The following is a 57,383-nucleotide window of genomic DNA, read 5'->3' on the forward strand; positions in this document are numbered from 1 at the left end:
CAGCACGGTGGGTTTTGGCAATAACGGGCTTGCGAAAGCCAACTTGCACGGGGCGAATGATCAAAAAGTGCTCGCTGGCGGTGATAGGGAAAGTGTCGGCGCCGGCTTCACGGATTCAGGTCTATTTCAAGCGCCTGCCGGATACGGATCACGACGCTTAAACGCAAACAGCCCCCTGTAGTCACTCTGCTTAGAGAAATACGCTCAACGCAACTGGCTGTCTTTGCTGCCGCGGCGGTTATAGCCGCTAAAAGCGGACTGTGCTTTATCCTGCTCTGCCTGACACGCCACACAGAGACGCACACCGGGAATAGCCTTGCGACGCGCCTCAGGAATGGTGCCACCGCACTCCTCACATGCCTCAAGGCTATCCCCTGAGGGCAGTTGGCTACGCGCACGCCGCACCGCATCGTCCAGTGTGCTTTCCATCTGTTCTTGCTCGGCACCGTCTTTTGCCCATCCACCTGCCATGGTCTCCTACCTCCTTTTAAAAAAACAACTGTTCAACATCAAACCTTTAGCATAGCAGTTACGCTCGTTGTTAATGCAGGATGCAAAGAGCTAAGGGGTTAGTCCTGACCAGCTTTGGTGATAGCACCAGGCTCCTCTCCCCCCTCAAACACATCAGGATATTTTCGCTTGGCCCGCACTAAGCGAATAATGGTGATGATGTTGGTGACCACGATCAGCCCTTCTGCAACAGTACCGCCGATCGTGCCAATTAGCAGGTTGTTCAGCATCCAGGCGAAGGCAGCCAGCCCCAAAAAAACCCGCATGGCAATGCCGCGCATTAGAAACATGCCAACGGTTCCCAGCACCATGGCCGCCACCGGCAGCATATCCACCCAGCTTTGCCAAGTGAAGGCCGCGGCGATACCGCTGGCCAGCAAGACACCCGCCATCACGGCTTTACTTCCCAGGTAACGGCGAGCCAGAACAATCCGCATCACCAGCACCGTTAGCGCAGCCGCTGTCCAGCTCTCGAAAAAGACAAATTGCAGCGCAAACGCCACATTGGCAGAAATCAGTAACACCAAGAGGCGATCGTCGTTTTTACTGGCAAAGGCCACTACGCATATCACCAGGGCCACCAAGCCACAGAGCTGACCAGCCAGGGCACTATGGCTTAGGTTGTCTAACATTAATAACGCTCCTCTTTTGTATGCTGTCGTTTTAAAAGCTGCCGTTAGCCCCATACTGGCACAGTTAGCGTTCGCCCTAACCCAGAAACCGAACGCCTTGGGCAGCCAGCGGGCTGCGTAGTTTGTCTGGCAGCGGCACATCGGTCACTACGGCATCATAATCACCCAACTGACCCGCGGCGCAGCGTAGCGGCAGGTCGAACTTGGTTTTATCCAGCACTAATACACGATAACCGGCATGGGCTAACAGCGCCTCTCGGGCCATCACTTCGTCGTCGTTATAGTCATAAAGCTGGCCATGGCTATCCATTCCCCCCACCGAGACAATCCCCACATCGGCACGGTAGCGTTGAAAAAAGCGCCAGGCATCGCCGCCAATCACGTCCTGGTCACGACGACGCACTCGTCCACCCGCCACCACTAACTCACACTTCAACTGGCACAGCTTAATCAGCGCATGCAGGTTATTGGTCATGATATGCAGGCCTTGCTTATCACTCAGCGCATCGGCCAACTGCTCAACCGTGGTGCCCGTGCCTAAAAATAGTGCTTGATGATCCTGTACCAAGCTCGCTGCCCGCGCCGCGATCTGCCGTTTACCCGCCACGTTCACGATCTGACGCTGGTCGTAGCCAATGTTTTCCTGCTCGGGAAACGGCAGCACCTCCCCTTGGCGGCGCAGCACCAAGCCTTTATCAGCCAAGTGGCGAATATCCCCACGCAGGGTTTGCACAGAAACCCCAAACTCGCCTGCCAGGCTGTCTACCGATTGGCGCCCCTGTGAGTGGATTCGCTGTAATAGCTGTTGTCGACGTTCGAACTGGCGCATAGCCCCTCTCAGCACAACGAAAGTAAAAAGCGTGACAAACGAAAGCCACAAAAGGTTGAACGAAAGCGTACTGTCACTTTGTTGTAAGCAGATGACAGTAGCTTAGGTGGGGTTCACTCACTGGAGGTTTACCCATGTTGAAGCGCACCCTGTTATCTATTCCGACATCTGCCCTTACTGCTGCCGTCGCGGTAGCCAGTTTTTCCCTTTCAGCTCAGGTAGCGGCGAACGAAACGCTGACGCTCTACACCAGCCAGCCCAATAGCGATGCACAGCAAACCGTTGACGCCTTTGAAGCAGCCTATCCCGACATTGAAGTGGAGTGGGTACGCGACGGTACCACGCGATTAATGACCCGGCTGCGCTCGGAGCTTTCAGCCGGGGTGAGCAACCCCGACGTACTGCTGATTGCCGACAGCATGACCATGGAATCACTTAAGCAAGAGGGCCATTTACAGCCTTACCTAAGCGATGAGCGCCAAGCCTATGACGCCGACCTGTATGACCCGGAAGGCTACTACTACGGCACCAAGCTGATCACCACCGGGATTGTCTATAACACCGGCGCCGAGCATCAGCCGCAAAGCTGGCAAGATCTGCTGGGGCCTGACTACGAAGGGTTGGTCACTATGCCCAGCCCGCTCTACTCCGGCGCGGCACTGATCCATATGGCGGCAATTAGTGCTAATCCAGAATTAGGTGCCGAATACTACGACGCCCTGCACGACAATCGCACCGAAGCACAGGGCGGCAATGGGGGCGTCTTTAACGCCGTGGCCGCGGGCACCAAGCCCTACGGCATCGTGGTGGACTTCCTGCCGATTCGTGAAGCTGCCAAAGGCTCGCCGGTCGAATTCGTGTTTCCGGAAGAAGGCGTGAGCGCGGTAACCGAGCCGGTCGCTATTATGCAGGGCGCAGAGAATGTCGATGCCGCGCAAAAGTTTGTTGATTTCGTGCTTTCCCAGCAGGGCCAGGAACTGGTCAGCCAGCAGGGCTACCTACCTGCCCACAACGACGTTACCCCTCCGGAAGGCTTCCCCGAGCGCGATAGCATTACCCTGATGCCGGTTGATACCGAGCAGGCATTGGCGCAGGAAGAAGAACTCAAACAGCGTTTTAGCGACCTCTTCGGCGGGTAATCATGACGCCCGCTCTCAACTATGACAATAAGGACGGCAGCGACAACAAGTACGGCAGCCAGCACCGCTGGCTGCTTTCAAGCCTGTTGATTGCCATTGTGCTGCTCAGCCTGGCACCCAGCCTGCGCCTCCTGTTCGAAGCGTTGAGCGATCTTACCCAGGGCCGCCAATCGCCGCTGTGGCAGGTGCTCAACAGTGCCAGCACTTGGCGAGCACTCTGGCATAGCCTGTATACCTCGGGGCTCGGCATGCTGATCGCCCTGATCCTGGGTAGCCTGTTCGCCTTTGCCATCACGCTCACCAATGTGCGCGGAAAAGCGTGGCTGGTGTTCTGCTTTATGCTGCCGATGATGATTCCGCCCCAGGTTACCGCCTTGAGCTGGCTGCAGCTCTTTGGCCCGGCCAGCCCGCTGCTGAAAAGCATTGGCATGGCGCCGCCGCTAGGCAGCCCACAGCCGCTCTACTCCGCGGAAGGCATCGCTTTACTGCTGGGCATCCAGAGCGCACCACTGGTGTTTCTAGCCCTGCGTACCAGTCTGCTTTCGCTGCCCCAGGAACTGATCGAAGCCGCCCGCATTAGCGGTGCCAAACAGACCCAGGTATGGGGTCATATTATTCTACCCGTGACCCGTAGCGGCTTGATCGCCGGGGGCGCGATGGCGTTTATCTCGAGTCTCGGCAATTTCGGCATCCCCGCCATGCTGGGTATTCCCGCAGGCTATTACGTGCTGCCCACGCTGATCTACCAGCGTATGGCCAACTTCGGCACCGGGGTGTTGGCAGAGATGGCTGCGCTCTCCTTGCTGATTGGTTTACTGGCATTGGCTGGGGTGGCGTTGCAACAGCAATTGATGAATCGCAGCCGCTTCGGGCTGGGCGGCCATAGTGGGCGTTCACACGATTTCACCCTGGGAAGTTGGCGCTCGCTGGTGACCGCCACGCTCGTTGGTATCTTACTGATTATTCTGGTCGCACCGCTGCTTGCGCTCATTATCAGCTCGCTGGTACCCGCCATGGGCGTGCCGTTAAACGCTGAGACCGCCACTCTGAACGCTTACGCCGAAGTGATGGGTCGCCAAGGCGCCACATGGCGAGCGGTGAACAACAGTCTGTGGCTAGCGGGCAGCGCGGCGGTGGTGCTGATGCTGCTCAGTCTGCCATTGGCTTACCGGCTACAGCGCCTGCCGGAGCGTTGGCGGGGTGTGGTACTCAGTGCCATTGAGATTCCTTATGCGCTTCCCGGCGTGGTCTTGGCCATTGCCTGCATTCTGCTCTTTGTTCGCCCGCTGCCGATTATCAATGTGGCGCTCTACGGCACCCTGGGGCTGATTTTTATCGCTTACCTGGCGCGCTTTCTAGTGGTCTGCGTTAAGCCTGTCGCCGCCAGCCTGGCGCAGCTGGATCCTTCCCTTGAAGAGGCGGCACAGCTCGCGGGTGCAGGCCCCTGGCGACGCCTGGGCAGCATTATTTTACCCCTGGTGGCGCCCGCGCTGTTCGCCGGCGGCCTGCTGGTGTTTCTGCTGGCGGTCAACGAACTGACCGTGTCAGCCCTGCTATGGAGCGCCGGTAACGAAACCCTCGGCGTGCTGATTTTCAACCTCGACGAAGGCGGCGAAAGCGTGCTGGCCTCTGCGGTATCAGTGCTGGTGGTAATCATGGTCGCCTCGCTGATGCTGACACTCAGTTTACTGGCGCCGCGTTTACCTAAAGGAGTCATTCCATGGCAGAGTTAGGCATGGCAGTGCCATCTAGTGCAGGGCTATCGATCGATCGTGTTACCAAGCGCTTTGGCGAACAGACGGCAGTCGATGCGCTGTCGCTGACGATCAATCCAGGCGAATTTGTCGCCCTGCTCGGCCCCAGTGGCTGCGGCAAAACCACAATGCTACGCATGCTGGCGGGGTTTGAGACGATCAATGACGGCACGATCCAATTAGCCAATCGCACCCTGGCCAGCGCCGATACCCATGTGCCTCCCGAGCAGCGCAATATGGCCATGGTATTTCAGTCCTATGCGCTGTGGCCGCATATGAGCGTGGCGGACAATGTGGGCTATCCGGTCAAGCTGCGCGGCCTGCGCGGGGCGGCGTATCACCAGAAGGTGCAGCAGGCCCTGGCCCTGGTGGAGCTCGATGCTTATGCCGACCGCATGCCCCAGGCCCTCAGTGGCGGCCAGCGCCAACGCGTCGCTCTCGCGCGCTGCCTGGTCAGCGACCCTTCGGTGGTACTGCTGGATGAGCCACTGGCCAACCTTGATCGGCACCTGCGCGCCACCATGGAGCACAGCTTCCGCGATTTTCACCGGCGTACCGGCGCCACCTTGGTTTACGTCACCCACGACCAAACCGAAGCCATGGCGCTGGCGGATAAAATTGCGGTGATGAAAGCGGGCAAGCTGGTTCAGTGGGGTGCCCCTGAAACCCTTTACCGGCAGCCGCGAACCGCCTGGGTAGCGGGCTTTATCGGCCAGGGCAGCCAATTAAGGGTCGCCGCCGGTCACCCAGGGAAGCTTCTTGAGGGCGCGGCCCTGATGCGCGGGCTGAACACCATCAAGTCCGAACGAACCCAAAGCGTGCTGGTGCGCCCGGAACATATTCAGATCAGCGCGGCACCCGCTTCCTCCGCAACTCCGATTCATAACCAGCTTGCCGCACAGGTGGAGAACGTGATTTTCCGCGGCGAGCGCTACGAACTCAGCCTGCGCCTGCCCAGTGGGGAAATCCTGCTGGCCTACCACCACACCGCGCCTGACCTGGGTAGCCAGGTTGCCGTCGACCTTCAGCAGGGCTGGTGCCTGGAGCCCGAGCAATGAGTGTCACTATCGAGATTCTCAGTGGTTTAGGTGCCAAAGGGCCTGCTGCGATAGTGGTAGAAGCTCAGGGAAAACGCCTACTGCTAGATGCAGGCGGTGCACTCCACCCGGATGACACTATCACTTGGGCGAACAACCTGGATGTGGATGCCGTACTGATTAGCCATGACCATATTGACCATATCGGCGGCGTGGCCGAGCTAGCAGAGAGCGTGCCACTTTATTGCACGCCGCTGGTAGCCAAGGCCTTACCTCACAACCGCGCGTGGCGCCCCTTGCCCGAACGCGGCACGCTAGAGGTGGAAGGCATTCCCGTCACCACCGGCCAAGCGGGGCACTCGCTTGGCGGTGTGTGGCTGCATTTAGCGGTGGAAGGCGGTGTTTTCTATAGCGGCGATGCCTGTTTTGAGTCGTCTGTGTTTCCGTTTGATACCCCGCCTAAAGCGGCTATTGCGCTACTGGATGCCTCCTACGGCTGCTACGACCAACCCCAAACGCAGTGTGTGCAGGCTATTAGTGAGCGCCTTGATCAGCCGCTGGCGTTTCCGGTGCCGGAAACCGGCCGTGCGTTGGAAATGGCTCTATGGCTGGTTGATGAGGCTTCGGCGCGAGGGTTAACACTCGCCATCGACGCCGATATTCGCACCAATCTTGCCGCCCTACTGGCAATGCCTGAGGCGCTGCGGCGCCCTGGCACTAATGACGCTATCGCCAAGGTATTGGCACGAGGAGACGATGAAAATGCCACGCTAAGACTAATGCGTGATCGCGATGACACCCCACAACAGTGGCCCGACCATCGCCTGCTTCACACCGGTTACTTAACCCCTGATCGCCGCGCCGAGCTAGCGGCAGGCCAAATCAGCTGGCAGCGCTGGAATGTGCACCTGCGCGCGTCACACCTGGTGGCGCTCGCTGATCAGTTGGGCGCTACTCAAGTAGTGCCGCTATTTACTCAGCTTAGCGATAACGAATTAAAGGCGTGGCATGGGTTGCTAACCAACCGCCTCGGCACTGCTCAGCGTTTCACAGCCAATACTCGTTTGGTCACTCACTCTTGTTTAGGAAGTTATGCATGTCCGCAGTAATTGTTGATGTCGACGGCACCTTAGCCGAGTTTCACCCCCACCAGGTCAGCGACTGGGTGCTGGGCAGTCAAAAACAGTGGGAACCCTTCTTTGCCCATATGGCCGAAGCCCCGGTGATCGAAGCGGTGGCTAAGCTGGTCAAAATTCTTAAAGCCCAAGGCCAGCAGATCGTTATCTGCAGTGGCCGCCCGGACAGCCACCGTGAGCATACCCAGCGCTGGCTGGAGCGCCACACGATTCCTTTTGACGCCATGTACCTGCGCCCAGAAGGTGACGACCATATAGATGATGAAGCAGTAAAAGAGGCGCTTCTGGAGCGTATGCGCAGCGATGGTTTTGCGCCTTGGCTGGTGCTGGATGACCGCGACGCCGTGGTCGCCCAATGGCGCGCGCTTGGGCTTACCTGTTTACAGTGCGCGCCGGGAGATTTTTAAGCGTTTGCCAGACTGGCTCGGTATTGCCAAACCAGCACCGCCAAGGGCACCAGCGCGGCAGGGAGCAACACTAGGTTTAGCGTCGCCCAGCCTAAACCGCTGACCAAGGGCCCGGCGAGCAGCGCAGTGATGGCGGCAGTGCCAAACACTAAAAACTCGTTGGCAGCCTGGGTGCGCGCTTTATCCACCGGGCGGTAGCTCTCGGTGAGCAGCCCAGTAGCGGGCAAAAAGGTAAAGTTCCAGCCCAACCCCAGCAAAATAAGAGCCACGTTAAACCCCGCTAAGCCGACACCCCATTGGGCGACCAGAGCACTCGCTACCAGCAGCAGGCAGCCGGCCACAATCACCTGCTTGGCACCGAAGCGGGTGGCTAAATGGCCAGTGAAGAACGAGGGTAAAAACATCGCGACCACGTGCCACTGAATGGTCATTGAAACATGGTTAAAGTGGTGCCCTGCCCCCGCCATGGCGAGCGGTGTGGCGGTCATGGCCAAGTTCATTACGCCATAACCGACCATCGCCGCGCTCACCGCCACAATAAATCCAGGTTGGCGGAGTATCTTACCCAGCGGCAGCGCAATGCCTTCGCCGTGGGTGCGGGATGCGGGCGACAGTTGCGTCAGCATCAGCACCACCAACGCCAGAGCGTAGAGCACGGCTAAACCAACAAAGCTGCCCAAAAATGGCACCTCGCCCAGCTCACGGCTCACCCTGGCCAGCCACGGCCCGGCAAACGCCGCCAGCACACCGCCCCCCATCACCAAACCAATCGCCCGATCTCGCATCGCGGCGGGGGCGGCTTCCACCGCAGCAAAGCGATAGAGCTGACCAAAGCCAATGCCGATGCCAATTAGCCAAGTGGCCAACAAGAACAGGCCAAAGCGCTCGCCGATCAGCGCCTGCACGGCGACCAGTGCACCCACCAGTCCCACCAGATTGCCCAGTATAAAGCCGCGTTTTCGGCCCAGCCTGGCCATAATTAATGAGGCGGGAATGGTGGCACACATCAGCCCCAGCCACTGGGTGGCAACCGGCGCGGTCGACCATGACGCACTTGGCGCCAAAGACGCCCCAATCAGCGGCGAAACGGCAATCAGCAAAACGTTTCCGGTGACCAGCAGCGCTTGGCAGAGCGATAGTAGTGCGACGGTTAAAGGCATGGGGCACTCTCCTGAAGTGAATCGGTGCGGGAAGACGCAAAGCGTTGACGATAGACCGAGGGTGATACGCCGTAGTAGCGCTGAAACTGACGGCGCAGTTGCTCCGCGCCGCCCAGCCGCCAGCGTTGTGCCAGACGTTCAAGGGAGAGCTGCTCGCGCTCGTTAAGCAGCGCCAGGCGCGCTTGCTCAAGGCGTAGTTGGGTCAGGTAAGCGCCGGGAGTGGTATTTAAGTAGCGTCTAAATAGCCGGGTTAAATGGCGCGGGGAGACCGCCATCAGGTCGGCCATGCTCTCAAGCCTGTGATCTACGCTGGGGTCGGCGTGGAGCTGATCCAGCAAGCGGCGCAGCGGCCCCGCCTCTTGTTGGTGTCGCAGTATCTCGCTGAACTGCGACTGCCCACCTGGGCGCTGCAAAAACACCACTAGCTCACGGGCCACCCGCCCGGCTAGATCAGCACCGTGATCTGCCTCTACCAGCGAAAGCGCCAAATCAATCCCCGCCGTTACACCGGCGCTGGTGTAGCGGCCGTTGCTTTCGATATACAGTGCATCCGGCTCAACGCTTAGTGCGGGGTACTCATCTGCCAGTTGAGGTGCATGGCGCCAGTGGGTGGTGACGCGGCAGCCATCCAGCAACCCTGAAGCGGCTAACAAAAATGCCCCAGAGCAGATAGAGCCTAGCCGCCTCACCTCTGGGGCGACCTCACAAAGCACCTGCTTCACTGCGGCTATTTCAAGCTGCTGAATCACGCCACTGCCGCCCGCCACCAACAGCGTATCCAGGGGCAGTAAATGAGTAAGTTGGTGGTAGGTGTGCGTAGCATGCACGGCTAGGCCGCCGTTGGTGATAACCGGGCCGACGGCATCAGCGACAAGGGTCAATTGGTAGAGCGGTTGAGGGCTTAACGCATTAGCGCTGGCAAACACTTGCCAGGGGCCGCTGACATCCAGCAGCTGGCAGTCGGGGTAGGCAAATAGGGCAATATGACGAGTCACTGTCTCTCTCCGCTAACGGGCTATCAAAGCAGTAGAGAGAGTGTCAGCGCTACGCGATATGTCGGCAAGGACCATTACCCCACCGATTCAGACATCTTTATAAAAGCGCTACATTCGCATCAGCCCGTCCTTTCTAATGGCGCCTCCATCCTGCGTACGCTGGAAACGAAATCACTAAAGCGCTCGCCTTGAATTAATACATGATCGCTCAGCGCTTGCTGCGCCGCCACAGGGTCGCCCCGTTCGATGGCTTCCACGATGGTTTGGTGCTCGCTGAGGGAAGTATTTACCCGTTGGCGCACCTGAAGTTGAAGGCGCCGGTAGGGCTTTAGGCGCTGCTTCAGTTGACGCGCTTCGCTGGCCAAAAAGGCGTTGTGGCTAGCGGTGTATATACAGTCGTGAAAGCCTTCGTTTTCGTAGTAATACTCGTCGCTGTCGCCAGCCAGGGCCGCTGCTTCGCAGCGCTGATGCGCCTCTCTTAACGCAGCCAGCTCTGGCTCGGTAATCCGGCGGGCCGCCAAGCGTCCGCACATGCCTTCAAGTTCCGCCATCACCTCAAACATTTCGATCAACTGATCAATGCCTACTTTTGCCACGAAGGTGCCCTTCTTCGGCGAAACGGTGACTAACCCGCTGGCCACCAATTGCTGAAAGGCTTCGCGCACGGGTGTTCGCGAGACCTGAAACTCATGGCCCAAGGCTTCCGGGTCCAGGCGCTCTCCTGGCACACGGCGGCCATTAATAATGTCATCCTCAAGAGAATCTCTTAATCGCTGAGCGTTGGAACGCTTGGTGCCCGTCATGTTTTACCTCCTTGGATCGCGACTCACCTTAGCCGTTTTAATGCTGTCATACAGTTGACATTAGCATACGTAGCGCCTATTGATATATATATCAGCTCGACTGATAGATACATAAAGTCAATCCAAACACATAACAACAATTGTTGGAGACGCCACATGCAACGCTATTTGATCTCAACTGCTGCCGCCCTCGGTCTCGCTATTGCGGCTTCCCACGCTTCTGCCGATACCGTGCTTCGCGCGTCGCATCAATTCCCTGGTGGCCAGGGGGATGTTCGCGATGAAATGGTGCAAATGATGGCCCGTCACGTAGCCGATGCCGACGTTGGCCTGACCATTGAAGTCTACCCCGGCCAATCGCTGTTCAAAGCGCGCGAACAGTGGGGCGCCATCGCCCGGGGCCGCCTGGACATCACTTCGCTGCCGCTGGATTATGCCAGCGGGCGGCACCCTGAGTTCTCTGCCACGCTGATGCCAGGCTTAGTGCGCAACCAGGCACATGCTCAGCGTCTGAATGACTCCGAATACATGGAGATGATTAAAGCGGTGATCCTCGAGGGCGGTGCTCGTGTGCTCTCAGACGCGTGGCTGTCGGGCGGCTTTGCCTCTAGTGAGCAGTGCATTACCTCACCCGATACCGTCGAGGGCCAGAACCTGCGCGCCGCAGGTCCCGCGTTTGAAGAGATGCTGGAAGCCGCCGGCGCCTCCATCGCCTCAATGCCGTCTTCTGAGGTTTACACCGCCATGCAAACCGGCGTTCTGGACGCCGCCAACACCTCGTCGATGTCGTTTATCTCTTTCCGCCTCTACGAGCAGGTCGAGTGCTTGACCGAGCCGGGCGACTTCGCGCTGTGGTTTATGTACGAACCGATTCTAATTTCCGAGCAGGTGTGGCAAGGACTTAACGAAGAGCAGCAGGCGGCGCTGACGGAAGCTGGTGAAGCCGCAGAAGCCTTCTTTGCTGAAGAGGCCGCCGCCATTGATCAGGAGATGGTCGATCTTTACGAAGAGAACGGTGTAGAGGTCGTTAGCATGAGCGAAGACGATTACAACGCCTGGCTGGAAATCGCCCGTGAAACCTCCTACAAAAACTTTGCCGACAATGTTCCCAATGGCCAAGCCATTATCGATGCAGCACTGGCCGTCGAGTAAGCAACCTATGAACGCCTAACGGCTCGGCTGCCCTTCGGGGTGGCCGTTTTCAACTGATGCTTGCTTAGCTTGGCGAAATAACCAGCTTGTCGAGGGAATTATGGCACCTGCAACGACTCACAATGCCCTTGCGCGAGGGGGCATCATTGGCGGCTACATTCGCGTCATGGATAAGCTCTCGCGGCTTTCCGCCTATTTGGCCTGCGCCATGTTTATCGCTGGCGTATTAGTGATTTGCCAGATGGTCTTTATTCGCTACTTACTCGGAATGAGTACCAGTTGGCAGACCGAATTTACCATCTTCTCAGTAACGGCAGCGATGTTGATGGGGAGCCCTTATGTGCTGATGACCGGCGGGCACGTGGCTATCACCATTGTTCCCGATGCGCTGGGCGGAATTACCCGCACCATCATGCGCTTGATCGCTTCGCTGTTTGGATTAGGTTTTTGTGCCGCCTTGGCGTACGCCAGCTGGGTCTATGTTTTTGAGGCGCTGCATGGCGAGTGGACCACTGGCTCGGTATGGAATCCCCCGCTGTGGCCCGCCTTACTGCCCATGGCAGTCGGTTCCACCCTGCTGTCGCTGCAGTATGTGGCTGAAATTCTGCGTGGGGAGAGCTAAGCATGGATCCCATTACCTTAGGCATTATTGTCGCCATCGCGCTGATTGGGCTGATGGCCATTGGTACCCCTATCGCTTTCGCCCTGGGCGGTGTGTCGCTGCTGGCGCTGATTTACGACCGTGGCCTTTCCGAGCTCACCTACTTCGGTGAAACCTTTTTTGACCGCATCGCCGAGTTTGGTTTTGTCGCCATTCCGATGTTTATAATGATGGGCGCCGCGGTGGCTTCCTCCCCCACCGGGCGCGATCTGTATCGCTCGTTGGATCTATGGATGGGCAAGCTGCCCGGCGGCTTGGCGGTTTCCAATATCGGCGCCTGCTCTATTTTTGCCGCACTATCGGGTTCATCCCCCGCCACCTGTGCGGCGATTGGCAAAATGGGCATTCCTGAAATGCGCATGCGCGGCTACCCGGATGGCGTTGCAGCAGGCTGTATTGCCGCGGGTGGCACCCTGGGCATTCTGATTCCGCCGTCGGTCACCATGATTATCTACGGCATCTCCACCGAAACTTCTATTGGTCGGCTGTTTATCGCCGGGGTAGTGCCAGGCTTTATGCTCGCGGGCCTGTTTATGATCTGGACCATGATCGCCTGCAAGATGGCCGGTGGTTATAACAACCCGATGGCGGAGTCCGTCGAACGGCTAAAACAGAACGTTAAGCAGAATGTTGATACCAACCTGAAAGCCCTCGTCCGTGTTCTGCCTTTCATGGGTGTCGTCGCGGGTATTCTGTTTGCCTTGTATGGCGGGGTGGCAACACCTTCAGAAGCAGCAGGTGTAGGCGCATTTCTGTGTTTGGCGCTGGCTATTCTGATCTACCGCATGTGGCAGTTGGGGCCGATCAAACTGATCATGCGCGACTCGCTGCGTGAAAGCGTGATGATCATGCTGGTGATCGCCACCGCCGAAGTGTTCGCCTACGCGCTCTCCTCGATGTTTATCACCCAAACCGTGGCGGGCGCGATTGCTGACTTGGACATCAACCGCTGGGCGCTGATGGGGGTCATTAACCTCTTCCTGCTAGTGGCGGGTTTCTTCCTGCCGCCCGTGGCCGTAATCGTGATGACCGCGCCGATTCTATTACCCATCATCCTGGCGGCCAACTTCGACCCTTACTGGTTTGCGGTGATTTTGACCATTAACTTGGAAATCGGCCTGATCACACCGCCGGTGGGTCTCAACCTGTTCATTATTAAAGGCATCGCGCCGGATATCTCGCTGCGCGACATTCTGATGGGAAGCTTGCCCTACGCGCTGTGTATGGTGCTGGGTATCTTGCTGCTGTGTCTCTTCCCAGGCATCGCGCTTTGGCTACCTAACTTGATCATGGGTTAAGGAGTTCGACCATGAACATGCTGTTTTTGCAGGAGCTGTTCAACAACATCACCCAACGTGATGCGTTGTTACGGCGCCGCCATCCAGAGACGTTAACGCCCGACCATGGGCAGTTGGTGAAAGCCTGCCAAAAGTTGCTGGAAAGCGATGGTGAAGCCTCCAGCATTGCGCTGGCAAGCCGCGCTTTGGCGATTTATCAGCGCCTGTCACCGGCGGAGAAAAGCAGCTTCTTTGCCCGCCTAACGACGGACTTTTCGGCCGAGCCCGGCCCCATTGACGCGGCCTATCTGGCGTATCAAGAGGTTCGCGACAACCAATCGCTACAGCGCCTGTTTGAAGCTTGTGAGCCACGCAGGCAGGAGCTTTTCCGGCGTTTAAACCTGGCCAGCGACGGCACCTATGAGCTGGTTAAAATGCGTGAGGATCTATTGGCGCTGCTGCGTGAACAGCCCGAACTGGCGGCCATCGACGACGATTTCGCCCATCTATTCGGCTCCTGGTTCAATCGCGGCTTTTTGATGCTCAAGCGTATTGACTGGAACACCCCCGCCTCGATTCTAGAGAAGATCATCCGCTACGAAGCGGTACACGAAATACAGGATTGGGATGATCTGCGTCGGCGGCTAGACGCCCGCGACCGTCGCTGTTTTGCCTTCTTCCACCCAGCGATTGGCGATGAGCCGCTAATCTTTGTGGAAGTGGCCCTCCATAAGGGGTTGCCAAGCCGTATTCAGCCCATTCTTTCTGGCGAAAGCAGCTATAGCAAAAAAGGGATCGATGAGGCCGAGGAGGCCGATACTGCGGCGTTCTTTGGCATCAGCAACTGCCAGACCGGCCTGCGAGGCATCTCCTTCGGTAATTTTTTGATCAAGCAGGTGGTGCAAGAGCTCTCCCAGGAGCTGCCGCAGCTGAAATACTTCGTCACTCTCTCGCCGGTGCCCGGCTTCGCCCAGTGGTTGCAAGAACAACGTCATGACGAGCAGCTGCCTTCGTCGCTGCGTAAATCGCTTAAAGGGCTTGAAACCCCTGGATGGCATCAGGACGACGCGCTTGAAGAGCAGCTTAAAGCCGCGATCCGCCCGCTGGCCGCACGTTATCTCATCGAAGAGAAGAACCGCCACGGCCTACCACTCAACCCAGTGGCTCGCTTTCACCTCGGCAACGGCGCCGAACTCCACCGCATTAACTGGTTGGGCGATATCTCCGAGAAGGGCTTTAAACAAGCCGCAGGGCTAATGGTTAACTACCTGTATGTGCTGGACGATATCGAACGCAATCACGAAAACTATACCGCCAAGGCGACCGTTGCTTGCTCAAATGAGGTGCGTGACCTCGCCAAACGCGCCCGCAAGCTGGCCAAGGGAGAGACCACCAAATGAGCCACAACCTATTTGAAACCTTTGCTGCCAAAATGCGCGAGCGCGCAGAGGCCGATTTCATTACTACCCGCGACGGCCGCCGCTATCGCTATACCGATGCACTGACAATAAGCGCGCAGCTTGCCGGTGCGCTAACCGAGTTAGGCGTTAAGCAAGGCGACCGCGTTGCGGTGCAGGTCGATAAAAGCCCTGAAGCCATTCTGCTTTACCTGGCCTGCCTGCGTATTGGTGGCGTCTATCTACCGCTTAATACGGGCTATACCGGCGATGAGATTCGCTACTTTTTAAACGATGCAGAGCCTGCGCTGTTCGTTTGTCGCCCCAAGATAGAAGAGCAAGCGCGGTCGCTTGCTGCTGAAACCGGCTGTCCTGGGGTGGTCACCCTGGGCAGCGCCGCCGATGGCAGCCTGATGGAAACCGCTCGCACGGCAGCGCCGCGGGAGGATATCGTGGCCCTTGGCGAGCGCGACCTGGCCGCTATTCTTTACACATCCGGCACCACCGGGCGTTCCAAAGGCGCCATGCTAACGCACAAAAACCTCGCCTCTAACGCCGAGACCCTGGCCAAAGCCTGGCACTTCAGCGCCGATGACCGGCTGATCCATGCGCTGCCGATTTTCCACACCCACGGCTTATTCGTTGCCTGCAACGTCACCTTGATGGCGGGCGCCAGCATGCTATTCCTGCCTAAGTTCGATGCCGATGTGATCTTTGAAGAGCTGCCCCATGGCAGCGTGATGATGGGCGTTCCCACGTTCTATACCCGGCTGGTTCAGGACGAGCGTTTGACGCCGGAGGTGACCGCCCATATGCGGCTGTTCGTTTCCGGCTCCGCCCCGCTTACCGCCGAAACTCATGAAGCCTTTGAAGCCAAAACCGGCCATGCGATTCTTGAGCGCTACGGCATGACCGAAACCAATATGAACCTCTCCAACCCCTATGAAGGCGCAAGGCGAGCAGGCACCGTGGGTATGCCGCTACCCGGCGTGGAGATGCGCATTACCAACCGCGAAACCGGCGATGAGGTGGCTTTGGGCGAGATTGGCATGCTGCAGATTCGCGGCCCAAATGTGTTTATCGGCTACTGGCGGATGCCCGAAAAAACCCGCGAGGAGCTGTTAGACGACGGCTTTTTCATTACCGGCGATCTCGCCATGGTCGACGAGCAGGGCTATGTGCATATTGTGGGTCGCGACAAAGACCTAGTGATTTCCGGCGGCTACAACGTCTACCCCAAAGAAGTGGAGCAGGTGATCGACGAACTCGATCAAGTGGCTGAATCCGCGGTCATCGGCCTACCCCATCCTGACTTTGGCGAGGGCGTGACCGCCGTAGTGGTGCGCCAGCAAGGTCTTGAAGATCAGCTTAATGAAGATAAGGTGATCAGCCACTTAGACGGTCGGCTAGCCAAGTATAAGCAGCCCAAACGGGTCTTCTTTGTCGATGAACTACCCCGCAATACAATGGGCAAAGTGCAGAAAAATGAGCTGCGCAAGCAGTTTAACGATACCTATCGCAGTCCTTAATAGCCCGTCCTACCAGCATACTTTTAACAGCCTTTTGCCCCGCCGCGTGCGGGGCTTTTGGTACGGCTTTGCTGGGAAAAGGAACCATTTGCTCTACTAAGTGTTAAGGTGAAACTACTTAACGAACGATGGAGCAAATCACCTTGACTACGCCTACCGTCACGAGCGGTATTACTGCCAGCGAACTCTATAAGTTAGTCAGCCAGCCAGCATCCGCCAGCAGCGAAAACACGCCCGTTGAGTGGCCCGAAGCGACCATTAGACTGGATGAGGCGAATCAGACGCTGATCTGGGAGCTCAACGACTACGGCAACTTGCCGATTACCCTCTCGCGCAGCGAAAATGAGTGGATCGCGATGGCGCCCATTGTGTCCGTCGACAGCGTCAAAAACAGCGCCGAACTTAACGAAGTGCTGCTGCGCCAGGGCATCTCGTTACCGCTGGCCTCTGTGGGTATTGTCGAGATCGACGGGCACGACTTTTATGTGGCATACGGACAGCTGTTTGGCGACTCCAAGCTTGAATCCATTTGCGCTGAGCTGCACGCCACGGCCAGTGCGGCCATGGACGTCGCCGAACTGATACAAACGCACTTCGCCTAACGTTTACCCATTGTTCGTCTATTATCCAAATCACCGTTATCAATTAGTGTCACCTCTCAGGTGACGTATAAGCGAGATTATTTATGTTAAGCAAAATCATGACCGCCCTGCGTGGCAAAGCGACTGAAACCGGTCAAACAGTGGTAGATTCCCAGGCACTGCGCATTTTAGACCAGGAAATCCGCGACTCAGAAAATCACCTGAGCCAGTCTAAAACGGAACTGACCCGCCTGATGGGCCAGCGCCAGCTGAACAGCAATAAAGCCGACACGCTGGAAAGCAAAATCGCCGAGCTGGAAAAAAGTGCCGAAGCCGCGCTGGATAAAGGCGAGGAAGCGCTTGCAGTAGAGGTGGCTGAACGCATGGTCGCGCTGCAGGATGACCTGGAAGCAGAGCGTGCGATTGTCAGCGAGTACGATGCCAGCATCGAAAAACTGCGCAGTGCCATTCGCGGTACCGATAACCAGCTTCGCCAGCTCAAGCAGCAGGTCAGCGTGGTGAAAGCCACCGAGTCAGCACAAAAAGCCCAATCTGCCGTCGCGTCTCGCCACTCAGGCCAGAACAGTGCGATGAGCAGCGCCATGGAGTCTCTGGAGCGCATCAAAGAGCGTCAGCAGCTTAATTCGGCGCAAATGCAGGCCGCTGACGATATGGCCGCTGAAGAGAGCGGTAGTTCGCTGGAAGCCCGCCTCAAAGCAGCCGGCGTGGGTGGCCAGGAGCGCAAGGCAGACGACGTGTTAGCACGCCTGAAAGCGAAGAAAAATGCCACACAGGAATAAGCGTTAAGAGCAAGTCAGCGTTTAAATTTATTAGGGAGCCAGGCCATGTTTAACACCCTCAAGGCACTTTTTCGCGCTACCACGGAGAAGGCGCCCGAGCCGAATACAGGCCGCCCGGTGGCCGCGGGCCTGCCTATGGGCATCAGCCAGGAAGACCTTGAGGGCCTGCGCCTGGATGGGCGCGTGAATATTAAGCTGATCGGCCTGCGTGCCCATCCCGATGCGCTGTTTCGCTGGAACGACGATGACTACCATCATATTGCCGCCGTGGGGCACGTCGACCTTGGTCAAGGAGCCCACCTAGTGCGCTTCTATCTGGATAACGACACATGGCTGCAGGCCAACATTGAAAACGGTCAGGTGCTTGAATATAAGCTGTTCGACTTTTACCGTGTTGCCCATCTCTCGGATGCCGAATTTGATAATTTGATCAACGGTGAAGATAAGCAGCCCGACAGCATCGGCGCCCAAACCATCGCGCTCACCTCAACCACTGAGGAAGCGCGCACTTGCACCTATCAGCGAGTGTGGGGGAATGGCGACAGCCTGTGGTCGCCGCCGGTGGTGTTCGAAGAGCAGGTAATGACCACCGAGAGCGTGTCAGCCCGCCATGTGGCCCACCATGCAATGCTCTATGAGCGTACCATCGAAGGCGCTGAGCGTATGGAATACTTACTGCTGAGCGCAGAAAGCGATGGCGAAGGCAGCTTTATGGTGGTGCACAACGTGGGGGTAGATGTGGCCTCCGTCGATATTGACGCTATGTAATCATTACCACCGTTTTTTAAATACGTTTTACCTACTACAAAAGGAAACCGCCACCATGGTGAACTACCTGTACGGCTTGCCATCCTTTATCGCCTATCTAGTCACGGCGATCGTACTGCTCGCCGCCTTTATGTACTGCTACAGCCGCATTACTCCGCACCACGAGTGGACGCTGATTCGCGAAGGTAACGCAGCCGCCGCCTCTGCCTACGGCGGCTCGATTCTGGGTTTTACGATTCCGCTTTACAGCGCGATGGCACACTCAATCAATTTTATCGATTTTGTACTCTGGGGCGTCGTCGCCTTTATTGTTCAGTTGGCCACCTTCTTCGCGGTTAAGCTGTTTCTGCGTAAACAGGGCGAAAGCCTGTCTCAACACATCACCGAAGGTCACCAGGCCTACGGCATTTTGATGGCCAGCGTGGCCGTGGCAGTCGGCTTACTCAACGCCGCTTCGATGACGTGGTAAAGGAGAAAGCCTGCATGTCTAAACACGATCACACCCCTCATTTGCCACGCCGCAAGCGCAGCGGGCGCTTGTCATTAGCGATGATGGGCGCTAGCGCCTTTGGTCTTACTGCCTGTGGCCAACCGCCCCAGGAAGAGCAAATCACCGAGATCGAATTTGACGAGCCACGCAGCTTTGAAAGTGTCGAAGCCTGCGTCGCTGAAAATGTCTATACCCGTAGCGCCTGTGAAGATGCCTACGAAGCGTCCTTGGAAGCGGTGCCGCGTTATAGCACCCTGGAAGAGTGCGAAGCTGAGAATGGTGAAGGCGCTTGCACCGCGCCAACCGAAGAACAGTCACAAGCGGCGACGGGTAGCACCGGTGGTAGTTGGTTTATGCCCGCCATGATGGGTTATATGGTCGGCAGCATGATGTCCAACACCAACCGTGGACGCTCCTTCGAGCGGGTTTACCAAGAGCCGGTTTACCGCAATCGTCAAAACCAGGGCAACTGGAACACCGCTACCAATCAGGCGACCCAGCGCGTCACCCAGCGTAATGATGCAATGCGCAGCTCAGTGGCAACCTCTCAGCGCCGTGGCTTTGGCTCGCGCTCTTCTGCCCGCGGCGGTTGGGGCTCCTAACCCCTAGGCAAACATTACTATGCTGCGAATCGATATCCCTGAACGAAGCAACTGGAAAGCCCTCGCTCACGAGCTGGGCTTTCATTTTCATACCATCGACGGGGAGCCTTACTGGAAAGAGGACGCCTACTACCAGTTCACCCTCGAGCAGGTAGAGCGTGATATTGAAGGCCCTACCGAGGCAGTGCATGAGATGTGCATGGAGCTGGTGGATAAGGTCTGCCACTCCAATGCGCTTATGCAGCGTTTGGCGCTGCCCGAACATATGTGGGACAGCATCCACAACTCCTGGAAGTCGGGTCAGCCGCACCTCTATGGACGAATGGATTTTGCCTATTCAGGCGATGGCCCGGCGAAACTGTTGGAGCTCAACTACGACACCCCTACCTCGCTCTACGAAGCGGGCTTTTTTCAGTGGGTATGGCTTGAGCAGGCCATTGCCCAGGGCATCCTGCCCCGCCATGCGGATCAGTACAACTCGATTCAAGAGCGCCTGCTCAATGCCATGGCGCACCTTGGTGACCGCATAGAAGCGCGAACGCTCTACTTCTCCTGCATCAAAGATAACCCCGAAGAGCGTGCCACCGTGCACTACTTACAGGATGTCGCGGTACAGGCCGGTCTTAACGCGCCGTTTATCTACACCGAAGATATTGGCCTGCGCCCTGGGGCTGAGCACTTTGTAGACTTGGATAACCAGCCCATCCACGCGCTGTTCAAACTCTACCCCTGGGAAGAGATGGCCGACGATGCGTTTGGCGAGTATATCCCGCAGCTAAACACCCACTGGTTTGAGCCGCCCTGGAAAGCGATTCTCTCTAATAAGGGAATTCTGCCCCTGCTATGGGAGCACTTTAAGGGCCACCCCAATCTGCTACCGGCGTTTTTCGAGGATGCCAATAGCCCGCCGCTGCCAGCAGGCTGGGTGCGCAAACCGTTTTTTTCCCGGGAAGGCAGTAACGTAGAACTGATCACCCCCGCCGGGCAACAAGAAGCCGTTGATGGCCCCTATACCGACAGCCCATGGATTCGTCAGGCGTACCACCCCATGCCGCGCTTTGGTAACAATCACGCCTTAATTGGCAGTTGGGTGGTGGGTGACCGCGCTTGCGGTATGGGCATTCGCGAAGACGTTGGCCGCATCACCAAAGACTCTTCCTGCTTTGTGCCCCACGCGATTGTCTAAACAGACGCACCAAATTCCACTTATTAGCGCTGGACATTGCTCCCTAAAAAAGCTGAAATCATCCGTACTACTTTAAGTATTACTTTCGTGAGCAGAGGGGCATCACCCCTTCACTTTTTTATCCTGAATATTACCCAACAGCATTAACACTAGGGTTTGAAAGCCTAGATGTCGTTGCGTCTTCAGGGCCACCGTTTACTTTGGAGCAACGGCGAACATGATGGCGCGCTGGAAATCCCTACCTTTACGGCTTCGGCTATTTCTCTCCTTTGGGACGGTCTTAGCGCTCGCAATGCTCCTGGCGCTCTATCTTCAAGCGCGTACCCACAGCCAAGCACAGCTGAACAACCTGCTTAATCAAGAGCTACCGGCACAGGTTGAAGGGCTAGCAGCACATGTGAACCTTAACCTTAGCCAGGATCTAGCCATTTCCGAAAGCCTGGCCAATAGCTATTTTATTGAGCAGTGGGTGCGCGACGGTCTGCCTGAAGAGCGACAAAACGACATTACCCGCTACCTTGAGCGCCTTATGGAGCAGTTAGACACCGAACTGCTGTTTATCGCCGCTCAATACCGGGGGCGTGGCTACTATTTTCAATTGCGCGATGGCGAATTTCTGCAGCGTGTTATTCAGCCCCCCGGCAGCGAAGATGACTGGTACTACCACTTTACTGACAGCGGCAACGCTTATGAGCTAAATTTAGATAGCGACACCTTTTCACCCGATGATGCCTTTGTGTACGTCAATTATCGCAGCGCGGTAAATGCGACCAACGGTCGACCGCTAGTGGTGGCCGGCGCGGGGCTTGATCTCTCCCAAATGGCCAGCTTAATTGATGACTTTCGCTTAGGTGACACCGGCCACGCTTCGCTGCTCAGCGCTGAAGGCGAGCTGCTCGTTCGCAGTGGTGGAAATATTCGTAGTGATGAAACAGCGCCTATTGGCGGGACAGCGGTGGAGTCCTTAACAGAGCAATCGGCCCAGCGTCTGCTGCGTGATGAACGGCTCCAGGTACAAGAGATTGAGCGCGACGGCCAAATTTTCCTGATTAACACACGCTGGCTGCCCGAACTGCAGCGCTACCTGATGGTGGAAGTCGATAAAGAGGCGTATCTGGCGTCCACCCGTGAGCGCTTCCTGGAGTCCAGCGGTATAGGCCTGCTCATTTTGCTCGTCGGGTTACTGGTGCTCTACCCGCTGACCGGCAGACTCATCCGCCCACTGATTGATTTCCAGCGCCAGTTGAAAGATATCACCCTCAGCCTGGACCTTTCGCGGCGGGTCAGCACCGACGACAAAGCAGAGCTTGGCGACTTAGCGGATCAAACCAACGAGCTCCTTGAGCGCCTCTCCCGCGCGATTGCGGCGGTGGCCAAGAACGCTCAGGCGCTAACCCAAGTCGCCGACCGGCTCGCGAAAACGGCCGGGCTTTCCGGTGTGCACGGCAGTGATATTGACCAGGAAGCGAGCCAAACCATGGCCGCAGCGGTTGAGGAGATGGCCTCTTCGGTGGCTGAAATCACCTCCACCATGGAAGAACTCTCAACCTCATCAACCCAAATTGCCGACCACTCCCAATCAGTGGTCGACGTTGCCAACCAGACGCTGGAACGCAGCCGAAAAGGCAGTTCGGCTATGCAGCTGCTACAGTCAAAAATGCAGGATATCCGCAGCGACAGCGAGCAGAGCCTGACCGAGATCATGACGCTGGGGGCGAAATCCAAACAGATTAACAAAGTCATGGAATTGATCAACACCCTGGCCGCCCAGACCAAACTGATCGCCTTTAATGCTGCCTTGGAAGCCTCTAGCGCAGGGGAGTCGGGGCGACGCTTTTCCGTCGTTGCCAGCGAGATACGCCGTCTTGCTGACAGCGTGACCGACTCTACCCAAGAGATTGAAGCACATACCGATGATATTCAGACAGCGATTAATCGCTTGGTGGTGGCCTCTGAAAAAGGCGCCTCCTCCATCGAGCAGGGCGTTGAAGCCAGCATGAGTACCGCCCAGGACCTGGAGGCACTGCTAAAGGCGGCGAGTCAAACCAGCAGCGCGGCCCAACAGATATCGCTGTCTACTCAGCAGCAAAAAACCGCCAGTAGCCAGGTGGTGATGGCGCTGCGTGATATTGATACGGCCAGTTCACGCAACGCACACTCGGTGCGCAGCATTACCGACATCAGCCAGGACATGATCCATATGTCGGCTGAGCTTAACGCGCTGGTGCAGGAGTTCACCCTAACAAATAAAGACCGCTGATAAGGATACCGGATGAGTGTAATTCGGGTAGTCATTACCGACGACAGCCAAGTAGCCCGCGACGTGCTACGCGATATCCTCAGCCGAGACGATGATATTGAGATCGTGGGTGAAGCCACTAACGGCCGCGAAGCGGTGGAGCTGGCCAAACGCCTTGCGCCACAGCTGATCACCATGGATCTCAACATGCCGGTGATGGATGGCCTAAGCGCTATCGAAGAGATCATGTACAGCAAAGGCGTGCCCATCCTGGTGATTAGCGACCGCTCCGATGCGCAAACGGCCTATCAAGCCCTTGAGGTGGGCGCGCTGGAAGTGATGCCTAAACCCGCATTGGAAGGGGCCGATGCAGAGCGCCTTTTGGAGCGGGTGCGCCTGCTCGCCGGTGTTGCGGTGATCACTCGCCTGCGGCGGCGCGTTACAACGCCCGCGCCCCTACTCGCCCTACCAACCCTGCCAGCTACCCCAGGTGGGGTACCGCGGGATTTCCAACACGTGGTCGCGATCGCATGCTCAACCGGTGGGCCGCAAGCCTTAGTGCGTCTGTTGCGCACGCTACCTGCCGGGTTTCCAGCACCTATTGTGATCGCCCAGCACATCAGTCATGGGTTTATCGATGGCATGGCGCAATGGCTGGCATCGCTGTGTGCCATGCCGGTGAGTGTTGGCCAAAAGGGTGAGCAGCTGCGCCCTGGGCATATTTACTTATCGCCGTCAGAAAGCGACTTATGTGTGACGCCACGCCATCGCTTCCAGCTTCAGTCCAGCCCCGAAAACTCACTTTACCACCCCAGCTGCGATGTACTGTTGCAAAGCGTCGCCGAGGTCTATGGCAGTGATGCGATTGGTATTATTTTGACCGGTATGGGCCGCGATGGCGTTAATGGCATGCGGGCTATTTATCAGGCAGGCGGTATTACTTTCGCACAAGATGAAACCAGTTCAGTAATTTACGGCATGAATCAGGAAGCCGTCAAAGCCGGTGTCATACAGTATGTATTACCCCTTGATAGCCTTCCGGATCGACTGCTGCGCGATGTGCGTGGCTACTCATATAGCCGGCCGGGGCCTCTGGCATGAGCGCATTGGCCCCCTTTAAAGCCTTGGTGCATCAACGTTGTGGTTTACACCTTGAGGGCTTAGCCGAAGCCCGGCTATTCCGGGCGGTGGCCAGCTTACAAGCCTCCACGGGGCTAACCGGCACCACCCAGCTCCTCGGGCAATTACGCCGCGACCCGGCGCTATTCGATCAATTTGTCAGCCAGCTAACGGTCAATGAAACCTATTTTTGTCGCGAGCCAGATGCTCTGAACTGGTTGGTCAGCACCTACCTGCCCGAGCGTTTAGCGGCAGAGCAACCGCCGCTCTCTATCTTCAGCGCAGGCTGTTCATCCGGCGAAGAGCCCTATAGCGTGGCGATGATGCTGTTCGAGCGCTTTGGCGAGCGGGCCAAAGCGTTGTTCACCCTCACCGGCGGCGACCTGGATCACCAAGTCCTTACCAAGGCGCGCCAAGCGGTGTATGGGGGCATGGCGTTTCGCGCGCTCTCTCCCGACTTTAAAGCGCGTTACTTTAGCCCCTACCAGGGCCGCTACAAGCTTCACGAATCTTTGCGTCAGTGGGTAACCTTTCGCCCATTTAATCTATTAAACGCCGATGAGAGCAGTGCAGGCGGCCCCTTTGATGTAATTCTTTTTCGCAATGTGTCGATCTACTTTGACCAGCAGACGCGGCGCCGTATTCATCAGCAGCTTGGCCAGTTGCTGGCCCCGAACGGCATTTTACTCTGCGGCGTCACCGAAACCTTGGGTAACGATCTCGGTGTTTTCGAACTGGTCGAAGCCCAGGGCGTATTTTACTTTCGCCATGCAGAGCAACCCGCGGCAGTGCCAGCGGCTCCCCTTCAGCCTGTCTTGCCCACGATGGGCACCAAAGCTGATGAAAGTATCAACGACGGTGAGGGCGCAAATAAAAAGCTAGCGTTAGCCAGCAGCGCTGATTTAGCGCCCGAGGCCCCACTTGAGCCCGCAGCGGAAAATGAACGACTTGACAGCATTACCCAGCAACTGCACACCGCCCATCAGTTGCTCGATCAAAACGCCTTTAACGACGCCGCTGCAATGCTAGAAGCGCTGCTTAAGCACCAGCCGTGGTTGATCGACGCGCTAGTACTGGCCGGGCTGGTCGCCCGTTGGCAGCAGCAGCCCAATCAGGCCTACGACTATTTTAAGCGGGCCATTTACGTTGCGCCGGAGTGTTGGCCCGCGCACTTCTATTTAGCTGAACTTTATCGCCAGGGTGAACTGACCGACGAGCCATTACAGCGCAAACAGCGCTATGCCGCGGTGGTGCGTTTGCTGACCACCGTGCCCACCTCAAATGGTGGGCTAGACACGATCGCCCCGCCGTTACCGCCAGGCGATGCGCGCTTTCTAGCCGAACGTTATCTAAAAGCGGCCAACACCACACTGGCATCGACCAGTACCACACAGGGAGTGGGTTAATATGGCGCTGGATATTCACCGCTTTATACAGCGCTTTGTGGAAGAGGCAGCCGACCACCTACCCCGCCTGCGCGAAGGGATCAGCGCATTGGAGCAAGGCCAGGCTGAACGCGAACAGATCAACGAGCTGTTCCGCGCAGCGCATACGCTGAAAGGCTCGTCGCGAATGCTGAAACTGGTGCCGATTACGGCGCTTTCCCATAGCACTGAAGAGTTGCTCAGCGCGCTGCGCGATGGCACCCTAACCGCAACACCAACGGTTACCAGTTTGCTCAACCAGGCGGTTGACGGGCTTTCTGACTTGGTCAGTCGGCTAGCCGACGGGGCGACAGGCGACGACTTACCCGCAGCTGATGAGGCGTTGTGTAGCGCCCTTGAAAATGCTGCTCACGGTCAACCCCCAACCCAGCACAGCACCCCCGATACGCCCACGCCACCTTCGTCCTCATCAACGTCCTCCGCTACGCTGGTGACCGAGAACGAACTGCGCCTTAGTGACACCGTGCGGGTTCGCTTGGATCGCCTAGACGATGTTATTCGTTTGATGGGTGAAGTGCTTTCCGGCCACCATCACTTACATGGGTTAGTTGACCAAGCCCGTGAGCTAAGCACCACGCTCCCTGCCGAGCAGCAGGCGCCCTTTCACGCCTTTCACCGTGAGCTGAAAGATAGCGTGTTAAGCCACGAGTCGTTGATGAGCGACCTACACGACCGGGCACTGCAAATGCGCATGCTGCCGCTAAGCGTGGTGTTTGACCCGCTGGCGCATATGTCCAGAGAGCTGGCCCAGTCACTCGGCAAACAGGTCGACTGCCGCGTGCAGGGTAGCGAGATCGAACTTGATCGCCAGATGATTGATCGCCTGTCAGACCCGCTCATTCACCTGCTGCGTAACGCCTTGGATCACGGCTTAGAGCTTCCTGCCGAACGCCAGACAGCAGGCAAGCCTTCCCGCGGGCAGCTGGTTATCGAAGCCTGGCAAGACGCTGATTGGGTAGTGGTTGAGATGCGTGATGATGGCGCGGGAATCGCACTGGACGCGGTGCGTCAGAAAGCACTCGCCAAACAGCTGATCAACGAAGAGCAGTTGAATGCGCTAAGCGAACAGGAGACGTTGGAGCTTATTTTTCTGCCAGGCTTCTCTACCAAAAGCATGATTACCGACTTTTCTGGGCGCGGCGTGGGCATGGATGTGGTCAAACGCACCGTGGTGGACGAGTTTAACGGCGACTTGCAGCTTGCCAGCGAGCCCGGCAGCGGCACGCGCTTTACCCTGCGCCTGCCGCTCTCGCTGGCGATGATGCGGGTACTGCTGGTCAGCGTCGGCGGTGTCAACCTAGGCGTCACCGCGCCTTACGTATCAGAATTGGTAGAGTGCTCATCACACTCATTCATTGATGCCGCCGGACAGCGCACGTTGATTTTACGCAACGAATTCGTGCCGGTGGTATCGCTTGCCCAACTGCTTGAGCTACCCACGACGACTGCCGCTACTGATAACACCCTACTGCTGGTCGTCCACCAGCGACACCAGAAACTCGCCCTGATTATCGATTCACTGATTGATGAACGCGATATGGTGATCAAGCCACTACCCGCGCATCTACGTTATTTACCCTTGGTATCGGGCATGGTGTCAATGGGCCGCAATGCGCTGGTTAGCCTGCTGCATGTGCCCGCGTTACTGGAAGCCACCCGGCACAATGCCCTGCGTCCTAGCCATGAGCGGGCATCCCCCACTCTCGCGAAACGTATTTTGGTGGTCGATGACTCACTGAATACACGTGAAATTGAAAAAGACGTGCTCGAAGCATGGGGCTACCACGTCACGCTGGCCGAAAATGGTCGTGACGGCTTAGCCAAAGCACTGGCGGAACCGTTTGATGCGGTACTTACCGACGTCGAGATGCCGGTAATGGATGGTTTTGCGCTGACCTCCCAACTGCGCGAAAATGAGGTTTATCGTCATCGGCCGATTATTATTATCACCTCGCGGGAAAAAGAGGCGGATCGGCGTCGTGGCATCGAGGTCGGTGCCGACGCCTATATCGTCAAGGGCAGTTTTGATCAAAACAATTTAATAGAGACGCTCCAGGCCCTATTGGGCTAACGAGAAACGTTATGAACACCACCGTTAATGACACAATAATCATGAGGTCAAGGAATGCATATCCTGGTCGTAGACGACGATCCGCTTGCCGGAGAAATGACGGCGGCACTGCTTGAGTCTCAGGGTCATGAGCCTCTGCTGGCCAATGACGCGATGGAAGCCGTCGAGCAGTTAGACGCTCACAGTGATATCAAACTGATCGTCAGCGATATGCATATGCCCCTGGTCAGTGGATTAGCGCTGTTGGCGATGCTGCGCGAGCAAGATAATCACCTGCCGTTTATTTTACTCACTGGGGACATCCCGGATGCAGCCCTACGGCAGACACCGGGCCTTGATGCCTGTTTGTGTAAAGATGCCGAGCTGGCCTGCAACCTGGAAGCTGCCGTGAAACAGGCTCTCGACAGCTAAGCAACGCTGAATGCGATGGAATGGACAATTGATGGAATGGACCGCCGCTTTCGATCACTTACGTAGGTAGTTTGATGTCTAAGCCCGCCCCTTCGCTGCACGATAAGCTGAACCAGCTGCGTGAGCGTTTTATTGAGCAGCTTCCGTCCCGCTTAGCGCAAACCGCCGAGCTGTGGCAGCAGAGTCGCACGACGAGCGAAGAACAGGCGCGGCTCGCGCCAGAGCTGCACCGCTTCTTTCATAGTTTGAAAGGAACCGGGAGGTCGCTGGGGTTTGAGCGGCTTGCCCTACTGGCAGATCAGGCGCAGGAGGCGCTCACTACCTCCCCCACCCGCGCCGATATCGATACGTTTATCAGTCAATTGCTTCTCCAGCTGGGTCACGAACAGCAGCACCTGCGTTCCCGCCACGGTCAACAGCAGGCACTGGCGGCCGTACACAGCTTCGAGCTTACCAGCCCGGTTGAACCGCTTAGCAATAAGCGCCAGCGGTTAATCTACCTGTGCGACGATGAGCCAGAGCAGGTCGATCAATTAATCCATCACTTGCGCTGCTTCGGTCATGAAGTCGAGCATTTTATCGACACGGAGACATTCTTTAACGCCGTGCTCACGCGTCGCCCTGACGCGGTGATCATGGATGTGCAGTTTCCCCAGGGCCAGACGGCAGGCACTGAAACCCTGACCAGCTTGAATAAACTGACCGGCCAACCACTCCCCGCCATCGTTTTGTCGGCCCACAGTGACTTTCACTCGCGCCTGAGTGCCGTTCGTGCAGGCTGCGGCGGCTACTTTACCAAGCCGGTAAAGCCACTAGATCTTATGTTGGCAGTGGATGAGCTCACCGCGCCGGCGACGGAAGAGCCGTTGAAGGTGCTAGTGGTGGATGATGAGCCTGAAGCAGCTGCCTACCACGCCTTGCTGCTTGAAGAGGGCGGGATGAGTACTCATCAGGTGCACCATCCCGCCGATGCGCTCAATGCCATGGAGCGCTTTAGCCCTGATTTACTGCTGGTCGATGTGTATATGCCAGTGTGTTCGGGTGAAGAACTGGCGACGATTATTCGTCAGCAGCCGGAATACCTGGGGCTACCGATTATCTATCTCTCCAGCGAAACCGATAGCCAAAAGCAGATTTCCGCCATGTCCGCAGGGGTTGAAGCCTTTCTTACCAAACCCGTACAGCCCGAAGAGCTAGTCTCTGCTGTGCGGCTACGCGCCGAACGCCTACGCTTGCTGCGTTCATTAATGACTCGCGACAGCATGACCGGGCTATATAACCACAGCACTACCACAGAGCTGATCAATAAAACCCTTGCCCAAGCCCACCGCGAAGATAGCCAGCACGCCATGGCAATGATCGATATCGATCACTTTAAACAGGTTAACGATACTCATGGCCACTTGGCGGGCGACCAGGTGATTATCACCTTGGCGAGGCTATTGAAAACCCGCCTGCGGCTATCCGACATTATCGGCCGCTACGGCGGTGAAGAGTTTGTCGTGCTGCTGAAAGACATCTCTGCAGAAAAAGCGGCTACATTAATCGACAGCCTGCGCGAGGATTTTGCACTGGTCGATTTTCATGCCGGTGACGTTCGCTTTCGCTGCACCTTCAGCGTGGGGATAGGCAGTTTCCCCGCGCAACCCTCTACCGAATCCATGCGCTTAAGCGCCGACCAAGCGCTCTACCGTGCCAAGCACCAAGGCCGCAACCAAGTAGTGCTAGCAACGGAGCTAACCGATGACCGCTGAAGATCCCCGCGACGGCGTGGCGAATGACCGGCCGTTGGCCACTCTAAGCTTGAACGATGCCTTAGCGGCGCAAAGCGATAGTGAAACGGTGGTGGATGTTGATGAGCCCACCCAGCAGCTAGTGCTCTTTCGTCTCGATGACCAGCGGTTTGCGCTGCCCGGTAGCGCGGTAAGCGAAATTTTACCCAGCGACCAGCCCGTCTATTATGTACCAGGGCTGCCCGCCTCTACCGAAGGCGTACTGCACCTACGCGGCAAAATTGAGTCCGTTATTAGCCTGCATCAGCTACTCGGTTTACCTACACCGGAAGTCACCTCTAAAGGTATGATTTTGTTAGTCCGCGCAGCGGGGGTGACGAGTGGCGTGCGTATTGAGCAACTTGACGATGTCTGCGAGGTCACCCAGAGCATGCTGCAAGCTCCGCCAGAAACGCTTCCCGGCACGTTGCGCCCGTATGTCAGCGCACTGTGGCAGATAGATGAGCGCCAAGCGCTTGCCCTGCTTGACCCTGAAGCGCTGTTCGACGCCTACCGGCAGGGGTTGGGTTAAGGTGCCCCAGCAACTAGACCAGCATGCGCAGGCCCAGGTTGCGCTGGTGGTGTTTCGCGTAGGGCCTTACCGTGCTGCCCTGGATGCATGCCATGTGCTCGCCATGACGAATCACCCTACGGCATCGCGCACAGCCAATGCTCAATCGCTGCTCGACGAAGATGACGACCATGCCCCGCCTACCCGTTGGCTCACCCTGCGTGACGCTCAAACAGCCAGTGACAACCAAAACACTTGGCAACTAGGCGTAAGCGGTGACATTACGCTGCAGCAACTCCCTGCCAACAGGCTCTACCCGCTGCCTAAACTGCTGCTTTCCCGCCGATTTTCAACGGCGCTATGCGGCTTAGCCTTCGACCAGCAGCAGTTGGTGCTGCTACTGGATGCCCGCAAGCTTAATCCTTCGCTTTCTCAGGCCCCTGCTCTTAGCCAGCCAACCACAAACAGCTAATGGCATCGCCCTCGGCTATGTCGCTATTGGCCGGAATCACCGCAAAGGCGTCGGCGTTGATACACGACGAAAGCACGCCAGAGTTCTGATCATCAAAGGCCGTCGCCGTTACGCCGCTGGGCGAGAACTCAAGCGTTACGCGCATATAGTGCTCACGTGGGCCGGTGGAGGTAGCAAACTCAGCTTTCGCGGTCACCGCTGGCAGTGATGTTAGCGCCGGACAGCCCAGCATTGCGCCTAGCAAGGGGCGTAAAAACAGCCAGGCGCCGACAAACCCCGATACTGGATTGCCCGGCAGGCCAACAAATCGCGCCTGGCTGCCGTCACCGCGGGGTAAGCGGCCGAGCGCTAACGGCTTACCGGGGCGAATCGCCAGCTTCCACATATCGAGCTGGCCAATCGCTTCCAGCGCGGCTTTGACGTGATCTTCTTCGCCGACGCTCACGCCCCCGGTGGTGACCACCAGGTCTGCTTCAGCAGCGGCGGCCGTTAACAGTGCCACGGTGCGGTCGTAGTCATCCGGCACGCTAATGGTACTCACCACCTCAGCGCCAAAGTTCTCTAACAGGCGCCTAAGCATCGGCCGGTTTGAGTTGTAGAGCTGCCCCGGCTTTAACGGCGTGCCGGGATCGATAATCTCATCGCCCGTCGAGAGCAGCGCCACACGGGGGCGTCGGCGCACGCTGACCAGGGTAATCCCCTGACCTGCCAAGTGGCCAAGGGCCGCCGCTTCGAGCCGCTCACCGGCATTTAACAGTACGCTGCCTGCGCACACGTCGCGTCCTTGGCGGCGGACATTATCACCCGCTGGGATATTGGCAGGTATCAGCGCACGATCACCGTCGACTTCTACGCGCTCCTGCATCACCACGCAGTCAGCCCCAGGAGGGATCTCACCACCGGTAAAAATACGCGCGCAGCTTCCAGGCACAAGCGGTTTCGCCTGCGTGCCAGCGGCAATGCGTTGACTGACCGGCAGCCACTTCCCCGCATCAGCGGCGCGCAAGGCGTAGCCGTCCATCGCGCTATTATCGAAGGGTGGCACATCCAACTGGGCGGTGACGGCCTCGGCCAACACACGTCCACCGGCGGCTTCCAGCGGGATACTCTCTGCGTCGAGTGCGCGGACGCCTGCCAGTAGCGCTTCAAGCGCGGCTGATATCGGCTGTAAATCAACCATGCTGACCTCGGCCTGGGATGACCAGGTTGGCGAAGTTGCAGGGTTTGTGGCGGCTATCTAACTGCTCGGCCAGAATGCCGTCCCAGCCGGTTCGGCAGGCGCCGGTCGAGCCAGGTAGGCAGAACACTACCGTGGCGTTAGCTAGGCCACCTAGGCAGCGGCTTTGAATAGTGGAGCTGCCGATTTCCTCACCGCTTAGCTGACGAAAACGTTCGCCAAAGCCTTCAATGCGCTTATCCAGCAGCACAGAGATCGCTTCAGGGGTGGAGTCTCGGCCAGTAAAGCCGGTGCCACCGGTGGTGATCACCACCTGCACATCCGCTTCGGCGATCCAGTTCGCGACCACCGCGCGAATACGATAGACATCGTCTGGCACGATACGCTTTTCAGCGAGAGTGTGACCGGCACTGGTTAGCCGTTCGACCAGGGCTTGGCCGCTGCGATCCGTCTCTTCCGTGCGGGTATCGGAGACCGTGAGTACGGCTATGTTGAGGGGCACCATTGGCTCACTCATTGACGTCACCCTTGTTTGGCTGCTTTCTTTTTGGCGTGGTGTGCTTCCCAAGCCGCCATTTGCTCTGGCGTGGCTTCCGGTTGGTAAAGCTCCTTCCACTCGCTGTAAGGCATGCCGTATACATACTCTCGGGCCTCGTCGTAGTTGAGGCTTTCATCCCGCGCTTCAGCGGCGCTAACCAGCCATTTCGATAAGCAATTGCGGCAAAAGTCCGCCAGAATCATCAGGTCGATATTCTGGACATCTTTGTTATCGTCCAGATGCTGAAGCAAGCGCCGAAACGCGGCGGCTTCAAGCTCGGTGCGCGTGGTTGGGTCTAACTGATCAAACGCTGACATAACCGTTCCTCTCATACATGTCTTGGGTTATTTAGTAACTTAAGGTGAAGCATAACAAAAGACACCGCCGGAAGGCGGTGTCGAAAGTCTCAATAAACGTTTATCAGCTGGTTCGAGGCGCCGACGGTTCACTACTACCGCCAGATGACTTTCGAGCCGCCACCTCTTCTTCCGATAGCGTTTGATCCTTGACCTCTTCGTACCACAGGTTGTGATGCTCTTTAGCCCAGGTTTCATCTACATAGCCCGTGGTCATACCCTCTAGCGCGCCTTCGGTACCCAGCGTGCCGATATAGATATGGCCTAAGGAGATGGCGGTGAGTCCTAGCGCACCGACTGCGTGGATAATGTTAGCCCACTGCATGGTGTCGCGCCCCTGATTGAAGTTGGGGAAGTCGAGCACAAAGCCACTGGCAATCACTAAGATACCCACCGTCGCTAAAAGCCAATACCACGCCTTCTCCCCACCGTTGGCAAAGCCTGCATCCACATGCTTTTTGCCAATCATGCCGCCGCCTTTCTTAAACCATACCCAGTCGTGCTTTTTGGGGATGTTGTCTTTGATCAAGCTGACCAGCAGGATCACCAGCAGAATGCCAAAGATCGGCCCCAAGTAGTTATGCAGCACTTTCGTGGCCGCAATCATCCAGGCCCAAACACCATCGCCAAACAGTGGGCGGAATACAAACTTGCCAAATAGCAGCGTCATCCCAGTCAACGCCAGAACGATAAACAACGTTGCTACCGTCCAGTGCAGCGCGCGCTTCATCAGCGTCCAACGCAATAGCAGACGACCCGTGCGCGGCGCCTCAAGCTCCTTACGCCCGACAATGAAGTAGAACAGCGCGATCAGCGCCGCCATGCCAAATACCGCGATCAAACCAAACGGCGATACCCAGCGGTTACGAATCTGCCGCCAGGTTTCACCGCTTGCATTGATCAAGCTGTAGTCACTTTCATAACGCGAGTCACGGTAGTTAGGCCCGGTCTCTCCACTGCGTACCTGACGCCACTGGTCGGCGGTAATGCCGGGGGCGGCAGTGGTCATTTCGCGGTCAGGATCCGCTTGAGCAACGGCCAGTTGCGTGAAGCCGAGGCTTAGCACCAAAGCAAGCGCTACCAACATAAAACGCCAAATGCCCAGGGCGAGCCCTTTACCTGAGCGCGGCACCCCACCGGGTGCCTGTGCAGTCAACAGGTTCATGACACGCCTCCTTACCCTTTATGGGCAGCATCATAGGCTAGGTTGTCGGCACTGGCCTGGGGGTTGTTGGACCAGCCGCCATCTTTATGGCCGCGATGGACAACGCGCTGGCGGAAGATATCAGCCACGTTTTGGGCATCACCGGCAAGCAGCGCTTTGGTAGAGCACATTTCCGCACATAGCGGCAGCTTACCTTCGGCAATACGGTTGGAGCCGTACTTCTCGTACTCCTCTTCTTTGCTTTCGGCCGGGCCGCCCGCGCAGAAGGTGCATTTGTCCATCTTGCCGCGCTCACCAAAGGCATCCTGCTGGGGAAACTGCGGGGCGCCAAACGGGCAGGCGTAGAGGCAGTAGCCACAGCCGATGCAGAGGTCTTTGTCGTGCAGGACGATGCCGTCATCGGTTTTATAGAAGCAGTCGGTGGGGCACACCGCCATGCAGGGGGCGTCGTCACAGTGCATGCAAGCAACGGAGATGGACATTTCATCCGCTTCACCGTCGTTAAGCGTGACCACTCGGCGGCGCTGAATGCCCCACTCGACATCGTTGGCATTTTTACACGCGGTGACGCAGCCGTTGCACTCAATGCAGCGTTCGGCGTCACACATAAATTTCATTTGAGCCATGGTGTTCTCCTCATGCCGGTGCGGGATGGCTCCCGCACCGTCGTGCTGTCAGGTCGGTCGCGTCTTTTTTTCTAGATTCAGGCGCGCTCAATGCGGCAAATGGTGCACTTGGTCTCTTGCATCAGTGTCACCGGGTCGTAGCCGTAGGTGGTGGCGGTATTGGCCGCCTCACCAATGATGTACGGGTCCGACCCATCCGGGTAACGGTCACGCAGGCTCTCGCCCTGGAACATGCCGCCAAAGTGAAACGGCATAAACGCTACGTTACGATCGACGCGAGGAGTGACCAGGGCTTTGACCTTCACACGGCCCCCTTCTGCCCCTTCTACCCAAACATCGTCACCATCTTTGATGCTGAGGTCGTTGGCGTCCGCCGGGTTAATTTCGACAAACATCTCCTGCTGCAGCTCGGCAAGCCACGACATGGAGCGCGTCTCTTCCCCACCCCCTTCGTACTCAACCAGACGCCCGGAGGTGAGAATCATCGGGTACTCGCCGGTGTTGTCGCGATCCTGAATGGTTTTGTACATGGTCGGCAGGCGCATGATCGAGTCGAAGTCGTCCCAAGTCGGGAAGCGTTCAACCAAATCACGACGCGTGGTGTAGAGCGGCTCGCGGTGCTTCGGCACCTGGTCGGGGAAAGTCCAGACCACGGCGCGTGCCTTGGCGTTGCCGTAGGGCGCACAGCCATGCTCAATGGTGACACGCTGGATACCGCCAGAGAGGTCGGTTTTCCAGTTTTTGCCTTCCGCCGCCTGCTTCTCTTCGGCAGTCAGGTCGTCCCACCAGCCTAGATCTTTGAGCAGCTGGTCGTTGAACTCCGGATAGCCGTCGTCGATATCACCACCCACCGGCGCGGAACCTTCCGCTAGAAGGTTGATGCCATCACGCTCAATACCAAAGCGGGCACGGAAGCCCATGCCACCCGCCATCACCGGAATACTGGTGTCGTAAAGATTGGGCGAACCTGGGTGTCCAAACTCTGGGGTACCCCAACATGGCCACGGCAAGCCGTAGTAATCCCCATCCGCCGGGCCACCCTCTGCGCGCAAGTTCTCGAAGCTGAAGGTGTGCCAGTTTTTCTGGTGCTCTTTGAGGCGTTCGGGGCTTTGCCCGGTATAGCCTACCGTCCACATGCCGCGGTTGATTTCACGCAGAATATCGTCGATTAACGGCTCGTCGCCGTTCATTTGATAGTTCTTGACCAGCTCATTACCGAAGCCCAGCTTACGGGCGAACAGGTACATGATTTCGTGGTCAGGCTTGGATTCAAACAGTGGTTCAATCACGCGGTCACGCCACTGAATCGAGCGGTTGGTGGCGGTGACACTGCCGGTAGTTTCGAACTGGGTGGCCGCTGGCAGCAGATACACGCCGTCGCTGCGGTCGTGCATTACGGCGGCAACGGTGGGATAAGGGTCAACGATGACCATCATCTCCAGTTTCTGCATCGCTTTTTGCATTTCCACGCCGCGGGTCTGGGAGTTAACCGCGTGCCCCCAGTAGAACATTGCTTTCAGGGCGGTGCGCTGGGAGATGTTTTCATCATCCTCAAGTACGCCATCGACCCAACGCGACACGGTAATACCGGGGCTGTACATGGGCTTACCATCGGCGTATTCGGTATCGTCATAGCGGCCTTTAAGCCACTCATAGTCGAGATCCCACACCTGCGCCCAGTGCTGCCAGGCACCTTCCGCCAAGCCGTAGTAACCCGGCAAGGAATCACAGCCAAGGCCAAGGTCGGTCGCGCCCTGTACGTTATCGTGGCCGCGCAGGATGTTAGCGCCGCCGCCCGCCACGCCGATATTCCCCAGCGCTAGCTCAAGAATGCAGTAAGCGCGGGTATTGTTGTTGCCGGTAGTGTGCTGGGTGCCGCCCATACACCAGACCACACAGCCCGGCCGGTTGTCGGAGAGGCGTTTGGCGACATCGTACATTTCGGCTTCGGGAACGCCGGTGACTTCTTCGACGACACTGGGCGGAAAGTTGGCGACTTCGGCGCGCACTTCATCCATCCCGTAAACGCGCTGGTTGATGTACTCGTTATCTTCCCAGCCGTTCTCGAAAATGTGCCACAGCAGGCCCCAGATATACGCCACATCAGAGCCAGGACGCAGACGCACGTATTTATTGGCTTTGGCGGCAGTACGGGTAAAGCGCGGGTCGACCACGATGATGTCGCAATTATTGCGCTCTTTGGCGATCAAGAAATGCTGCATCGCCACCGGGTGGGCTTCACTAGGATTAGAACCGATAAACAGCATCGACTTACTGTTATGCATGTCATTGAGCGAGTTGGTCATCGCCCCGTAACCCCAAGTATTCGCCACGCCTGCCACGGTGGTGGAGTGGCAGATACGCGCCTGGTGGTCAGTGTTGTTAGTGCCCCACAGCGAAGCGAGCTTGCGCATCAAGTACGCCTGCTCGTTGTTGAACTTCGCCGAGCCAAGCCAGTAAACGCTGTCCGGGCCATGCTCTTCGCGCAGCTCGAGCAGCTTGTCGCCAATTTCGTTTACGGCGTCTTCCCAGCTCATGCGCTCCCACTCACCGGCCACGAGCTTCATCGGGTACTTGAGGCGCCGCGTGGAGTGACCGTGCTGGCGCAACGAGGCGCCTTTCGCGCAGTGTGCACCACGGTTGATGGGGTGATCAAAAGCGGGTTCTTGCTTGGTCCAAATGCCCTCTTGAACTTCGGCGTAAACGCCACAACCCACTGAACAGTGGGAGCAGATGGTGCGTTTGGTCTCCACCGGCGAGTCCAGCACGGGTGTTTTGTCGGCTGCTTCTGAGCGCTGCATCATGGGCGCACCCATAAAGCCAACGGCGGCCACACCGCCGGTGGCAGCACCGCTGCGTTTGAGGAACTGGCGACGGGAAATACCCAGCCCGGAGGCCTTGGGGGTGTCTGTTTTGCGAGTTAAGCGCATGGCAAATCTCCTGGCATTCCGCCGTCAGTCACGCAGCGAGGCGTAATAAGCACGGACGTGATCAGTCTCACGGTAGTTAACCGTTGGTTTTTCGTTTTTCACCGGGGCAGTGTCAGCCTGTGCCAGAGTGACATGACCGACTGCCGCTGCGGCGCCAGCAGCGGCGGTTCCCAACCCAACGGTCTTCATAAAACGGCGGCGCTCAGGATTGTGTGACGGGTGCATGGGTTTCTCCTCTTGCATGCCTTTATAGCGGGTCTTTTTATGCTGTTTTTTTGATTTTACTGATTTTTTTATGGAGCCTTCGTTAAGGCTCAACAATACGCACCAGCGTATGACCCGCATCAACACTCAAGCGAGCCTCCTCACTCTCCATAAAAGCGCCACCCAACTGCCCCAGCGCTGCATAGAAAGCGGTGTCTACCTGCCCCAGGTCGGCAAAACAGCTGGCCGCCCAAGGGGCTAAATGTTGGCTAAAGAAATAGGCCTGCTCGTGACTAGCTGAGTCAATCAGCATTGCCATCACTTCGCATAGTGCCGCCAAGTGATCTTCTGGGTCACGGGTATGTTCACTACGCACAAAGCCGAGCACCTTCAAATCTTGACGCAGCGCCACCAGCGCCGCTTCCATTAATTCGCCATTGCGGTACCAAGAAGCATACGGCACCACCTCACCCTGAATCACACCGACCAGGAGGCGGAAGTGAGCACGCTGCAGTCCCTCGATGTCGGTCTTCTTGGCGGTGGCTGCCAGCGCATGCCAACACTCGGCCAAACGGCTGCCGTCTTGTTCGATGTCCAGTTCAGCCAACCAATCTAGCAACTCGGCATCTGGAGTCTGGCGTAATAATGTGGCCAATAGCCGGTAAATATCGGCGCGTAGCGCATCCGCTTCTTTAAGCGTGGGCAGTGCATCCGTCATCGGCTTATACCTTCAGTTGCGCGTCGGGATCGCGAATCATGGTTTTCCAGACATCCTTAACGCGGCAGTCTTCACACATTTCCAGACGAATCATCGCTTCGCCAGCAAAGTAGGGGTGGTTGGCCAGCTTCTCTTTAATAGTAGCTACCGTGCTGACAGTAGCAAACGGCTTGCCGCAGTTGATGCATTCAAAGGCTGCTTCTTCGTGACAAATATGGCGCGTTTCGCGAGCCTCCGAGGCCAAGAAGCCGGGCATCAGGGTAATCGCATCTTCGGGGCAGGCTTGTTCACACAAGCCGCACTGCACACAATCCGCCTCAAGGAAACTCAGCGCGGGGGTTTTACCACCTGACTTGAGCGCGGGGGTTGGGCAGTTGCTGACGCAAGCGTGGCACAGCGTACAGGCATCGCGATCCACCTGAATGGCGCCGTAGGCAGCGCCCACCGGCATAGCAACCCGCTCGTCGCTGGGGCTACCCAACTCTGCTAACCGTGCCAGCACGCGGTTCAAGCGTGCCCGCTTTTCGGGCTCAGGTAGACTAAGCGGCGCCTCAGTCAGTGGAGTAAGCGCCGGAAGCGCGTCGCGAGCGGCGTGGTCGGCTACCTCAATCAATGTCACACGAGCGCAATCATGACCCAGCGCGTCCAACAAGGCATGTACCTGGGCGACTTGGTCAGTCAAAAAGGTACTCAAGCGGGCAGGCATATCAGGGTGCAGCTGGATACGCACTTCAGCGGCACCGGCAGCCAAGGCGGTTAGCCACTGGTCGTGGCCTGCGGCTCCCAGCTCTTCTAACGGTGCGTCGATGATATGACCTGCGGGCACTACACCCGCAGCGCGCTCGGCATCTTGTGAGTCATGGGTAATAAAACGCAGCACCGGCACCTGACCACCAGCTTCACGGTAGGCTGCCAGCCAAGCGGATAGGGTGTCTTGCTGGCGGCGCGTTTCCGGTAGACGAAATTCGATAGCGCCCGTAGGGCAAGCGCTGGTGCAGCTGCCTACGCCTTGGCAGAGGAAGGGATCAATCTCAATATGGGACTCAATCCGCCCCTGAATGCTGGAGATGGCATCCGCCGGGCAAACATCCAAACAGCGGGTACAGCCAATGTTACCGCTGGTGGAGTGCGCACACAGATCACTGTTGACTTGGAAATAGCGCGGCTTATCGAATTCGCCCACTAGCCCCACAAAATCGTCGAGAATATCGCTGCGCTGCTCAACGTCCTGCCACTGCAGTACTACATAGCCAGGAGGCGGCAGCTCCCAGCGCAGGGTATGAGAAGTTGGAGCAAGGTCGAGGATTAAGTCAAAGCCGTCGCGCTCAATCAGTGCGCGAGCAATATCCAGCGGCGCATCTTCATCGTCAAGTTGAACGTTAACGTTAAAGGCGCCCAGATAGCCATTGATACGCAGTTGGCTGAGTTGCCCCTGGGTCAGCGTCTGGGTGACCAGCGGTTCGCTAGACCCGAGAGGATCGACAGTGTCGTTTCCTGGGCTGTTCGCGTCAGACTCAGTGACAAGTAGCGTCAGCGATGCCAAGCCGCGCCCCTGTAGAGCGCGAGCGGCAGGATAAACGTCGGCTTCGGTACCTATTAACAGCGCATGACCACGGCTGTGATAGGTCACATTGGCAGGCGTTAGGTTAGCTGGCCACGAGATACGTCGGCGTACCGTTTCCCGAGCCTCGGCATTGCGCTGGTCGTCTATCGACGCCAGTTGGATTCGTTGGTTCATGCGCTCTCACGGTCAGGGAATCATTCTTATTATATTTTTGAGTTATATATTTAACCATTGTGGCATAACAATGCGTTGAAGCTAAGTTCAGCCTATGTGCAATGCTAATATTTGCCAACCTTATTACCGTCAACGCTGCCAACGCTAGCAACTAAATCAATTCTCAACTTATTGATTTCTATAAACTAAGGAATAATTTCATAGTTTGGTATGAGTGTCAGATAAATAATCAGACTGGTCGTCTAGTGAAGTCTCTTTTACAACGTTGTTACTGGGCGTGCAAGGTGCGGCGTGCTCTTCGTCTGCGGCTGTCGATGGCTCACTGGCTGTCACTTCAGCCGGGGACTCGGTGCTGCTTTCATCCACTGGTTTATCAAGCGCCTCTTCCACTTTATGCGTCCAGCGGCGCAGTTTACCGGCGAGATCTGCCGCCATCGGTTTCAACAGCTTATTGTAGTCGGCGTCGTAGTCGTCCAAGCCATCGCGCACGTTGTAGTTACCGGTGGCCCATAGGCGTTTTAATGCTTGTCGGCGTAAAGGGCCGCTAACGCCCGGCGCCATATACGCACTGAAATCGCTGCCTGCTTCCAGCGTGTCAGGGTCTGGCAAGGTGTGGTCGAGACTGCCGGGTTCTGGCTCCTCAGCTGGTGTTGCCAGGGGTTGGTCATTCTCAGCGTTAGGTTGCTCGGCCTCATTATGAAGCACTGCCTCCTGGTCAGCAGATGCCTCATCAACGGGCGTAGTATCTGGTGAAGAGGACGCCGACGCGTCCTCTTCTTTTTGCACATGGCGCTTTAGTCGCGACCAGCGTTCCAGGCGACTCATTACGGCTGCTCCTTGGAGGGCGTGTCTTTGGCGCGCCCAGCCCCTTTGCGTTTTTTCTTGCGCATTTCCATTGGCGCTTCCCCATGGCGTGCCAGATAACTCTCAAGCCAGACCTGAATGGCCATGGGCATCGGTGCTTCGAGCACCTGCTGCTCGCCATCCATCCAACCAGCCGCAACGTCCTGGCTAGCGGTAATCGCATCCGGCTTGGGTGTTTGCCCGGTAAAGCCTGCTCGCACAAACAGTCGCGGAGTAGTCGAAGTTAGATTGAAACGATAGGCAGCACGCTCGGTCATCGACAGCTGCAGGTTAAGGACATTATCACCCTGATCGCCCAGCGTTAGCTCAGCAATGCGCCACTGGGTCAACGTAAAACGCTTCACCTGCTTGGCCTCAGCCACCAAGGTAATACTGATTGGGCGTAAGTTATCGTTCATAATGTTGAATACCCTGAACCTTACATGGATGGCACGTGAAGAAATGACACTCGAAAAAATCGTCGTTAGAAAAACGCACAGATAAGCATAGCGCTTGAATGGGTAGACAAGTAAGCATCCCCAGCGCCATCATCGTCAACCCTGTCGTTTTGCGAGAACTATTTCGCGAGGATTACCATGCCCGCCCTTCAGCCTGCCCTTCAGATAAGCCGAGCCCGCTTACCGGCCACCACCGAGATCAGCATCGTTGATGAATATGGCGATGCGCGTCAGCAGGCCATCGCCGCTGAACGGGCACTCACCGTGTATCTCAACAAACGTGAAATCGTCACGCTGATGACGCTGGGAGATGACCCTGAAGCGCTGGTGGTGGGCTATCTACGCAACCAGGGGCTACTGCGTGCCGCGGCTGATTTAGCCGCCGTGCAGGTCGATTGGGAAGTAGAAGCCGCGGTCGTCATTACACGCCACTTGCCCGAGGATTTAGAGGCGCGCTTAAGCACCCGCACGGTGACAACCGGCTGCGGCCAGGGCACGGTCTTTGGTAAACTGCTCGACCAAACCGCTCTGACGGCGCTTCCCGATACGCAGTTAGCACAGTCCACGCTCTACCAACTGCTGCAAAATCTCAACGCCTATAATGAGACCTACCGCAGCGCGGGCGCCGTTCACGGCTGTGCGCTTTGCCGCCAAACCGAGGTGCTCGATTTTGTTGAAGACGTGGGGCGGCACAACGCGGTGGATACCCTGGCCGGTCGCCAATGGTTGCAACAAGCCGACAGTGCCGATGCCGATATTTTCTATACCACTGGGCGGCTGACGTCCGAAATGGTACTCAAAGTGGCGCAAATGGGCATTAGCGTATTGGTCTCGCGCTCCGGCGTTACCCAAAAAGGCGTGGAGCTGGCTGAACGCTTCGGCGTGCTGCTGATTGCCCGCGCCAAGGGCCGCCACTTTCAGGCGATTAATACTCAGAATCGCTTGGCGCTGGATGCGATACCTAGTCGACCATCCCAGTCCCGTTCATCTAAAGAGGCAAGCTCATGATTCCCACTCACGAACTCACCGGCATGATTCTCGCGGGCGGCGAAGGGCGCAGAATGGGTGGCCGGGATAAAGGGCTTGAGCCGTTCGCGGGCCTGCCATTAGTCGGCCATGTCGTAAAACGCCTTGAAGGCCAAGTAGCCGAGCTGCTGATTAACGCCAACCGCAATGCTGACGCCTACCGCTTCTTCGCCGATCGCGTGATTGCCGATGAAGAAGGCGGCTTTAAAGGCCCACTGATGGGTATTTACAGCGGCCTACGCGCGGCAAAAACGCCTTGGTTACTAGTCGCCCCCTGCGACTCCCCCGCCCTGCCTGACGATCTAGTCGCGCGCATGGTGGCAGGGATTGGCGATCATGATATCGCCGTGGCCTTTGACGGCGAACGGCTGCACCCGGTTGTTGCTCTACTGCGCACGTCGCTAGCGGATGATTTGGCCGCCACGCTTGCCGAAGGCGAACGCAAGATTGACCGCTGGTACGCCCGCCATGCGTGGTGCAAGGTCGATATGTCGGACTGTCCCGATGCGTTTGCCAATCTTAATACCGAAGAAGAGAAGCTGCGTTTGGAAAGTCTGCTGGCAGCTGCCTCAGGGAAGGTGTCGACATGACGCTTTCGTGCTTTGACCTTGGTGAGCAGATGCTTAGCGTGGATGAAGCGCGCCAAGCACTCGCCACCTTGATTGAACGCCCGCTGGACAGCGAACAGATTCCGCTGGCGCAGGCTCACGGCCGCCGGTTGGCCACAGCCATTCAGGCCCCCATTAATGTGCCGCAAAATACCAATGCTGCCATGGATGGCGTAGCGCTCGCCTTGGCTAAAGAAGGTGTTGGGGCCAAGCAAACCCTTTGGCCGCTGGCCGGTGAGGTATTGGCCGGGCAGTATCGCAGCGAATTAGTACCTGCCGGTCACTGCGTGCGCATCACCACCGGCGCGCCCTTGCCGCCTGGCACCGATACCGTGGTAATGAGTGAACAGCTGCGCGAACCGTTAGATGATAAGCCTGCGCATGTGATCATTGAGTCGCCCGAGCTTCTCAAACACGGCCAGCATGTCCGCCAGACCGGTGAAGATATTGCCACTGGCGACACGGCGCTACCAGCGGGAGCAAGGCTCGATGCCGCCTCGCTGGGGCTTTTGGCGTCACTGGGTTATGCCGAGATCAGCGTGAGTCAGCGCCCAAAGGTAGCGATTTTTTCCACCGGCAATGAAGTCACGGCGCCTGGTGAGCCGCTGCCCCAGGCAGGCATTTATGATGCCAATCGCTTCACCCTGATGGGCTTGCTTGCCGAACACGGCGCCGACGTCATTGACCTGGGCATTCTGCCAGACGATTTAAACGCTATTAAAACGGCCCTTGAAGACGCTGCAGAGCAGAGCGATTTGGTGATCACCAGCGGCGGCGTTTCCGTTGGCCAGGCTGACTTTACCCGCGACGCCCTGGAACAGTTGGGCCGTTTAGCCTTCTGGCGCGTAGCGCTGCGACCTGGCCGCCCCATGGCCTGCGGCTGGCTGGGTGAGAAGCGCACGCCGTTTGTTGGCTTGCCCGGCAATCCGGTAGCGGTCATGGTAACCTTCCTACAGTTTGTTTCGCCGCTGCTAGATCGGCTTAATGGGCAGCCATTGGCACCACCACACCGTCTTTATGCCGTTACCGAAAGTCTCTTAAAAAGCCGCTTGAAGCGTACTGACTTTATTCGCGGCGTTTACCATACTGATAGCGAAGGACGGTTACTCGTGCGCAGTACCGGCGCCCAGGGTTCGGGCATTTTGACCTCAATGGTGGCTGCTAACTGTTTGATTGAGCTTGCCGATGACCAGGCAGTCGCGCAACCGGGCGAGGTAGTCAGCATACAACCACTTACGGGATGGCTATGACCGAGCAACGACACGCTAATCCACAGCGATCTGCCCAGCCAGACACTGACCAGCAACTGATCGACGACTTTGGTCGGCGCATTAGCTATGTGCGTATCTCGGTCACCGATCGCTGCGACTTTCGCTGCGTGTACTGCATGAGCGAGGAGATGACGTTCCTGCCCCGCGCCCAGGTACTCACGCTGGAAGAGCTGGCAATGGTCGCCCGCGCCTTTACCGAACTCGGCGTGGAAAAAATTCGCCTGACCGGTGGTGAGCCGCTGGTGCGCCGTGATATCACCCAGTTGGTCGACGAAATCGGCGCGATGCCAGGCCTTAACGATTTCACCATGACCACCAATGGTGCGAGCTTACGCAAACACGCCAAGCAGCTTTACGCCGGCGGTTTACGACGGCTAAATATCAGCCTGGATTCGCTGGATGCCGAACGCTTCAAGCAACTCACCCGCACCGGTGATTTAGCCAAAGTCATCGACGGTATTCATGCCGCTCAGGAAGCAGGCTTTAAGCGTATCAAGCTTAACGCGGTGATCTTGAAGGGGCGTAATGACGACGAAGTCATCGATCTGGTCACTTTTGCCCGCCGGGAAGGCCTCGATATTAGCTTTATCGAAGAGATGCCGCTGGGCGATGTTTCCGATCATTCGCGGGCGGAAACCTTCTACTCCAGCGATGACGTTCAGACGCTGATTGAATCACGCTACCCGCTGATCCCCACGACCGAAACCACCCCAGGGCCCTCGCGCTACTTCCGGATGGCCGATAGCGACAGTCGGGTGGGGTTCATCTCACCGCATAGCCACAACTTTTGCGATACCTGTAACCGGGTGCGCGTGACCGTGGAAGGCCGCCTGCTGCTTTGTTTAGGCAACGAACACTCGGTGGATCTGCGTGCCGTGCTGCGCCGCCACCCCGGCAATATGCAGGCACTGAAAGAGGCGATTATCAATGCCCTGCCGCTAAAGCCTGAGCGCCACCACTTCACCACCGATGGCGATGTTCAGGTAGTACGCTTTATGAATATGACAGGGGGGTAGGCATTGGCAGCGTCAGAAAGGTTGGCAAAAGTGCCGGTGCATATCATTACCGGCTTTCTCGGCAGCGGCAAAACCACGCTTATCCACAGCCTAATCGAGCAAAAGCCTGTGGATGAAACCTGGGCCATTCTGGTCAACGAGTTTGGTCAAATCGGCATCGATCAGGCCATGTTTGACGCGCGTGACGATGTGGTGGTGAAAGGCCTGCCCGGCGGCTGCCTGTGCTGCCAGCTCGCCTTTGTACTGCAGGCGGCGCTGGTGAATTTACTCGCGCGCAGCAAGCCTGATCGCGTCATCATCGAGCCCTCAGGCCTTGGCCACCCGGCAGGCCTGCTGGATCTACTGCGTGGCGAAGCCTTTCTTGAGGTGGTCGAGGTACGCGATATTATTGCCACCCTCGACCCACGTCGCCTGGACGATCCTCGTGCACGCCAGCACGACACCTTCCGCGACCAGCTCGATATGGCCGACGCCGTAGCGCTCACCATGCTCGACCAGAGCACGCCCGAACAGCTCAGCGCCGCCCACACCTTTGTGGCGCAGCGCTGGCCGCCGCGTAAATGGGTGCAGGAAGCCCCGCAAGGCGAACTACCGATAGCGCTGTTGACTCAAAGCGGAAGCGCCGAAGCAAGCGATATCAGTGTGCCCACCAGCCATCAACAGCTGGCGGCAGCGCCCAGCATAGCCGGGTCGTTTTTTGATTTTCCGCCCCCGCCTGGCCAGCCCCAACGTGAGACCGGCACCTCGCTGGGCTACACCAGCACGGGGTTACGTTGGCACCCAAGCGAGCGCTTCGATCTGGATAACTTGGCCGCCTGTTTGGGAGAGCTACCCAGCGAGGCGCGCATTAAAGGCGTGTTTCATACCAACAGCGGCTGGAAACGCCTTAACCGCGCCGGAGGTACGCTCAGCGTTGAAAGCAGCGCGTGGCGGCAAGACTCCCGGCTGGAAGTTATCCTTCCCGATACGACCCCCGCTCCCGATAACAATATAGAGGGCCGGCTCCGCTTGCTGACGCTGGATTAATCGCCCGTAACCAATTTTTCAATGGCCTCTACGGTGACCGGACGCCCAAACAGATAACCTTGATACGCGTGGCAGTCGTGCGCCAGTAGCCACGCCTGCTGCGCTTTGATCTCTACCCCTTCCGCAATAACCTCTAGATTGAGGCTCTCAGCCAGGGCAATGGTACTCTCGACAATCGCCGCGTTGGCTTGGCTTTCGAGCACCTGCTGCACAAAGGATTGGTCGATTTTTAGCTGATCCAGCGGCGGTTGCGCTAAATAAGCCAGGGAAGAGTAGCCGGTGCCGAAATCATCCAGAGAGAAACGTACGCCGCGCGCTTTAAGGGCAAGCATTTTATCCCGAGCGTCATCTCGCGCTTCCACGCCAGTGATCTTGCCGTGGTGATCCACCTGGGGCTGGTAATAGAGCTGCCACTGTTGACTTGACTGCGCCTGACGCAGATCCACCTCTAATTTCACATGGGCCAACTTTTTGACCAGTAAAGCGGCGTCACCAACTCCAGCTGCTGGCTATGCTGAAAGACTTTAAAAAACACGTCTCGCTGATATTTATATCGGCAGCCTGACCGGCTCTACTGCTGGCTAGCAAGCGTCCTGTCGAATCAAATAGCCCTATCTAATCAACCATAGGTAGGTATGAGGCGAGGTTTCCCAGCAAGCGTTGTAATAACTGAGTATTGTCGTTATCAGATATCTCTTGTAACGCCAATATTTCGGTTAGCCCAAAAAGAGCTTGTCCACTTTAGTGCAAAAATCCCTTTTGCCCACTCGGTCACTACATTGGCCCGCGCGGTAATGCGGGATTCAGCAGCTTTAATTTCCTGCTGATACTGTTTATTAAGTAACCAATCAAACAGTGCCACCATGACCAAAATTGACAGCACATAGAGCGTAAATACGCTGCGCCGCTGTTGGCGGTAAGTGTTTGGTGCTTTAAGAACATCATCATATACATCAGTGGCAGTGACGGACATCGCGCAGAGGCCTTATCCAGGCATCCCCTGAGGGCACCTGATACAGTGTAAAAATAACTAGAAACGATACACCTCACGCGCTCACACGTGGTTTACCTCGATAGTGCCGCGGTGCTTTTATGATGTATATCAGTTTTTATCGCAGGTAATACGTTAAAAAGCGTGACCTTAACCGTTGATTGTCTACATACCAAGGATTTGTCATGGCATCGCTGGGCCAAATGAGTGATTACGAGATACGTCTAGTCCGTATTTTTAAGACAGTGGTTGAATGCGGCGGCTTTACGGCTGCAGAAACGACGCTCGGTATCAGCCGCTCAGCGATTAGCCAACACATGAATGATTTGGAGGGAAGGCTGGGCTTTTCACTCTGCCAGCGGGGGCGCGGAGGGTTTAGCTTAACGGAGGAAGGTAAAGAGATTTATCAAGCGGGACTAACGCTACTAACGGCGCTGGAAACCTTCAAAAGTGATGTAAATGCCCTGCATCAAACGATTAAAGGTGAGCTGAATATCGGTATTACCGATAACTTGGTGACACTACCCGCCATGCATGTCACCAACGCGCTGGCTGAACTTAGCGCGCCGGAAAATGAAGTAATGCTGCATATCCATATGGAGCCTTCGGATGCCGTCATTCGAGGCGTGATGGACGGCCACTTGCATGTCGGTGTAGTACCCGCAGTCAACCTACCGACCAGTTTAGAAAACCGACACCTTTACGACGAGCCTTCTTACCTTTACTGCGCAGCGGGTCATCCACTGTTTCATCAGCATGACGATACGCTTAGTACTGAGGATATCGCCCAACACTTCGCTATTTCGCCTCGCTATCCGCTACCGTTCGAGGCACGCCAAGCCCATGATGCTCTCTCGCTTCGCGCTTCGGCCTCTGATCGGGAAGGCGCAGCATTTTTAATTCTGACCGGGCGTTTTATCGGCTTTCTTCCAGAGCACGTGGCCGAACAGTGGGTCGCGGCAGGCAAAATGCGCTCTCTGCTGAGTGCTACACAACACTATCGCATTCCCTTTGTGCTGATCACTCGCCACGACCGCCGCCCCAACCGAGTGGTGGATGCGTTTTTGAATTTAATTAAAAGCAGCTAAGGTAAAAAACCCGGCACGATAAAGCCGGGTTTAAACGGCTTAACGCTGCTCGGTTGCTTCGCTGGCCATGATGGGCTCGGGCCCCGCCTGAGGCGATGACGCCAACACCTGGCTTGCAACAAAATAAACAATGGCCCCCAGCGCCGAGCCGGTAAACCAGCCGTAGTCGTAGAACCAGTTCATCGTCCCTGTCACCAATGAAATTAAGGTGAGTAGTACCGGCACGCCAAAGGCGATAAAACCAGCCATGTTCACCGCAGGGTAGGCATGGTTATCCATATACAGGCTCGGTATATCGAGGCGCTGCTTTTTAATCAGAAAATAATCGACCGCCATAATGCCTGCGATAGGGCCAAGCAGGCTTGAGTACCCGAGCAGCCAGTTCGAATACATCTGTTCAAGTGACACGCCTGGAGGAATGACCCCCGCTTTTTGTAAAAGATCGTAGCCCATCAGCAGCACGCCCACCGCACCGGTCATCAGCACACCGCGGGTCTGATTGATCAATTTGGGCGCAATATTCTGAAAGTCGTTGGTAGGCGAAACAATATTCGACGCCGTATTGGTCGAAATGGTGGCGATAATGATCAACAGCATCGCCATGACTACCCAGAAGGGACTGTCGATATAGCCAATCAACCGCACCGGGTCAGCAACGGTTTGCCCCACCAGCGTCTCAGACGCCGCGGTCAATACAACGCCGAGCGCGGCAAAGAAGAACATCGTCAACGGCAGCCCGATGATCTGGCCAGCAATCTGGTCTTTCTGGCTTTTAGCAAAGCGGCTGAAGTCAGGGATATTAAGTGACAACGTGGCCCAAAAGCCCACCATGGCGGTTAAGCCAGCAAAGAAGTAGCCATACACCGGCGCTCCTTCAGGACGCGACGGCGGTTGTGCCAACAGCTCGGTCATTGACATGTTCGGCCACGCCCACATCATCAACCCGACGCCCACCGCCAACAGTAACGGCGCGGCTAACGTTTCCAACCACTTAATCGATTCGGCCCCACGAATCACTACGTAGAGATTCATTGCCCCGAACACAAAAAAGCCAATCACCTCCCCCACACCGCCAAGCGCCGCCCAGGCGGGAATCAACTCAGACAACAGTAAATGAATCGCCAACCCGCCAAACATAGTCTGAATACCGAACCAGCCGCAGCCCACCAATGCCCTCACCAGGCAAGGCACATTGGACCCTAAGATACCGAAGGATGAACGTAAAACGACAGGAAAAGGAATGCCAAATTTAGTGCCAGGAAAAGCGTTTAAGGTCAGCGGAATCAGCACAATGATATTCGCCAATAGAATGGCAAACAGCGCCTCTCCAACGCTTAGACCAAAATAAGCGGTCAATACGCCGCCTAGCGTATAGGTAGGCACACAAATCGACATACCCACCCATAGCGCTGCGATATTCCACTTACTCCAAGTGCGTTCACTGGCTTGGGTGGGAGCAATATCTTTGTTAAAGCGTGAACTGCTGCGTACATCGTTGCCTACATCAAGTTCAATCAGCCCGTCTCTATCCACCATCTGAGAGGTTGTTCCCGTCATTTTATCTATCCTCTGCAATGCGTTACCCAGTCACGCTCTCTTAAGGACCTTCACGGTCAGTGGAGCTTCTAAACAGAATCAAAAGCAATAAACGTGCCTACTTATAAAAGTAGAGGCATTAACTCATTGATTAAAAAGCTGCCTTACTGGACAACAATATTATTGTTAGCTGGTTAACTTTATCGATCATACTCCCAAAACAAAAATCGATTCAACAAAACTAGGTCAAAAAAAATATTTGCACCAACTTTAAACGTAATAATTTTCAAATGACCGCCAATATTACTATTAAGTACATGATTTACAATAATTAGTTAAAAAACCCAAAACAGTGCACTGGCTCACCAAAAGAGTGAATAAACTTTTTAAAAATAATAAAAACAAACAAACTCAACAGGTTAAATGAAAATTAAAAAACATAAGGTACAAACTTGATAAAACTACCCAACCAGCGATACTTTCAACAAAAGCTGTCTTATTTGTCAGCTTTATTAATTGTTTCTCCACACCCCATAGCCAAGCGCTTTAAACCAACAATCAGAGTGAGCGTCTCATGCAGAAGATGAAAATCGGCCTGATACAAATGGGTCTCAAAACCAGCACCGATCTTGAACCTGACGCTATTCGCGACGCCATGAACGAAGCCCACCTGCCGATGATTCAACAAGCGGCTGACCAGGGTGTGCAGGTGCTGTGCTTCCAGGAAGTTTTTAACCAACCCTACTTTTGCCCCAGCCAGGATGGCAAATGGTACGCCGCCGCCGAGCGAGTCCCCGAAGGCCCCACTTGCCAATTGATGCAGAAGCTCGCCGCGCAGCACCGTATGGTCATCATCGTTCCCATCTATGAAGAGACCGAAACCGGTGTTTACTACAATACCGCGGCCGTGTTCGACGCCGATGGCAGCTATCTGGGCAAGTATCACAAAACTCATATTCCCCAAGTGGCCGGTTTTTGGGAGAAATTCTTCTTTAAACCGGGCAACTCCAACTGGCCAGTCTTCGATACCGCCTACGGCAAAATCGGCGTGTATATCTGTTACGACCGCCACTTCCCCGAAGGCTGGCGGGCCCTGGCGCTCAACGGCGCCGAGGTGATCTTCAACCCCTCCGCCACCGTTGCAGGGCTGTCTCAGTATTTATGGGAGCTGGAACAACCCGCTTCAGCCGCCGCCAACGGCTGCTTTATCGCCGCAATCAACCGCGTGGGCACCGAGGCACCCTGGAATATCGGCGACTTCTACGGCTCCAGCTACATCGTTAACCCGCGCGGCAAGATCGAAGCCCAGGCCAGCGACACCGACGATGAACTGCTGGTGCATGAGATTGATTTGGATATGGTGCGCGAGGTGCGTAACAACTGGCAGTTTTTCCGCGACCGCCGCCCAGAGACCTACACCCGCCTAACCGATGGCGAATAAGCCCCCTCAAACAATTATCTAAGGAGCGAACCATGAGCTTATTGATCAAGGGCGGCACCGTTGTCACCCACGCGGATACCTACCGCGCCGATGTGCTGTGTGTAGACGGTAAAATCCACGCCATTGGTACCGATTTAGCTATCCCCGACGATTGCGAGATCGTCGATGCCAGCGACCAGCTGGTAATGCCCGGCGGCATCGACCCGCATACTCATATGCAGATGCCGTTTATGGGCGCGGTGGCCAGTGAGGATTTTTATACCGGCACCGCCGCGGCCATGGCGGGCGGCACCACGACCATTATTGATTTTGTGATTCCCAGCCCCGGCCAGTCGCTGCTGGAAGCCTTTGAAACCTGGCAGGGCTGGGCAGAAAAAGCCGCCACTGATTTCGCCTTCCACGTGGCGGTCACCTGGTGGGACGAGAGCGTCAAAGAGGAGATGGGCACACTAGTGCGGGAACACGGGGTCAACAGCTTCAAGCACTTTATGGCCTACAAAGGCGCCATCATGGCCACCGATGATATTTTGGTGGAAAGTTTTTCGCGCTGCCTAGAGCTAGGCGCAATCCCCACGGTACACGCTGAAAACGGCGAGCTGGTGTACCACATGCAGCAAAAGCTGCTCGCCCAGGGTATTACCGGCCCAGAAGCCCACCCGCTTTCCCGCCCGCCCCAGGTAGAAGGCGAAGCGGCCAGCCGGGCGATTCGCATTGCCAGCACGTTAGGCGCACCGGTGTACTTGGTACACGTGTCGACTAAAGACGCCGTGGATGAAATTGCCTACGCCCGCCAGCAAGGCCACCCGGTATTTGGCGAATGCTTGGCGGGTCACTTGGTGATTGATGACAGCGTTTATCAACACCCTGACTGGGCAACGGCGGCGGCCCACGTGATGAGCCCTCCTTTCCGACCCAAAGGCCATCAAGAAGCGCTGTGGCATGGCCTGCAATCCGGAAATTTACAAACCACTGCCACCGACCACTGCTGCTTCTGTGAAGAGCAGAAAGCCGCCGGTAAAGATGACTTTACCAAGATCCCCAACGGCACTGCGGGTGTGGAAGATCGCCTCGCCGTGCTATGGGACGAAGGCGTGAATACCGGCAAGCTCTCGCCCCAGGAGTTTGTCGCCGTCACTTCCACCAATACCGCCAAGATCTTCAACCTCTACCCGCGCAAAGGGGCAATTCAGGTGGGATCGGATGCCGACATCGTGGTCTGGGACCCTAACGGCACCCGCACCATTTCCGCTAAAACCCACCATCAGAACGTCGACTTCAATATCTTCGAGGGCAAAACGGTGCGCGGCATAGCACGCCATACGGTTAGCCAGGGCAAGTGGACGTGGCGCGACGGCGAGCTGCACGCCGAGCGTGGCGCGGGCCGCTACCTAAAACGCCCCGCCTACCCTGGCGTATTCGAGTTACTCGCCAAACGTGCCGAGCTGAATGCGCCAATGGCCGTTAAGCGCTAACCCCGGCCTTCATAAGAACAGAGCAATGGAGAAACGACCGTGACCCATTCACTTGATCACCTACCCAGCGCAAAAGAGGTCGGCACCTACGACCCAGCGACGTTGGCACATAATTTCAGCGACCTTCATCCACCGCTGACGCCGCGTCAGGCCATCATCGAAAGCCAGCGCTGCCTCTACTGTTATGACGCGCCCTGCGTCGAGGCCTGCCCGTCGGACATTGATATCCCGAGCTTTATTCGCCAAATCAGTGATAGCAACATCAACGGAGCAGCGCAAACCATTCTGGAAGCCAATATCCTGGGCGGCAGCTGCGCCCGGGTTTGCCCCACCGAAATCCTCTGCGAGCGCAGCTGCGTGCGCAACCACGACACCGAGTGCCAGCCAGTGCTGATCGGCCTGTTACAGCGTCACGCCACCGACCATATGCAGTTCGATGGCCATCCGTTCAAACGCGCTGCCAGCACTGGCCGCCACATCGCCGTGGTCGGCGCCGGGCCTGCCGGGCTCTCCTGCGCCCATCGCCTGGCGATGCTGGGCCATCAGGTAACGATTTTTGAAGCTGAGCAAAAGCCCGGCGGGCTCAACGAGTACGGCATCGCCCGCTATAAAATGACCGACGACTTTGCCCGCAAAGAGGTCGAGTTTTTACTGGAGATCGGAGGCATCGACATCCAGTACGGGCAGCGCCTAGGCGATCACCTCACCCTCGATACGCTGCGCCAGCAGTACGACAGCGTTTTCCTAGGCCTGGGGCTCGGTGCCAGCCGCGCGTTAGGGCTCACAGGAGAAGACGCCCCTGGCCTGATGCCCGCAGTGGATTACATTAAAACCCTGCGTCAAAGCGATGACCTGGGCAGCCTAGCCGTGGCGAAACGCTGCATTGTGATTGGCGCAGGCAATACCGCGATCGACATGGCGACCCAAATGGCACGCTTGGGGGCAACGGAGGTTACGCTGGTCTACCGCCGGGGCATCGAGTCGATGTCCGCCACCGGCCACGAACAGGAGATCGCCAAGGCCAACGGCGTGCGCATGATCACCTGGGCACAGCCCGACGAGATTCTGCTGGATAATCAGGGCCGTGTGGCAAGCATGCGCTTTGCCAAGACCGCCGATCAAGCAGGACGATTAACCACCAGTGGGGAAACCTTCGAGATTACCGCCGACGCCATTTTTACCGCTATCGGCCAAAGCTTCGAGGGCGAAAGCCTCCGCGATACTACTGCCGCCGAGCTTGCTCGCGACGGCGAACGCATTCACGTCGATGAGATGTTCCAGACGTCACTACCCAATGTTTACGCTGGCGGCGACTGCGTAAAACCCGGTCAGGATCTCACCGTACAAGCCGTGCAACACGGCAAGTTGGCGGCCCACGCCATTCATCAAGCGCTCGCCGCTAAGCAGGAGGCCGCATGAACACGACACCTTTTACTCCCCTCTCTTTTCCAGGCAAGAAAAACAGTGGCGACAGTGTCGTCAACGGCGTTGATCTATCGGTTAACTTTGCCGGTATTAAAGCCCCTAACCCGTTCTGGCTGGCCTCCGCACCGCCCACCGATAAAGCCTACAACGTGGTGCGCGCTTATGAGGCCGGCTGGGGCGGCGTGGTTTGGAAAACCCTCGGTGAAGAGCCACCGGCGGTCAACGTCTCTTCCCGCTATTCGGCCCACTACGGCAAAAACCGCGAAGTGATCGGCTTTAACAATATCGAGCTGATTACCGACCGCTCGCTTGCGATCAACCTTCAAGAGATCACCCAGGTGAAGAAGGATTGGCCCGACCGCGCGCTGATCGTCTCCATCATGGTGCCCTGCAACGAGGAGGCCTGGGCGTATATTCTGCCCCTGGTGGAAGCCACTGGCGCGGACGGCATCGAGCTCAACCTGGGCTGCCCCCACGGCATGCCGGAGCGCGGCATGGGGGCAGCAGTGGGTCAAAACCCTGATCTGATCGAAAAAGTCACCTACTGGTGCAAAAAGCACTACTCCAAGCCAGTGATCGTGAAACTGACGCCCAATATCACTGATATCCGCGTAGGCGCCCAGGCAGCACTACGGGGTGGCGCCGATGCGGTCTCGTTGATCAACACCATCAACTCGATCACCAGTATCGACCTGGATAATATGGTTGCCAAGCCCACGGTGGGCCATCAAAGCACCCACGGCGGCTACTGCGGCAGTGCGGTGAAGCCCATTGCGATGAATATGGTGGCGGAAATAGCCCGCGACCCGGCGACACCAACGCTGCCAATTTCCGGTATTGGCGGCATCTCCACCTGGCGGGATGCGGCGGAGTTTATCGCACTCGGTTCCGGCAGTGTGCAGGTGTGCACCGCGGCAATGCTCAACGGGTTTCGGATTGTGGAAGAGATGAAAGATGGTCTTTCCCGTTGGATGGCGGAAAAAGACTACAACTCCATTGAGGCGTTTTCCCGCAAGGCGATACCGCAAACCACCGACTGGAAACACCTGGATATCAACTTCAAGACCATCGCCAAAATCGATCAGGATTTGTGTATTGAGTGTGGCCGCTGCTATATCGCCTGCGAGGACACGTCCCACCAGTCGATTGCCAAGCTCACCGAGCAGGACGGCGCGCGCCGCTATGAGGTGATTGAAGAGGAGTGTGTAGGCTGCAACCTGTGCCAGATCACCTGCCCGGTGGAAAACTGCATCACGATGGTACCGCAAGAAACTGGCCAACCCTTCTTGGCCTGGGATAACGACCCGCGCAATCCTTTCCGGGTCGCTTCTTAAGCACGCTCTTCAACAGCTGCTAGTGCTACCCGCCGCCCTCAATTTTTGAGGGCGGTCGCGTTTTCTGCAACATGTTGTTCCGACACCGAGTAGCGACAAGAGACCACTTCCTTGAGAAAATGAGAAATTATCGCATATAAAATATTTTCTCATAAAAGGAATACCAATGAAGTTCGCTATCACTACCGCCGCTCTACTCTTAGCAACTGCCAGCGCTAGCGCGGACGCCGACCAGCGTATCGCCACCTTCGATTTAGGCAGCTTGGATACACTCGACGCGCTCGGCTTGAGCACGAAAGTGGTGGGTGTACCTAAAGCCAGCTTGCCAAACTACTTAGAGCAGTACGCAGCAGATAACTACACTGATATTGGCGGGCTGCGCTCGCCGGATATGGCCGCCATCGAAGCAAGTGCGCCTAGCCTAATTTTATACACTGGTCGCCAGGGTGACTGGGAAGCAGAACTCGGCGACATCGCCCCGCTGCTCAACACCAGCCTACAGGGTGACGACTATCTGACTGCTTTTAACGCCAATGTGCGCGAACTGGCAAGCCGTTTAGAGGCGGAAAGCGAAGCTGAGGAGGCGCTTAAAGCGCTGCATGCTGAGATAGAAACTCAGCGCGAAGGGCTAAGCGATGCTCCCCGCACGCTGGTAGTAACCCATAATGGCGGTAACCTGATGCTTAATCAGCACCCGGTCGTGTACGACGTGCTGGGTGTAGACGCACTAGAAATGCCGGATAGCGTCACCAGCGAAGTCCGTGGCACCCGCACTTTTACGCCGCTTTCTGCTGATGCCATTGCCGACATCAATCCAGACGTTGTGCTAGTGATCGACCGCAGCGCCGCCATTGGTGATGAACCTGCCAATGCGGAGGCCTTGACGCAAACGCTGTCAGACGCCGGCACCGACAATGCGCAGATTGTTATGCTAACACCTGCACTGTGGTATCTCTCCGGCGGCGGCCTACAGAGCCTTGCGCTGCAGGTCGAAGAAGTCGCTGCAGCGCTGAACTAATCTCTCGGCTAATCGGCATGTATCTTAATACGGTAAAGCACGCAGTAAACCACCGGCAGAACGACCAGAGTTAGCAGCGTGGCGACACCGAGGCCGCCAATCAGCGCCACCGCCATGCTGGCGAAGAAGGCATCACTGATCAGCGGAATCATCCCCAGCATGGTCGTGAGTGCGGCCATGGCTACCGGACGCACACGGCTGACGGCGGCTCGCACTACCGCGTGGTAGCGGTCTTGGTGCAGCGGCAGCTGCACGTTGATCTCCTCCACCAGCACGATGGCATTTTTGATCACCATACCGATCAAACTCAGCGTACCCAGCAGCGCCATAAACGAGAAGGGCATCCCGGTAACCAGCAACGCGCCCACGACGCCAATAATCGTTAGTGGTACCAGCGACCAAATGGCCAGCGGCTGGCGGAAGTTATTGAATAGCACCACGGTGAGAATAAACATCATCACTATGCCCAGCGGCAGTGAGGAAAATAGCCCAC

Annotated in this window: 56 protein-coding genes and 1 pseudogene (1 of these 57 running past the window's edge); 36 read left to right on the forward strand and 21 right to left on the reverse strand. The window is 56.9% G+C overall.

Annotated features, from left to right (window positions below; translation table 11 throughout):
* Positions 1-181 (forward strand): hypothetical protein (locus tag HZS80_RS23270; protein ID WP_218927706.1); only part of this gene is annotated, 181 nt, incomplete at its 5' end.
* Positions 182-204: 23 nt separating this feature from the next.
* On the opposite strand, the gene HZS80_RS12865 is transcribed toward HZS80_RS23270, so the two are convergent.
* The 3 genes from HZS80_RS12865 to HZS80_RS12875 form a co-directional block, all read right to left on the reverse strand.
* Positions 205-471: a DksA/TraR family C4-type zinc finger protein gene (locus HZS80_RS12865; protein ID WP_179916307.1), complete on the reverse strand. Its 267-nt coding sequence runs from the start codon at positions 469-471 to the stop codon at positions 205-207.
* 98 nt (positions 472-569) lie between these two features.
* Positions 570-1,142: a YgjV family protein gene (locus tag HZS80_RS12870; RefSeq protein WP_179916308.1), complete on the reverse strand. Its 573-nt coding sequence runs from the start codon at positions 1,140-1,142 to the stop codon at positions 570-572.
* Between the two features lie 76 nt (positions 1,143-1,218).
* Positions 1,219-1,971: a DeoR/GlpR family DNA-binding transcription regulator gene (locus tag HZS80_RS12875; RefSeq protein WP_035538847.1), complete on the reverse strand. Its 753-nt coding sequence runs from the start codon at positions 1,969-1,971 to the stop codon at positions 1,219-1,221.
* A 134-nt stretch (positions 1,972-2,105) separates the two neighbouring features.
* On the opposite strand from HZS80_RS12875, the gene HZS80_RS12880 reads away from it, so the two are divergent.
* Genes HZS80_RS12880 through HZS80_RS12900 form a run of 5 tightly spaced genes read left to right on the forward strand, consistent with a single transcriptional unit; the run spans position 2,106 to position 7,444 of the window.
* Positions 2,106-3,110, forward strand: coding sequence for an ABC transporter substrate-binding protein (locus HZS80_RS12880; RefSeq protein WP_179916309.1), 1,005 nt, complete (start codon positions 2,106-2,108; stop codon positions 3,108-3,110).
* Between the two features lie 2 nt (positions 3,111-3,112).
* On the forward strand, positions 3,113-4,843 hold the full coding sequence (locus tag HZS80_RS12885; RefSeq protein ID WP_179916310.1) for an ABC transporter permease: 1,731 nt from the start codon (positions 3,113-3,115) through the stop codon (positions 4,841-4,843).
* Complete coding sequence (locus HZS80_RS12890; RefSeq protein WP_179916311.1) at positions 4,831-5,922, forward strand: ABC transporter ATP-binding protein; 1,092 nt, start codon at positions 4,831-4,833, stop codon at positions 5,920-5,922. The genes HZS80_RS12885 and HZS80_RS12890 overlap by 13 nt, the downstream gene beginning before the upstream one ends.
* Positions 5,919-7,010 carry an MBL fold metallo-hydrolase gene (locus HZS80_RS12895; protein ID WP_179916312.1) on the forward strand — a complete coding sequence of 364 codons (1,092 nt, stop codon included), beginning with the start codon at positions 5,919-5,921 and terminating at the stop codon, positions 7,008-7,010. The genes HZS80_RS12890 and HZS80_RS12895 overlap by 4 nt, the downstream gene beginning before the upstream one ends.
* Positions 6,998-7,444: a phosphatase domain-containing protein gene (locus HZS80_RS12900; protein WP_179916313.1), complete on the forward strand. Its 447-nt coding sequence runs from the start codon at positions 6,998-7,000 to the stop codon at positions 7,442-7,444. The genes HZS80_RS12895 and HZS80_RS12900 overlap by 13 nt, the downstream gene beginning before the upstream one ends.
* On the opposite strand, the gene HZS80_RS12905 is transcribed toward HZS80_RS12900, so the two are convergent.
* The 3 genes from HZS80_RS12905 to HZS80_RS12915 form a co-directional block, all read right to left on the reverse strand.
* Entirely contained in the window at positions 7,441-8,604 is a 1,164-nt protein-coding gene (locus HZS80_RS12905; protein ID WP_179916314.1) for an MFS transporter, read from the reverse strand. The genes HZS80_RS12900 and HZS80_RS12905 overlap by 4 nt on opposite strands.
* Complete coding sequence (locus HZS80_RS12910; RefSeq protein WP_179916315.1) at positions 8,595-9,599, reverse strand: GlxA family transcriptional regulator; 1,005 nt, start codon at positions 9,597-9,599, stop codon at positions 8,595-8,597. The genes HZS80_RS12905 and HZS80_RS12910 overlap by 10 nt, the downstream gene beginning before the upstream one ends.
* A 119-nt stretch (positions 9,600-9,718) precedes the next feature.
* On the reverse strand, positions 9,719-10,402 hold the full coding sequence (locus HZS80_RS12915; protein WP_179916316.1) for a GntR family transcriptional regulator: 684 nt from the start codon (positions 10,400-10,402) through the stop codon (positions 9,719-9,721).
* A 156-nt stretch (positions 10,403-10,558) separates the two neighbouring features.
* Here HZS80_RS12915 and dctP point away from each other — a divergent pair, with 156 nt between their 5' ends.
* The 19 genes from dctP (at position 10,559) to HZS80_RS13010 (ending at position 30,885) form a co-directional block, all read left to right on the forward strand.
* Positions 10,559-11,554 (forward strand): TRAP transporter substrate-binding protein DctP, encoded by a 996-nt coding sequence (gene dctP, locus HZS80_RS12920; protein ID WP_035561210.1) that lies wholly within the window; start codon positions 10,559-10,561, stop codon positions 11,552-11,554.
* A 100-nt stretch (positions 11,555-11,654) separates the two neighbouring features.
* Positions 11,655-12,176: a TRAP transporter small permease subunit gene (locus HZS80_RS12925; protein WP_035561208.1), complete on the forward strand. Its 522-nt coding sequence runs from the start codon at positions 11,655-11,657 to the stop codon at positions 12,174-12,176.
* 2 nt (positions 12,177-12,178) lie between these two features.
* A complete protein-coding gene (locus tag HZS80_RS12930; RefSeq protein ID WP_179916317.1) occupies positions 12,179-13,513 on the forward strand; it encodes a TRAP transporter large permease in 1,335 nt (444 codons plus the stop codon).
* Positions 13,514-13,524: 11 nt separating this feature from the next.
* The gene (locus HZS80_RS12935) at positions 13,525-14,892 is read left to right on the forward strand and encodes a malonyl-CoA decarboxylase (RefSeq protein WP_035561202.1); all 1,368 of its coding nucleotides are present in this window, start codon (positions 13,525-13,527) and stop codon (positions 14,890-14,892) included.
* Positions 14,889-16,418, forward strand: a complete 1,530-nt coding sequence (locus tag HZS80_RS12940) for a malonate--CoA ligase (protein ID WP_179916318.1) — start codon at positions 14,889-14,891, stop codon at positions 16,416-16,418. The genes HZS80_RS12935 and HZS80_RS12940 overlap by 4 nt, the downstream gene beginning before the upstream one ends.
* 143 nt (positions 16,419-16,561) lie before the next feature.
* Positions 16,562-17,020 (forward strand): DUF2170 family protein, encoded by a 459-nt coding sequence (locus HZS80_RS12945; RefSeq protein WP_235272498.1) that lies wholly within the window; start codon positions 16,562-16,564, stop codon positions 17,018-17,020.
* Between the two features lie 83 nt (positions 17,021-17,103).
* Positions 17,104-17,799 carry a PspA/IM30 family protein gene (locus tag HZS80_RS12950; protein ID WP_035561193.1) on the forward strand — a complete coding sequence of 232 codons (696 nt, stop codon included), beginning with the start codon at positions 17,104-17,106 and terminating at the stop codon, positions 17,797-17,799.
* 45 nt (positions 17,800-17,844) lie between these two features.
* On the forward strand, positions 17,845-18,567 hold the full coding sequence (locus HZS80_RS12955) for a DUF2491 family protein (protein WP_035561188.1): 723 nt from the start codon (positions 17,845-17,847) through the stop codon (positions 18,565-18,567).
* A gap of 55 nt (positions 18,568-18,622) precedes the next feature.
* Positions 18,623-19,036, forward strand: a complete 414-nt coding sequence (locus tag HZS80_RS12960) for a DUF350 domain-containing protein (RefSeq protein WP_179916319.1) — start codon at positions 18,623-18,625, stop codon at positions 19,034-19,036.
* A gap of 14 nt (positions 19,037-19,050) precedes the next feature.
* Complete coding sequence (locus HZS80_RS12965; RefSeq protein ID WP_035561183.1) at positions 19,051-19,659, forward strand: DUF1190 domain-containing protein; 609 nt, start codon at positions 19,051-19,053, stop codon at positions 19,657-19,659.
* A gap of 19 nt (positions 19,660-19,678) precedes the next feature.
* The gene (locus HZS80_RS12970) at positions 19,679-20,845 is read left to right on the forward strand and encodes a glutathionylspermidine synthase family protein (RefSeq protein ID WP_035561180.1); all 1,167 of its coding nucleotides are present in this window, start codon (positions 19,679-19,681) and stop codon (positions 20,843-20,845) included.
* Positions 20,846-21,062: 217 nt separating this feature from the next.
* Positions 21,063-23,105: a methyl-accepting chemotaxis protein gene (locus HZS80_RS12975; RefSeq protein ID WP_035561176.1), complete on the forward strand. Its 2,043-nt coding sequence runs from the start codon at positions 21,063-21,065 to the stop codon at positions 23,103-23,105.
* A 12-nt stretch (positions 23,106-23,117) separates the two neighbouring features.
* A complete protein-coding gene (gene cheB, locus HZS80_RS12980; RefSeq protein WP_035561173.1) occupies positions 23,118-24,185 on the forward strand; it encodes a chemotaxis-specific protein-glutamate methyltransferase CheB in 1,068 nt (355 codons plus the stop codon).
* Positions 24,182-25,609 (forward strand): CheR family methyltransferase, encoded by a 1,428-nt coding sequence (locus HZS80_RS12985; protein WP_179916320.1) that lies wholly within the window; start codon positions 24,182-24,184, stop codon positions 25,607-25,609. Before cheB ends, HZS80_RS12985 begins: the two co-directional genes overlap by 4 nt.
* 1 nt (position 25,610) lies before the next feature.
* On the forward strand, positions 25,611-27,719 hold the full coding sequence (locus HZS80_RS12990; protein WP_179916321.1) for a hybrid sensor histidine kinase/response regulator: 2,109 nt from the start codon (positions 25,611-25,613) through the stop codon (positions 27,717-27,719).
* A gap of 54 nt (positions 27,720-27,773) precedes the next feature.
* Complete coding sequence (locus HZS80_RS12995; protein ID WP_035561165.1) at positions 27,774-28,130, forward strand: response regulator; 357 nt, start codon at positions 27,774-27,776, stop codon at positions 28,128-28,130.
* 74 nt (positions 28,131-28,204) lie between these two features.
* A complete protein-coding gene (locus tag HZS80_RS13000; RefSeq protein ID WP_035561162.1) occupies positions 28,205-29,884 on the forward strand; it encodes a diguanylate cyclase in 1,680 nt (559 codons plus the stop codon).
* Entirely contained in the window at positions 29,874-30,434 is a 561-nt protein-coding gene (locus tag HZS80_RS13005) for a chemotaxis protein CheW (protein WP_035561160.1), read from the forward strand. Before HZS80_RS13000 ends, HZS80_RS13005 begins: the two co-directional genes overlap by 11 nt.
* A gap of 1 nt (position 30,435) precedes the next feature.
* Entirely contained in the window at positions 30,436-30,885 is a 450-nt protein-coding gene (locus HZS80_RS13010; RefSeq protein WP_045812067.1) for a hypothetical protein, read from the forward strand.
* On the opposite strand, the gene HZS80_RS13015 is transcribed toward HZS80_RS13010, so the two are convergent.
* From HZS80_RS13015 to HZS80_RS13065, 11 genes are all read right to left on the reverse strand, one after another.
* Positions 30,860-32,065, reverse strand: a complete 1,206-nt coding sequence (locus HZS80_RS13015; RefSeq protein WP_035561154.1) for a molybdopterin molybdotransferase MoeA — start codon at positions 32,063-32,065, stop codon at positions 30,860-30,862. The two genes, HZS80_RS13010 and HZS80_RS13015, sit on opposite strands and share 26 nt — an antisense overlap.
* The gene (gene moaB / locus HZS80_RS13020) at positions 32,058-32,579 is read right to left on the reverse strand and encodes a molybdenum cofactor biosynthesis protein B (RefSeq protein WP_035561152.1); all 522 of its coding nucleotides are present in this window, start codon (positions 32,577-32,579) and stop codon (positions 32,058-32,060) included. Before moaB ends, HZS80_RS13015 begins: the two co-directional genes overlap by 8 nt.
* Positions 32,580-32,584: 5 nt before the next feature.
* Complete coding sequence (locus tag HZS80_RS13025; RefSeq protein ID WP_007112728.1) at positions 32,585-32,917, reverse strand: DUF1244 domain-containing protein; 333 nt, start codon at positions 32,915-32,917, stop codon at positions 32,585-32,587.
* 103 nt (positions 32,918-33,020) lie between these two features.
* Positions 33,021-34,121 carry a formate dehydrogenase subunit gamma gene (locus HZS80_RS13030; protein ID WP_035561149.1) on the reverse strand — a complete coding sequence of 367 codons (1,101 nt, stop codon included), beginning with the start codon at positions 34,119-34,121 and terminating at the stop codon, positions 33,021-33,023.
* An 11-nt stretch (positions 34,122-34,132) separates the two neighbouring features.
* Positions 34,133-34,747 (reverse strand): formate dehydrogenase FDH3 subunit beta, encoded by a 615-nt coding sequence (gene fdh3B, locus HZS80_RS13035; protein ID WP_179916322.1) that lies wholly within the window; start codon positions 34,745-34,747, stop codon positions 34,133-34,135.
* A 77-nt stretch (positions 34,748-34,824) separates the two neighbouring features.
* Positions 34,825-37,677: a molybdopterin-dependent oxidoreductase gene (locus HZS80_RS13040; protein ID WP_179916323.1), complete on the reverse strand. Its 2,853-nt coding sequence runs from the start codon at positions 37,675-37,677 to the stop codon at positions 34,825-34,827.
* 24 nt (positions 37,678-37,701) lie between these two features.
* On the reverse strand, positions 37,702-37,902 hold the full coding sequence (locus HZS80_RS13045) for a twin-arginine translocation signal domain-containing protein (protein WP_052703719.1): 201 nt from the start codon (positions 37,900-37,902) through the stop codon (positions 37,702-37,704).
* Positions 37,903-37,984: 82 nt separating this feature from the next.
* Entirely contained in the window at positions 37,985-38,599 is a 615-nt protein-coding gene (locus tag HZS80_RS13050) for a TorD/DmsD family molecular chaperone (protein ID WP_035561143.1), read from the reverse strand.
* A 4-nt stretch (positions 38,600-38,603) separates the two neighbouring features.
* On the reverse strand, positions 38,604-40,337 hold the full coding sequence (locus HZS80_RS13055; RefSeq protein WP_179916324.1) for a 4Fe-4S dicluster domain-containing protein: 1,734 nt from the start codon (positions 40,335-40,337) through the stop codon (positions 38,604-38,606).
* Positions 40,338-40,535: 198 nt separating this feature from the next.
* A complete protein-coding gene (locus HZS80_RS13060; RefSeq protein WP_035561135.1) occupies positions 40,536-41,162 on the reverse strand; it encodes a DUF3306 domain-containing protein in 627 nt (208 codons plus the stop codon).
* Entirely contained in the window at positions 41,162-41,599 is a 438-nt protein-coding gene (locus HZS80_RS13065) for a DUF3305 domain-containing protein (RefSeq protein WP_035561132.1), read from the reverse strand. Before HZS80_RS13065 ends, HZS80_RS13060 begins: the two co-directional genes overlap by 1 nt.
* Positions 41,600-41,776: 177 nt before the next feature.
* On the opposite strand from HZS80_RS13065, the gene HZS80_RS13070 reads away from it, so the two are divergent.
* The 5 genes from HZS80_RS13070 to HZS80_RS13090 are packed head-to-tail and all read left to right on the forward strand — an operon-like array spanning position 41,777 to position 46,585.
* On the forward strand, positions 41,777-42,646 hold the full coding sequence (locus HZS80_RS13070) for a formate dehydrogenase accessory sulfurtransferase FdhD (protein WP_035561129.1): 870 nt from the start codon (positions 41,777-41,779) through the stop codon (positions 42,644-42,646).
* The gene (gene mobA / locus HZS80_RS13075) at positions 42,643-43,254 is read left to right on the forward strand and encodes a molybdenum cofactor guanylyltransferase MobA (RefSeq protein ID WP_008959347.1); all 612 of its coding nucleotides are present in this window, start codon (positions 42,643-42,645) and stop codon (positions 43,252-43,254) included. Before HZS80_RS13070 ends, mobA begins: the two co-directional genes overlap by 4 nt.
* Positions 43,251-44,522, forward strand: a complete 1,272-nt coding sequence (gene moeA, locus HZS80_RS13080) for a molybdopterin molybdotransferase MoeA (protein WP_179916325.1) — start codon at positions 43,251-43,253, stop codon at positions 44,520-44,522. Before mobA ends, moeA begins: the two co-directional genes overlap by 4 nt.
* Positions 44,519-45,559: a GTP 3',8-cyclase MoaA gene (gene moaA / locus HZS80_RS13085; RefSeq protein WP_045812066.1), complete on the forward strand. Its 1,041-nt coding sequence runs from the start codon at positions 44,519-44,521 to the stop codon at positions 45,557-45,559. Before moeA ends, moaA begins: the two co-directional genes overlap by 4 nt.
* A gap of 3 nt (positions 45,560-45,562) precedes the next feature.
* Entirely contained in the window at positions 45,563-46,585 is a 1,023-nt protein-coding gene (locus HZS80_RS13090; protein ID WP_035561120.1) for a CobW family GTP-binding protein, read from the forward strand.
* Here HZS80_RS13090 and HZS80_RS23540 read toward each other — a convergent pair.
* Together HZS80_RS23540 and HZS80_RS23545 are read right to left on the reverse strand one after the other, a co-directional pair.
* Positions 46,582-46,947 (reverse strand): annotated as a pseudogene (locus HZS80_RS23540) (EAL domain-containing protein); the annotation flags it as partial. The gene HZS80_RS13090 and the pseudogene HZS80_RS23540 overlap by 4 nt on opposite strands.
* Before the next feature lie 323 nt (positions 46,948-47,270).
* Positions 47,271-47,558, reverse strand: a complete 288-nt coding sequence (locus tag HZS80_RS23545; protein ID WP_035561116.1) for a hypothetical protein — start codon at positions 47,556-47,558, stop codon at positions 47,271-47,273.
* A 203-nt stretch (positions 47,559-47,761) separates the two neighbouring features.
* Here HZS80_RS23545 and HZS80_RS13100 point away from each other — a divergent pair, with 203 nt between their 5' ends.
* Complete coding sequence (locus HZS80_RS13100; RefSeq protein WP_035561112.1) at positions 47,762-48,664, forward strand: LysR family transcriptional regulator; 903 nt, start codon at positions 47,762-47,764, stop codon at positions 48,662-48,664.
* A gap of 39 nt (positions 48,665-48,703) precedes the next feature.
* On the opposite strand, the gene HZS80_RS13105 is transcribed toward HZS80_RS13100, so the two are convergent.
* Entirely contained in the window at positions 48,704-50,221 is a 1,518-nt protein-coding gene (locus tag HZS80_RS13105) for an NCS1 family nucleobase:cation symporter-1 (RefSeq protein ID WP_035561110.1), read from the reverse strand.
* A gap of 553 nt (positions 50,222-50,774) precedes the next feature.
* Here HZS80_RS13105 and HZS80_RS13110 point away from each other — a divergent pair.
* The 5 genes from HZS80_RS13110 to HZS80_RS13130 all read left to right on the forward strand — a co-directional run bounded on the left by HZS80_RS13110 (position 50,775) and on the right by HZS80_RS13130 (position 56,890).
* The gene (locus tag HZS80_RS13110) at positions 50,775-51,641 is read left to right on the forward strand and encodes a nitrilase-related carbon-nitrogen hydrolase (RefSeq protein ID WP_035561107.1); all 867 of its coding nucleotides are present in this window, start codon (positions 50,775-50,777) and stop codon (positions 51,639-51,641) included.
* A gap of 32 nt (positions 51,642-51,673) precedes the next feature.
* Positions 51,674-53,113 (forward strand): dihydropyrimidinase, encoded by a 1,440-nt coding sequence (hydA, locus tag HZS80_RS13115; RefSeq protein WP_035561104.1) that lies wholly within the window; start codon positions 51,674-51,676, stop codon positions 53,111-53,113.
* Between the two features lie 39 nt (positions 53,114-53,152).
* The gene (locus tag HZS80_RS13120; RefSeq protein ID WP_035561102.1) at positions 53,153-54,532 is read left to right on the forward strand and encodes an NAD(P)-dependent oxidoreductase; all 1,380 of its coding nucleotides are present in this window, start codon (positions 53,153-53,155) and stop codon (positions 54,530-54,532) included.
* Entirely contained in the window at positions 54,529-55,872 is a 1,344-nt protein-coding gene (preA, locus tag HZS80_RS13125; protein ID WP_035561099.1) for an NAD-dependent dihydropyrimidine dehydrogenase subunit PreA, read from the forward strand. The genes HZS80_RS13120 and preA overlap by 4 nt, the downstream gene beginning before the upstream one ends.
* Before the next feature lie 166 nt (positions 55,873-56,038).
* Positions 56,039-56,890: an ABC transporter substrate-binding protein gene (locus tag HZS80_RS13130; protein WP_035561097.1), complete on the forward strand. Its 852-nt coding sequence runs from the start codon at positions 56,039-56,041 to the stop codon at positions 56,888-56,890.
* A gap of 8 nt (positions 56,891-56,898) precedes the next feature.
* On the opposite strand, the gene HZS80_RS13135 is transcribed toward HZS80_RS13130, so the two are convergent.
* Positions 56,899-57,383: the 3' portion of an efflux RND transporter permease subunit gene (locus HZS80_RS13135; RefSeq protein ID WP_179916326.1), read on the reverse strand. Its footprint extends 2,560 nt past the window's final position; only the last 485 of its 3,045 coding nucleotides appear in the window; its start codon lies off the right edge, out of view; it ends in the stop codon at positions 56,899-56,901.

This window comes from Vreelandella glaciei (genome assembly GCF_013415125.1).
Taxonomy (GTDB): domain Bacteria; phylum Pseudomonadota; class Gammaproteobacteria; order Pseudomonadales; family Halomonadaceae; genus Vreelandella; species Vreelandella glaciei.

Bases quoted from the DNA above. Each gene is read 5' to 3' on its own strand.
- HZS80_RS13070 (WP_035561129.1), top strand. From the start codon at position 41,777: ATGCCCGCCCTTCAGCCTGCCCTTCAGATAAGCCGAGCCCGCTTACCG.
- HZS80_RS12985 (WP_179916320.1), top strand. From the start codon at position 24,182: ATGAGCGCATTGGCCCCCTTTAAAGCCTTGGTGCATCAACGTTGTGGT.
- HZS80_RS12955 (WP_035561188.1), top strand. From the start codon at position 17,845: ATGTTTAACACCCTCAAGGCACTTTTTCGCGCTACCACGGAGAAGGCG.
- HZS80_RS13110 (WP_035561107.1), top strand. From the start codon at position 50,775: ATGCAGAAGATGAAAATCGGCCTGATACAAATGGGTCTCAAAACCAGC.
- HZS80_RS13000 (WP_035561162.1), top strand. From the start codon at position 28,205: ATGTCTAAGCCCGCCCCTTCGCTGCACGATAAGCTGAACCAGCTGCGT.
- HZS80_RS13100 (WP_035561112.1), top strand. From the start codon at position 47,762: ATGGCATCGCTGGGCCAAATGAGTGATTACGAGATACGTCTAGTCCGT.
- HZS80_RS13065 (WP_035561132.1), bottom strand. From the start codon at position 41,599: ATGAACGATAACTTACGCCCAATCAGTATTACCTTGGTGGCTGAGGCC.
- HZS80_RS12970 (WP_035561180.1), top strand. From the start codon at position 19,679: ATGCTGCGAATCGATATCCCTGAACGAAGCAACTGGAAAGCCCTCGCT.
- HZS80_RS13030 (WP_035561149.1), bottom strand. From the start codon at position 34,121: ATGAACCTGTTGACTGCACAGGCACCCGGTGGGGTGCCGCGCTCAGGT.
- HZS80_RS12885 (WP_179916310.1), top strand. From the start codon at position 3,113: ATGACGCCCGCTCTCAACTATGACAATAAGGACGGCAGCGACAACAAG.
- HZS80_RS12960 (WP_179916319.1), top strand. From the start codon at position 18,623: ATGGTGAACTACCTGTACGGCTTGCCATCCTTTATCGCCTATCTAGTC.
- HZS80_RS13005 (WP_035561160.1), top strand. From the start codon at position 29,874: ATGACCGCTGAAGATCCCCGCGACGGCGTGGCGAATGACCGGCCGTTG.
- cheB (WP_035561173.1), top strand. From the start codon at position 23,118: ATGAGTGTAATTCGGGTAGTCATTACCGACGACAGCCAAGTAGCCCGC.
- HZS80_RS12905 (WP_179916314.1), bottom strand. From the start codon at position 8,604: ATGCCTTTAACCGTCGCACTACTATCGCTCTGCCAAGCGCTGCTGGTC.
- HZS80_RS12975 (WP_035561176.1), top strand. From the start codon at position 21,063: ATGATGGCGCGCTGGAAATCCCTACCTTTACGGCTTCGGCTATTTCTC.
- HZS80_RS12870 (WP_179916308.1), bottom strand. From the start codon at position 1,142: ATGTTAGACAACCTAAGCCATAGTGCCCTGGCTGGTCAGCTCTGTGGC.
- HZS80_RS12880 (WP_179916309.1), top strand. From the start codon at position 2,106: ATGTTGAAGCGCACCCTGTTATCTATTCCGACATCTGCCCTTACTGCT.
- HZS80_RS12925 (WP_035561208.1), top strand. From the start codon at position 11,655: ATGGCACCTGCAACGACTCACAATGCCCTTGCGCGAGGGGGCATCATT.
- HZS80_RS13055 (WP_179916324.1), bottom strand. From the start codon at position 40,337: ATGAACCAACGAATCCAACTGGCGTCGATAGACGACCAGCGCAATGCC.
- hydA (WP_035561104.1), top strand. From the start codon at position 51,674: ATGAGCTTATTGATCAAGGGCGGCACCGTTGTCACCCACGCGGATACC.
- HZS80_RS12965 (WP_035561183.1), top strand. From the start codon at position 19,051: ATGTCTAAACACGATCACACCCCTCATTTGCCACGCCGCAAGCGCAGC.
- moaA (WP_045812066.1), top strand. From the start codon at position 44,519: ATGACCGAGCAACGACACGCTAATCCACAGCGATCTGCCCAGCCAGAC.
- HZS80_RS12930 (WP_179916317.1), top strand. From the start codon at position 12,179: ATGGATCCCATTACCTTAGGCATTATTGTCGCCATCGCGCTGATTGGG.
- HZS80_RS12950 (WP_035561193.1), top strand. From the start codon at position 17,104: ATGTTAAGCAAAATCATGACCGCCCTGCGTGGCAAAGCGACTGAAACC.
- HZS80_RS13105 (WP_035561110.1), bottom strand. From the start codon at position 50,221: ATGACGGGAACAACCTCTCAGATGGTGGATAGAGACGGGCTGATTGAA.
- HZS80_RS13045 (WP_052703719.1), bottom strand. From the start codon at position 37,902: ATGCACCCGTCACACAATCCTGAGCGCCGCCGTTTTATGAAGACCGTT.
- HZS80_RS23545 (WP_035561116.1), bottom strand. From the start codon at position 47,558: ATGTCCGTCACTGCCACTGATGTATATGATGATGTTCTTAAAGCACCA.
- HZS80_RS13015 (WP_035561154.1), bottom strand. From the start codon at position 32,065: ATGGTTGATTTACAGCCGATATCAGCCGCGCTTGAAGCGCTACTGGCA.
- preA (WP_035561099.1), top strand. From the start codon at position 54,529: ATGAACACGACACCTTTTACTCCCCTCTCTTTTCCAGGCAAGAAAAAC.
- HZS80_RS12865 (WP_179916307.1), bottom strand. From the start codon at position 471: ATGGCAGGTGGATGGGCAAAAGACGGTGCCGAGCAAGAACAGATGGAA.
- dctP (WP_035561210.1), top strand. From the start codon at position 10,559: ATGCAACGCTATTTGATCTCAACTGCTGCCGCCCTCGGTCTCGCTATT.
- HZS80_RS12990 (WP_179916321.1), top strand. From the start codon at position 25,611: ATGGCGCTGGATATTCACCGCTTTATACAGCGCTTTGTGGAAGAGGCA.
- HZS80_RS12995 (WP_035561165.1), top strand. From the start codon at position 27,774: ATGCATATCCTGGTCGTAGACGACGATCCGCTTGCCGGAGAAATGACG.
- HZS80_RS13060 (WP_035561135.1), bottom strand. From the start codon at position 41,162: ATGAGTCGCCTGGAACGCTGGTCGCGACTAAAGCGCCATGTGCAAAAA.
- fdh3B (WP_179916322.1), bottom strand. From the start codon at position 34,747: ATGGCTCAAATGAAATTTATGTGTGACGCCGAACGCTGCATTGAGTGC.
- HZS80_RS12915 (WP_179916316.1), bottom strand. From the start codon at position 10,402: ATGACGGGCACCAAGCGTTCCAACGCTCAGCGATTAAGAGATTCTCTT.
- HZS80_RS13040 (WP_179916323.1), bottom strand. From the start codon at position 37,677: ATGCGCTTAACTCGCAAAACAGACACCCCCAAGGCCTCCGGGCTGGGT.
- HZS80_RS13130 (WP_035561097.1), top strand. From the start codon at position 56,039: ATGAAGTTCGCTATCACTACCGCCGCTCTACTCTTAGCAACTGCCAGC.
- HZS80_RS13050 (WP_035561143.1), bottom strand. From the start codon at position 38,599: ATGACGGATGCACTGCCCACGCTTAAAGAAGCGGATGCGCTACGCGCC.
- HZS80_RS12895 (WP_179916312.1), top strand. From the start codon at position 5,919: ATGAGTGTCACTATCGAGATTCTCAGTGGTTTAGGTGCCAAAGGGCCT.
- moaB (WP_035561152.1), bottom strand. From the start codon at position 32,579: ATGAGTGAGCCAATGGTGCCCCTCAACATAGCCGTACTCACGGTCTCC.
- HZS80_RS13025 (WP_007112728.1), bottom strand. From the start codon at position 32,917: ATGTCAGCGTTTGATCAGTTAGACCCAACCACGCGCACCGAGCTTGAA.
- HZS80_RS12935 (WP_035561202.1), top strand. From the start codon at position 13,525: ATGAACATGCTGTTTTTGCAGGAGCTGTTCAACAACATCACCCAACGT.
- HZS80_RS12940 (WP_179916318.1), top strand. From the start codon at position 14,889: ATGAGCCACAACCTATTTGAAACCTTTGCTGCCAAAATGCGCGAGCGC.
- HZS80_RS12900 (WP_179916313.1), top strand. From the start codon at position 6,998: ATGTCCGCAGTAATTGTTGATGTCGACGGCACCTTAGCCGAGTTTCAC.
- HZS80_RS12875 (WP_035538847.1), bottom strand. From the start codon at position 1,971: ATGCGCCAGTTCGAACGTCGACAACAGCTATTACAGCGAATCCACTCA.
- HZS80_RS12890 (WP_179916311.1), top strand. From the start codon at position 4,831: ATGGCAGAGTTAGGCATGGCAGTGCCATCTAGTGCAGGGCTATCGATC.
- moeA (WP_179916325.1), top strand. From the start codon at position 43,251: ATGACGCTTTCGTGCTTTGACCTTGGTGAGCAGATGCTTAGCGTGGAT.
- mobA (WP_008959347.1), top strand. From the start codon at position 42,643: ATGATTCCCACTCACGAACTCACCGGCATGATTCTCGCGGGCGGCGAA.